41 protein-coding genes and 2 tRNA genes (2 of these 43 only partly in view) are annotated in these 57,671 nt (G+C 62.7%); 11 read left to right on the top strand and 32 right to left on the bottom strand.

The features are described 5' to 3' along the window. Both ctaD and coxB read right to left on the bottom strand, forming a co-directional pair. Nucleotides 1-2,394, bottom strand: partial view of a cytochrome c oxidase subunit I gene (ctaD, locus tag PLAV_RS02880; RefSeq protein ID WP_011995478.1) — the 5' portion only. 129 nt of this gene lie to the left of the window's left edge; 2,394 of the gene's 2,523 nt are visible here — the first part of the coding sequence; it begins with the start codon at nucleotides 2,392-2,394; its stop codon lies off the left edge, out of view. Continuing rightward, a complete protein-coding gene (coxB, locus tag PLAV_RS02875) occupies nucleotides 2,391-3,080 on the bottom strand; it encodes a cytochrome c oxidase subunit II (protein WP_049767688.1) in 690 nt (229 codons plus the stop codon). The genes ctaD and coxB overlap by 4 nt, the downstream gene beginning before the upstream one ends. Before the next feature lie 30 nt (nucleotides 3,081-3,110). Between coxB and PLAV_RS02870 the strand changes: the two genes are divergently transcribed. Beyond that, a complete protein-coding gene (locus tag PLAV_RS02870; protein ID WP_041535819.1) occupies nucleotides 3,111-3,611 on the top strand; it encodes a DUF2231 domain-containing protein in 501 nt (166 codons plus the stop codon). Here PLAV_RS02870 and PLAV_RS02865 read toward each other — a convergent pair. After that, complete coding sequence (locus PLAV_RS02865; RefSeq protein ID WP_011995476.1) at nucleotides 3,589-4,095, bottom strand: CopD family protein; 507 nt, start codon at nucleotides 4,093-4,095, stop codon at nucleotides 3,589-3,591. The genes PLAV_RS02870 and PLAV_RS02865 overlap by 23 nt on opposite strands. A gap of 207 nt (nucleotides 4,096-4,302) precedes the next feature. Here PLAV_RS02865 and PLAV_RS02860 point away from each other — a divergent pair, with 207 nt between their 5' ends. Both PLAV_RS02860 and PLAV_RS02855 read left to right on the top strand, forming a co-directional pair. Next, nucleotides 4,303-6,054 carry an N-acyl-D-amino-acid deacylase family protein gene (locus PLAV_RS02860; RefSeq protein ID WP_011995475.1) on the top strand — a complete coding sequence of 584 codons (1,752 nt, stop codon included), beginning with the start codon at nucleotides 4,303-4,305 and terminating at the stop codon, nucleotides 6,052-6,054. A gap of 179 nt (nucleotides 6,055-6,233) precedes the next feature. After that, nucleotides 6,234-8,987: a glycosyltransferase gene (locus tag PLAV_RS02855; RefSeq protein ID WP_011995474.1), complete on the top strand. Its 2,754-nt coding sequence runs from the start codon at nucleotides 6,234-6,236 to the stop codon at nucleotides 8,985-8,987. A 147-nt stretch (nucleotides 8,988-9,134) separates the two neighbouring features. Here the strand turns inward: PLAV_RS02855 and PLAV_RS02850 are convergent, their stop codons facing one another. The 5 genes from PLAV_RS02850 to PLAV_RS02830 all read right to left on the bottom strand — a co-directional run bounded on the left by PLAV_RS02850 (nucleotide 9,135) and on the right by PLAV_RS02830 (nucleotide 14,401). Beyond that, nucleotides 9,135-9,908 carry an SDR family NAD(P)-dependent oxidoreductase gene (locus PLAV_RS02850; RefSeq protein WP_011995473.1) on the bottom strand — a complete coding sequence of 258 codons (774 nt, stop codon included), beginning with the start codon at nucleotides 9,906-9,908 and terminating at the stop codon, nucleotides 9,135-9,137. A 192-nt stretch (nucleotides 9,909-10,100) separates the two neighbouring features. Then, on the bottom strand, nucleotides 10,101-11,855 hold the full coding sequence (locus PLAV_RS02845) for a class I adenylate-forming enzyme family protein (protein ID WP_011995472.1): 1,755 nt from the start codon (nucleotides 11,853-11,855) through the stop codon (nucleotides 10,101-10,103). 134 nt (nucleotides 11,856-11,989) lie between these two features. Continuing rightward, nucleotides 11,990-12,655, bottom strand: coding sequence for a glutathione S-transferase family protein (locus tag PLAV_RS02840; protein WP_011995471.1), 666 nt, complete (start codon nucleotides 12,653-12,655; stop codon nucleotides 11,990-11,992). Nucleotides 12,656-12,821: 166 nt separating this feature from the next. Continuing rightward, a tRNA-His gene (locus tag PLAV_RS02835) sits at nucleotides 12,822-12,898 on the bottom strand. Between the two features lie 129 nt (nucleotides 12,899-13,027). Beyond that, nucleotides 13,028-14,401 (bottom strand): sodium-dependent transporter, encoded by a 1,374-nt coding sequence (locus PLAV_RS02830; RefSeq protein ID WP_011995470.1) that lies wholly within the window; start codon nucleotides 14,399-14,401, stop codon nucleotides 13,028-13,030. Between the two features lie 181 nt (nucleotides 14,402-14,582). On the opposite strand from PLAV_RS02830, the gene PLAV_RS02825 reads away from it, so the two are divergent. After that, the gene (locus tag PLAV_RS02825; protein WP_011995469.1) at nucleotides 14,583-15,524 is read left to right on the top strand and encodes an alpha/beta fold hydrolase; all 942 of its coding nucleotides are present in this window, start codon (nucleotides 14,583-14,585) and stop codon (nucleotides 15,522-15,524) included. Here PLAV_RS02825 and PLAV_RS02820 read toward each other — a convergent pair. After that, nucleotides 15,521-17,497, bottom strand: coding sequence for an acetoacetate--CoA ligase (locus tag PLAV_RS02820; RefSeq protein WP_011995468.1), 1,977 nt, complete (start codon nucleotides 17,495-17,497; stop codon nucleotides 15,521-15,523). The genes PLAV_RS02825 and PLAV_RS02820 overlap by 4 nt on opposite strands. Before the next feature lie 63 nt (nucleotides 17,498-17,560). Next, the gene (locus PLAV_RS19950) at nucleotides 17,561-19,357 is read right to left on the bottom strand and encodes an ABC transporter ATP-binding protein (RefSeq protein WP_011995467.1); all 1,797 of its coding nucleotides are present in this window, start codon (nucleotides 19,355-19,357) and stop codon (nucleotides 17,561-17,563) included. A 473-nt stretch (nucleotides 19,358-19,830) separates the two neighbouring features. On the opposite strand from PLAV_RS19950, the gene PLAV_RS02810 reads away from it, so the two are divergent. Next, on the top strand, nucleotides 19,831-21,864 hold the full coding sequence (locus PLAV_RS02810) for an AsmA family protein (protein ID WP_011995466.1): 2,034 nt from the start codon (nucleotides 19,831-19,833) through the stop codon (nucleotides 21,862-21,864). Between the two features lie 3 nt (nucleotides 21,865-21,867). Here PLAV_RS02810 and PLAV_RS02805 read toward each other — a convergent pair whose 3' ends face one another. Continuing rightward, on the bottom strand, nucleotides 21,868-22,380 hold the full coding sequence (locus PLAV_RS02805) for a cupin domain-containing protein (protein WP_011995465.1): 513 nt from the start codon (nucleotides 22,378-22,380) through the stop codon (nucleotides 21,868-21,870). A 97-nt stretch (nucleotides 22,381-22,477) separates the two neighbouring features. Between PLAV_RS02805 and PLAV_RS02800 the strand changes: the two genes are divergently transcribed. The 3 genes from PLAV_RS02800 to PLAV_RS02790 all read left to right on the top strand — a co-directional run bounded on the left by PLAV_RS02800 (nucleotide 22,478) and on the right by PLAV_RS02790 (nucleotide 24,042). Further along, on the top strand, nucleotides 22,478-22,729 hold the full coding sequence (locus PLAV_RS02800; RefSeq protein WP_011995464.1) for a DUF6460 domain-containing protein: 252 nt from the start codon (nucleotides 22,478-22,480) through the stop codon (nucleotides 22,727-22,729). Nucleotides 22,730-22,822: 93 nt separating this feature from the next. Then, a complete protein-coding gene (locus tag PLAV_RS02795) occupies nucleotides 22,823-23,182 on the top strand; it encodes a hypothetical protein (RefSeq protein WP_011995463.1) in 360 nt (119 codons plus the stop codon). A 74-nt stretch (nucleotides 23,183-23,256) separates the two neighbouring features. Then, complete coding sequence (locus PLAV_RS02790; protein ID WP_011995462.1) at nucleotides 23,257-24,042, top strand: SDR family NAD(P)-dependent oxidoreductase; 786 nt, start codon at nucleotides 23,257-23,259, stop codon at nucleotides 24,040-24,042. Between the two features lie 25 nt (nucleotides 24,043-24,067). Here PLAV_RS02790 and PLAV_RS02785 read toward each other — a convergent pair whose 3' ends face one another. The 10 genes from PLAV_RS02785 to PLAV_RS02740 all read right to left on the bottom strand — a co-directional run bounded on the left by PLAV_RS02785 (nucleotide 24,068) and on the right by PLAV_RS02740 (nucleotide 43,155). Continuing rightward, complete coding sequence (locus tag PLAV_RS02785) at nucleotides 24,068-24,337, bottom strand: hypothetical protein (protein ID WP_011995461.1); 270 nt, start codon at nucleotides 24,335-24,337, stop codon at nucleotides 24,068-24,070. Between the two features lie 82 nt (nucleotides 24,338-24,419). Continuing rightward, the gene (treY, locus tag PLAV_RS02780; protein ID WP_011995460.1) at nucleotides 24,420-26,930 is read right to left on the bottom strand and encodes a malto-oligosyltrehalose synthase; all 2,511 of its coding nucleotides are present in this window, start codon (nucleotides 26,928-26,930) and stop codon (nucleotides 24,420-24,422) included. Further along, a complete protein-coding gene (gene malQ, locus PLAV_RS02775; protein WP_011995459.1) occupies nucleotides 26,927-28,936 on the bottom strand; it encodes a 4-alpha-glucanotransferase in 2,010 nt (669 codons plus the stop codon). Before malQ ends, treY begins: the two co-directional genes overlap by 4 nt. Then, on the bottom strand, nucleotides 28,933-30,651 hold the full coding sequence (treZ, locus tag PLAV_RS02770; RefSeq protein WP_011995458.1) for a malto-oligosyltrehalose trehalohydrolase: 1,719 nt from the start codon (nucleotides 30,649-30,651) through the stop codon (nucleotides 28,933-28,935). The genes malQ and treZ overlap by 4 nt, the downstream gene beginning before the upstream one ends. Next, on the bottom strand, nucleotides 30,648-32,762 hold the full coding sequence (glgX, locus tag PLAV_RS02765; RefSeq protein WP_011995457.1) for a glycogen debranching protein GlgX: 2,115 nt from the start codon (nucleotides 32,760-32,762) through the stop codon (nucleotides 30,648-30,650). Before glgX ends, treZ begins: the two co-directional genes overlap by 4 nt. Continuing rightward, the gene (gene glgB / locus PLAV_RS02760; RefSeq protein ID WP_011995456.1) at nucleotides 32,759-34,957 is read right to left on the bottom strand and encodes a 1,4-alpha-glucan branching protein GlgB; all 2,199 of its coding nucleotides are present in this window, start codon (nucleotides 34,955-34,957) and stop codon (nucleotides 32,759-32,761) included. Before glgB ends, glgX begins: the two co-directional genes overlap by 4 nt. Then, entirely contained in the window at nucleotides 34,957-38,142 is a 3,186-nt protein-coding gene (treS, locus tag PLAV_RS02755; protein WP_011995455.1) for a maltose alpha-D-glucosyltransferase, read from the bottom strand. The genes glgB and treS overlap by 1 nt, the downstream gene beginning before the upstream one ends. Next, complete coding sequence (locus PLAV_RS02750) at nucleotides 38,139-41,252, bottom strand: alpha-1,4-glucan--maltose-1-phosphate maltosyltransferase (protein WP_011995454.1); 3,114 nt, start codon at nucleotides 41,250-41,252, stop codon at nucleotides 38,139-38,141. Before PLAV_RS02750 ends, treS begins: the two co-directional genes overlap by 4 nt. 206 nt (nucleotides 41,253-41,458) lie before the next feature. Further along, complete coding sequence (locus tag PLAV_RS02745; protein ID WP_011995453.1) at nucleotides 41,459-41,770, bottom strand: DUF4387 domain-containing protein; 312 nt, start codon at nucleotides 41,768-41,770, stop codon at nucleotides 41,459-41,461. Next, nucleotides 41,767-43,155 (bottom strand): acyclic terpene utilization AtuA family protein, encoded by a 1,389-nt coding sequence (locus PLAV_RS02740; RefSeq protein ID WP_202944000.1) that lies wholly within the window; start codon nucleotides 43,153-43,155, stop codon nucleotides 41,767-41,769. The genes PLAV_RS02745 and PLAV_RS02740 overlap by 4 nt, the downstream gene beginning before the upstream one ends. A gap of 138 nt (nucleotides 43,156-43,293) precedes the next feature. Here PLAV_RS02740 and PLAV_RS02735 point away from each other — a divergent pair, with 138 nt between their 5' ends. After that, nucleotides 43,294-44,295: a phosphoglycerate dehydrogenase gene (locus PLAV_RS02735; protein WP_011995451.1), complete on the top strand. Its 1,002-nt coding sequence runs from the start codon at nucleotides 43,294-43,296 to the stop codon at nucleotides 44,293-44,295. A 13-nt stretch (nucleotides 44,296-44,308) separates the two neighbouring features. On the opposite strand, the gene PLAV_RS02730 is transcribed toward PLAV_RS02735, so the two are convergent. Next, nucleotides 44,309-45,640 (bottom strand): CitMHS family transporter, encoded by a 1,332-nt coding sequence (locus PLAV_RS02730; protein ID WP_011995450.1) that lies wholly within the window; start codon nucleotides 45,638-45,640, stop codon nucleotides 44,309-44,311. Between the two features lie 144 nt (nucleotides 45,641-45,784). Here PLAV_RS02730 and PLAV_RS02725 point away from each other — a divergent pair, with 144 nt between their 5' ends. Both PLAV_RS02725 and PLAV_RS02720 read left to right on the top strand, forming a co-directional pair. After that, nucleotides 45,785-46,555, top strand: a complete 771-nt coding sequence (locus tag PLAV_RS02725; RefSeq protein WP_011995449.1) for a GntR family transcriptional regulator — start codon at nucleotides 45,785-45,787, stop codon at nucleotides 46,553-46,555. 139 nt (nucleotides 46,556-46,694) lie between these two features. Further along, on the top strand, nucleotides 46,695-47,771 hold the full coding sequence (locus tag PLAV_RS02720) for a tartrate dehydrogenase (protein WP_011995448.1): 1,077 nt from the start codon (nucleotides 46,695-46,697) through the stop codon (nucleotides 47,769-47,771). Nucleotides 47,772-47,791: 20 nt separating this feature from the next. Here PLAV_RS02720 and PLAV_RS02715 read toward each other — a convergent pair whose 3' ends face one another. The 10 genes from PLAV_RS02715 to PLAV_RS02670 form a co-directional block, all read right to left on the bottom strand. After that, nucleotides 47,792-48,418: a TetR/AcrR family transcriptional regulator gene (locus PLAV_RS02715; RefSeq protein WP_011995447.1), complete on the bottom strand. Its 627-nt coding sequence runs from the start codon at nucleotides 48,416-48,418 to the stop codon at nucleotides 47,792-47,794. Between the two features lie 44 nt (nucleotides 48,419-48,462). Then, entirely contained in the window at nucleotides 48,463-49,890 is a 1,428-nt protein-coding gene (locus PLAV_RS02710) for an efflux transporter outer membrane subunit (RefSeq protein WP_011995446.1), read from the bottom strand. Next, on the bottom strand, nucleotides 49,887-53,021 hold the full coding sequence (locus PLAV_RS02705; protein ID WP_011995445.1) for an efflux RND transporter permease subunit: 3,135 nt from the start codon (nucleotides 53,019-53,021) through the stop codon (nucleotides 49,887-49,889). The genes PLAV_RS02710 and PLAV_RS02705 overlap by 4 nt, the downstream gene beginning before the upstream one ends. Nucleotides 53,022-53,070: 49 nt before the next feature. Beyond that, nucleotides 53,071-54,255: an efflux RND transporter periplasmic adaptor subunit gene (locus tag PLAV_RS02700; protein WP_011995444.1), complete on the bottom strand. Its 1,185-nt coding sequence runs from the start codon at nucleotides 54,253-54,255 to the stop codon at nucleotides 53,071-53,073. A 361-nt stretch (nucleotides 54,256-54,616) separates the two neighbouring features. Continuing rightward, nucleotides 54,617-54,692: transfer RNA gene (locus PLAV_RS02695), tRNA-Phe, on the bottom strand. Nucleotides 54,693-54,813: 121 nt separating this feature from the next. Beyond that, nucleotides 54,814-55,041, bottom strand: coding sequence for a DNA gyrase inhibitor YacG (gene yacG, locus PLAV_RS02690; RefSeq protein ID WP_011995443.1), 228 nt, complete (start codon nucleotides 55,039-55,041; stop codon nucleotides 54,814-54,816). Nucleotides 55,042-55,056: 15 nt separating this feature from the next. Next, nucleotides 55,057-56,577, bottom strand: a complete 1,521-nt coding sequence (locus PLAV_RS02685; protein WP_011995442.1) for an Rne/Rng family ribonuclease — start codon at nucleotides 56,575-56,577, stop codon at nucleotides 55,057-55,059. 123 nt (nucleotides 56,578-56,700) lie between these two features. Then, on the bottom strand, nucleotides 56,701-57,300 hold the full coding sequence (locus PLAV_RS02680; RefSeq protein WP_011995441.1) for a Maf family protein: 600 nt from the start codon (nucleotides 57,298-57,300) through the stop codon (nucleotides 56,701-56,703). A 7-nt stretch (nucleotides 57,301-57,307) separates the two neighbouring features. Continuing rightward, complete coding sequence (gene infA / locus PLAV_RS02675) at nucleotides 57,308-57,526, bottom strand: translation initiation factor IF-1 (protein ID WP_011995440.1); 219 nt, start codon at nucleotides 57,524-57,526, stop codon at nucleotides 57,308-57,310. Nucleotides 57,527-57,646: 120 nt separating this feature from the next. Next, nucleotides 57,647-57,671 carry the end of an SIMPL domain-containing protein gene (locus PLAV_RS02670; protein WP_011995439.1) on the bottom strand. Its footprint extends 701 nt past the window's final position, so the window shows 25 of its 726 coding nt (coding positions 702-726); the start codon falls outside the window, past its right edge; it ends in the stop codon at nucleotides 57,647-57,649.

The following is a 57,671-nucleotide window of genomic DNA, read 5'->3' as shown; positions in this document are numbered from 1 at the left end:
GACGAGGCCCTGCCGCTCGCGCCAGAAACCGAACAGCGCGAAGACCACGCCAAGCGCGGTATGGAAGCCCGCATAACAAAGCACCGTGAAACATGTCGCTGAAAGGGCGTGCCCCATCCGGTCGGGAATGCCGGCCATCGCGATCCATGCAATGGCGAGCGTCGCAAGCGCGTGTGCGGCGGCACAGACAATGAGCCAGGTTTGCGGGCGCGCGCCTGCCAGCCCTCTCGCCCGCCACCCCGCGACGCCCGCGAGCAGCAGCGCGGCAATCGCAACGGCGGAAAGGAGCATGTCGGGTTCGGGAAGCGTCGCGGGCGGCCAGTTCGGCGCCGACAGCCAGAGGAACCAGCCGCCGAAAAGAAGCGATGCATAAAGCGTCGCGTCCGCGGCCAGCGTCAGCACCATCGCCCACCATGAAGGGGCGCCGCGGCTCTCGGTGTGAGGCGGCGCCGCCGCATCGCGTCCGACGGGCAAGGCGCCGCTGTCCTTCTCGCTCCCCGTCGCATGCGTCCAGCCGAGAAACATCGCCAGCGTCGCCAGCAGCGCGATGGGCACCAGCCAATAGAGCTTCGCCAGCATCGCGACGAAGAAGAGGCCGGTGGCGGCGGCCGTGAAAAGCGGCATGAATGTCTGGCGCGGCAGCAGCACCACCTGTTCGAGCCGCCCGCTCCCCATGCCGACGGCGAGCGTCTCCATTTGCCCCTCCCGCGCAAAGCCGAGATAGCCCTCTCCCGTCGCAAGCTCCCGGCCCAGCCGTTCCGGCTCCAGCATGTCGGCGCGGCGGTCCACATGCGGCAGCGACGCGAAGTTGTAGGCAGGCGCCGGTTTCGGCATCGCCCATTCGAGGGTCATCGCCTTCCACGGATTGCGCGGGAAGGCGCGGCCATAGCGGAACTGCAGGATGAAATCGATCAGCACCAGCGCGAAGCCGAACATCATGATGAAGCTGCCGACGGAGGAAATGAGATTGTAGATCTCCAGCCCCGAGGCTTCCGTATAGGTATGCACGCGCCGCACCATTCCGAGCAGCCCCGTCAGGTGCATCACGAGAAAGGTCACATTGAAGCCGATAAAGACCAGCCAGAAGGCGGGCCGCGAGAGGTGATGCACGGGCCGCTTTCCCGACATCAGCGGCAGCCAGTAATAGGCCGCCGCCAGCATCGGGAAGACGAAGCCGCCGATCAGCACATAATGGAAATGCGCCACCACGAAATGCGTGTCGTGCGCCTGCTTGTCGAAGGGCATCATGGCGAGCATCACGCCGGTCAACCCGCCGATCACGAAGACGAAGAAAAATCCGAAGACATAAAGCATCGGCACGCTGAAGCGCGGGCGGCCATGCGCCAGCGTCGCCAGCCAGGCGAAAATCTGGATCGCCGTCGGCACGGCGACAAGCGCGCTCGCCGCCGAGAAAAACGCCATCGCCATATGCGATATGCCCACCATGTACATGTGATGGACCCAGAGGCCGAAGGAGATGAAGGCCATCGAGATCGCCGCCAGCACCACCGCGCGATAGCCCATCAGCGGCCGGCCGGCAAAGACCGGCAGGATGGTGGAGATCGCGCCCGCCGCCGGCAGGAAGATGATGTAGACCTCCGGATGGCCGAAGAGCCAGAAAAGGTGCTGCCACAGCAACGGATCGCCGCCGCGTTCGGGGTCGAAGAAGGGCAGCCCGAAGGCGCGCTCCACTTCGAGCAGGATGGAGCCGAGGATCAGCGGCGGAAAGGCGAACAGCATCATCGCCGCTACCGCCAGCATGTACCACGCGAAAATCGGCATCCGGCCGAGCGACATGCCGGGGGCGCGCAGCTTCAATATGCTGACGATGATTTCGACGGCCGCGCAGACGGCGGAAATTTCGACGAAGGTGACGCCGAGCAGCCAGAAATCCGAATTGATGCCGGGCGAATAGGTCCCGGAGGAAAGCGGCGTATACATGAACCAGCCGGCATCGGGCGCAACCCCCGCCGCCAGCGCCACGATCAGCATCGTGCCGCCGAAGAGATAACACCAGTAGCCATAGGCGGTGAGGCGCGGAAAGGCGAGGTCGCGCGCGCCGAGGAGTTTCGGCAGAAGATAGATCGCGAAGCCCTCGATCAGCGGTATCGCGAAGAGGAACATCATGATCGTGCCATGCATGGTGAAGACCTGCGCATAAAGGCCTTCATCCATGAACACGCTTTCGGCGGAAGCGAGCTGCGTGCGGATCAGCATCGCGAGCACGCCGCCGATCGCGAAAAACACCGCCGCCGTTATCATGAAGCGGCGGCCGATCGAGCTGTGGTTCACGACGGCAAATTGCGCGAGCCCCGGCGCCGTGCCCCATATCGCGTCCAGGTCCCGGTGCAGGCGGAGCGCCTTCGTGGCGCCGTTTTCCGTTTCTCCGCTCATGGCGCGCTCCCTCCGATCGCCGCGCGGAATTGCTCCGGCGTGTGCGCCTCGACGCGAAATGTCATTGTCGTGTGGCCGGTGCCGCAGAATTCCGCGCAGACGCCGCCATAGGCGCCCGGTCTATCCGCATAGAGCCGCACCGCCGCTTCGTGCCCCGGCGTTGCATCCACCTTGCCGCCGAGCCGCGGCACCCAGAATCCGTGGATGACATTGTCGCTCGTTGCGATCACATCGACATCATATTGGGCCGGCATATGCATCACGCCGATGGTGGGCGCGGCATCCGGGTAGTCGAGGTAATGGAATTCCCAGTACCACATATGCGCCCGCGCCTCGATGCGCACCGGGTTGTGCTCGCCGCGCCAGGGCAGATGCCGCTCGCCCATCGCGAAGGCGAAGAAGAGCAGCAGCGCCAGCACCGGCACAGGCATGAGAATGCCGCCCGCCACGATCCACGTCTTCGCGGCATAGCGGCTGCCGAAGCCGGGCTTCAGCATGGCCGCCGCGAAAAGCCCCATCACCAGCAGGAAAAGCACGGCGCTCCCCGCCAGCATCGCCCACCAGAGCGCCGCTATGTCGCGCGCCGCCGGCCCCGCCGGATCGAGCGCCGAAAGGTCGCCGCTGCAGCCGGAAAGCGCCGCGCCCGCGCAAATCGCCGCCGCGCGACGGAACGGACCGCGCCGCAAAAGGGTTATCTTCCGAATGGGAGAAGTGTCATGAGCGAAACCGACAACCCGGAAAACCCGGTCGAGGCGAAGATCGAGGAAATGGATGTCAGCTCCGCCATCGCGGTGGCGGGCCATCCGCTTCATGCGATGAGCGTCCACTTCCCCATAGCCCTCGTCATCGCGACGCTCGGCGCGGATGTCTTCTACTGGTGGAGCGCCGATCCCTTCTGGCTCCGTGCGGGCCTCTGGGCGGCGGGCTTCGCCTTCGCCTCCGGCATCGGCGCGGGCCTTGTCGGCACGGCGGAGCTTCTCCTTGTGCCCGGCATTCGCGGCCGCGTCGCAAGCTGGGCGCATGGCGTTGCCGCGATGATGCTCATCTCGGTCGCCGGTCTCAATTGGGGCCTCCGCCTCGCCGCGCCCGACGCCGTGCTGCCGCATGGGCTTCTCCTGTCGCTCCTCGCGGCAGGGCTCACCGGGCTTGCCGGCTGGCATGGCGGAAAGCTGATCTTCCATCACGGCATCGGCCTCATGGTGTCGCCCAGGGATTGAGGGGTTCGAGGATGCGCTTCAGCGCACCCGGCTCCGACATGCTTTCCGGCAGCAGCGCGGCGAAGTCGAAATCGGGCTTCGCCAGCACGAGAAAAAGCACGCCCGCCATCAGCGCCATGACAAGGCCCGTCGCGACCAGAAAGCGCCAGACGGGATAGACCTCGCCCTCGCCGAAGAGCCGGATGATGACGAGCCCCGCCAATGTGTGCGCCACGACAAGCGCGCCGACCAGCGCCAGCTTCGCCGCCATCCACGGCGTGAACACCTCGCGCGCGAAAATCAGCCCGATGCCGCTCCCGACCGCCAGAAAGGCGGCGGGCGAGATCATCGCCACATAGACGAAGCGCACCATCCGCTGCAGCCGGTAAAGCGCATCCTTGTCCACCACATGCGCGCGCTGCACATAAAGGCCGGGCAGGCTCACCAGCCCCGCCATCCAGACCGCCACCGTCGAAATGTGAATGATTTTGAGCCAGACGATCATCAGGCTGCCATGGCTCCTCTCCCCTTGGCCAATAAGGGCCAAGAGAGGAAATGCATGAGAGGACGGGAAGTTCCATGGGGAAAGGGGCGCGGCTCCTCCCAAGCCCGGTAGCGGCATTTCACATCTATCGCGGCGCCCTTAGCATCGCCCCCCTTTTCCGCTATCCTCCCCCAAAGCCATTAGAGCCATTTCCGGGAGGGAAACCTTATGAGCCAGCATGACATCGTGATCCGCGGCGGCGCCGCCTATGACGGCACGGGCGCCGCGCCCGTCGAGGCCGACGTCGCCATTTCCGGCGGCCGCATCGTCGAGATCGGCAAGGTTTCCGGTTCCGGCGCGGAGGAGATCGACGCGAAGGGTCAGATCGTGACGCCCGGCTTCGTCGATGTGCATACGCATTATGACGGCCAGGTCACATGGGACCCCTATCTCCAGCCCTCCACCTTTCACGGCGTCACCACCGCCGTCATGGGCAATTGCGGCGTCGGTTTCGCGCCCTGCAAGCCCGAACAACGCGAATGGCTGCTCGGGCTGATGGAAGGCGTTGAGGATATTCCGGGTTCGGCGCTTGCCGAGGGCATCAAGTGGAACTGGGAGAGCTTCGCGCAATATATGGATGCGGTCGAAGCCTCGCCGCTCGCGCTCGATGTCGGCCTGCAAATTCCGCATGCCGCCGTCCGCGCCTATGTGATGGGCGAGCGCGCGCCCGCGCTTGAGCCCGCCACGGAAGCGGAGACGGCCGAGATGGGCCGCCTCGTCGTCGAGGCGCTCGAAGCCGGCGCGCTCGGCTTCTCCACCTCGCGCACGGTAAAACACAAGGACGTGAAAGGCGGCGCGACGCCGACGCTGAAGGCCGAAGCGATGGAACTCCACGGCATCGCGCGCGCCATGGGCAAGGCGCAGAAGGGCGTGCTGCAGCTCATCGCCGATTTCAAGGACACGGATGCCGAATTCGCGATGCTGCGCGGCATGGTGGAGCTTTCCGGCCGGCCCATGTCCATCACCATCGAACAGGATGACCGCTGGCCCACCGTCTGGAAGCGCGTGCTCGACAATATCGCCGCCGCCAATCAGGACGGGCTTCCCATTCGCGGCCAGGTGCCGCCGCGCGCCACCGGCGTGCTGCTCGGCCTCACCTCCTCGCTCAATCCCTTCGTGATGCACCAGACCTTCCGCTCGATCTGGGGCGCGCCGCTGGAGCAACAGGTGAAGGCGCTGCGCGACCCTGAATTCCGCGCGAAGCTTCTCGCCGAGGAGCCGCAATATCCGCAGGGCGAAATCATCGAGATGCTCTGCACCTTCTATCACAAGATGTTCGCGCTCGGAGAGAACCCGAATTACGAGCCCTCGCCCGATGAAAGCGCGAAGGCGCTTGCCGAGCGCACCGGCAAGCATCCGCGCGAAGTGCTGCTCGACTGGATGCTGGAGCGCGACGGCAAGGCGCTCCTCTATTACCCGCTGATGAATTATCACTGCGGCAGCCTCGCCGATGTCGAGACGATGCTCACCCATCCGAACACCGCCTTCGGCCTTTCCGATGGCGGCGCCCATTGCGGCATCATCTGCGATGCGAGCTTCCCGACCACGCTCATCACCCATTGGGGCCGCGACCGCACGCGGGGGCGGAAGCTCCCCCTCGAATGGCTGGTGCATGGCCTCACCCAGCGCAACGCGGCGCTTGTCGGCATGAACGATCGCGGCGTCCTCGCGGCCGGCATGAAGGCGGATGTGAACGTGATCGACTTCGACAATCTCACGCTCTATTCGCCGCGCATCGTCAACGACCTGCCGGCGGGCGGAAAGCGCCTCATCCAGCAGACGGATGGCTACACGGCCAGCATCGTCTCGGGCGCCGTCGCCTTCCGCAATGGCGAGCCGACGGGCAAGCTCAATGGCCGCCTGGTGCGCGGCGCGCAGGCCCGGCCCCAAGGGGTGCGTATTCCAGCCGCCGCCGACTAAGGCTATAAATCGCCCTGGCCACTGGCCGCGGCGGAAATCTGCCCTAATTTGGTCAAGGTACGGGACCAAAAGGTGCCCGGTCCCTTGCCCGCGCGCGAATGGGGCTGGCGGGGGCTGGGCCGCCATGCGGGCGCTGTTTAGAGCCGTTTTCCCAGCGTTTTTTGCGTCTAGCGGATCCGATGATGGATAGACCCGACCCTGCCTCCCTGCCGGCCGAGCCCTCGCCGGATGCCCCCAAGGACAATCCGCGTTCGTGGCGTCATTCGGTCTTTGTGCGCCAGGCCGCCTTCTTCTTCATCGTTTTGCCGCTCGTCATCGCCGCCAATCTCGCGGTCTGGGCCGCCTTCAATCAGCCGCATCATGCCGAGGCCTGGACGGGCGAAATCGTCGGCCTCTCCTACAGCCCCTATCGCCAGGGGCAGGACCCGACGCAGAACCGGCATCCCTCCGTCGCGCAGATGGAAGAGGACATGGTGCAGCTTTCCGGCACCGTGCAGGCGATCCGTACCTACAGCGTCATTCGCGGCCAGGAAAACATTCCCGAGCTTGCTGCCAAATACGGCCTCTCCGTCGCCGTCGGCGCGTGGATCGGGCCAGACCTTGAGCGCAATGAGCGCGAGCTCGAAGTCCTCATCTCGCTCGCGCCGCGCCGCAATGTCGTGCGCGTGCTGGTCGGCAACGAGGCGCTGCTGCGCAACGATCTGCCGGTCGAGGATCTGATCGAATATATCAAGCGCGCCAAGGAGAAAATCTGGAAGCCGCTTTCCACCGCCGAGCCGCCGCATATCTGGCTCAACAATCCCGATCTTGTGGATGCGGTCGACTACATCGCCGTGCAGCTCCTGCCCTATTGGGAAGGCATACCGATCAACGAGGCGGTGAATTCCGTCTTCGAGCGTCTCGACGAGTTGCGCGAGGCCTATCCGGGCAAACCCATCGTCGTCACGGAAGTGGGCTGGCCGAGCCGCGGCAAGATCATTCCGCGCCGGCCTTATCCGGGCCTGCCCGAATGGGAACTGAAGACCGAAGCCGTTCCCTCGCTCGTCAATCAGGCGACCTTCATGCGCGAGTTCCTGAACCGCGCAAAGGCCGAAGACATCACCTATTACGTGATGGAAGCCTTCGACCAGCCATGGAAGGCCGCCGAGGAAGGCGCCGCCGGCGCCTTCTGGGGCATCTACAATGCCGACCGCCAGCCGAAATTCCCGATGGCCGGCAGCATTTCCGAGGCGCCGGAATGGCGCTTCTGGGCGTCGCTCGCCGCCGGCCTCGCGCTCGTGCCCGCCATGCTCTTCATGCTGCGCCAGCGCCATGTCCGTCCCGTCGGCGTCGTCTTCTTCGCGGTGCTGACGCAGATTGCAGGCTCCGCCATCGCATGGGCCGGGCTTTCCGTCACCGGCCTCTATTTCACCTGGGTCGGCATCACGGTCTGGAGCTTCCTCTTCTTCGCGCAAGGGCTTCTCCTCATCGTCCTTCTTGCCGAAGCGATAGAGTTCGTCGAAGTGATCTGGACGCGGCACGGTTCGCGTCACTTCAAGCCCTTCGATGAAAATGCCGTTAGCCCCACGGCGATGGTGTCGATCCATGTGCCGATCCATAACGAGCCGCCGGAGATGGTGCGCGAAACGCTTCAGGCGCTCGCAAACCTCGATTACGACAATTACGAAGTGCTCGTGCTGGACAACAACACCGTCGATCCCGAAGTCTGGCAGCCGGTGCGCGATTATTGCGCGCAGCTCGGGCCGCGCTTCCGTTTCTTCCATCTCGAAAACTGGCCGGGCTTCAAGGCGGGCGCGCTCAATTTCGGTCTGGAAAAAACCGCCGAGGAGGCCGAGATCATCGCCGTCATCGACAGCGACTATCAGGTCGAGCCGAGCTGGCTGAAAGTTCTCGTTCCCTATTTCGACAAGCAGGATGTCGGTTTCGTGCAAGGTCCGCAGGATTATCGCGACCGTCACGAAAGCGCGTTCAAGAACATGGCCTATTGGGAATATGCCGGCTTCTTCCATATCGGCATGGTCCAGCGCAACAATTTCAACGCCATCATCCAGCACGGCACCATGACGCAGGTGCGCAAGAGCGCGCTGAAGCGCGTCGGCGGCTGGGCGGAGTGGTGCATCTGCGAGGATGCCGAACTTGGCATCAAGCTCTATCGCGCCGGCTATGACAGCGTTTACGTGAACCATTCCTTCGGCCGCGGCCTCACGCCGGACACGCTGTCCGGCTACATCACGCAGCGTTTCCGCTGGGCCTATGGCGCGGTGCAGATCGTCAAGCATCACTGGGATGCGCTCGCGCCCTGGGCGAGCAGCAAGAAGGGCCTCACCGGCGCGCAGCGTTATTATTTCCTCGCCGGCTGGCTGCCCTGGTTCGCGGACGGGCTCGCGCTTCTCTTCACCACGGCGAGCATCGTTCTCTCCGCCTGGGCGCTCTACCAGCCGCACATGGTATCGCTGCCCGTCGCCGCCTTCCTTATTCCGACCATCGGCAGCTTCGTCTTCAAGTTCGTGCGCTCGCTCTGGCTCTATGCGGTGCGTGTGCGCGATTGCAGTTTCATCGAAAGCCTCGGCGCCGGTGTCGCCGCGCTCGGCCTCACCCATACGGTCGCCAAGGCGATGCTCAACGGCATGATAACGACGAGCAAGCCCTTCATCCGCACGCCGAAATGCGAGGACAAGCCACCGCTCGCCGCCGCCTTCATCCAGGTGCGCGAGGAAACGGTGATGCTCGTCCTGCTCTGGGGCCTCACCGCCGGCTTCCTGCTGAGCCCCGACTTCGCGGACAGCCAGTCGCGCCTCTGGGTCGGCGTGCTGCTCGTGCAGTCGGTGCCCTACGCCTCGGCCGTCCTCCTCTCGCTCATCAACGTCATGCCCTCCCTCTTCCGCCGGAAGAAGAAAGAGGAACCGGCGGGCGTGCTGTCGCCGGCGGAGTGACGGATTTCATCCGCGCATGAAAAAGGGCGGGGATAAGTTCCCGCCCTTCACCTGCCATTCCCTTACATGACGGTTTGATGACAGTTCGATGACAGTCGCCCTGTTTCGTACGTTTCGCTGAGCGCGAATGCGCTCTCCGGCCGTCTCTTACATGGGGCCGCCGCCGTCGATATTGATCTTCTGTCCGTTCGCATAAGGGTTCGCATCCGAGACGAGATAGACCACCGCCGCCGCCACTTCATCGGGGCCGCAGACATGACCGAACGGCATGTTGGCGTCGAGTTCGTGAATGTCCATGCCCTTCTTTCCGGCGCGCGCGGCGGCAAGGCGCGAGCCCATATCGGTGGCGGTGAGACCGGGCGCCACGATGTTCGTCCGTATGCCGAACTTTCTCTCTTCCTTGGCGAGCGTCAGTGCCAGTGCCTCCGCAGCCGCCTTTCCCATATTGTAGGGGCCGCCATTTGCCGAATGGCTCAGCGTCGCGACCGACGAGATGATGATGATGTCGCCGCGCTCTTCCTTTCTCATATGCGGGATGACGAGCTTCGACATGAAATGCGGCGCCATCGCATGCACCTTCAGCACGCGTTCAAGCTCCAGCGGATCGGTGTCCGCTACCGTCTGCCCGCGCGACGCAATGCCTGCATTGTTCACGAGAATGCCGATGGAGCCGAAATCCTTCAGCACGTCGGCGACCATCTTCTGGTCTTCCTCGAAATTTTCGACCGATGCCGAATAGGCTTTCGCCTTGCGGCCGAGTTTGGTGATTTCGGCGACCGTTTCATTCACGGCTTCTTCGTCGCGGCGATAGTTGACCGCGACATCCGCGCCCGCTTCCGCAAGCGCAATCGCGATCGAACGGCCGATGCCGCGGCCGCCGCCCGTCACCAGCGCCACGCGGCCTTCCAGGGATACTTTCATTTTCGCTCCTCCAATTTTGTCGGGGCAGGCTGCCCTTTTGACGCCATTCAACATCACTCGCTGCCGCCGCGAAAGGAGGGAGAATGAGCGCGCCGCCTAACGCAGCGTCCGGCAAGGCTTCACATGAAAGGAATGCCTCAAAACAAAAAGGGCGGCCCTTGCGGACCGCCCTTTCATTCACGATTCAGGCTCTCAGGCTGCGCGATAGCCTTCGTACTTCTTCATGTCTTCGCGCAGTACCGTCTTCAAAATCTTGCCGTTCGGATTGCGCGGCAGCGGTTCATGGCGAATTTCGATCTTGATCGGCACCTTGAAGGCGGCGAGCAGCTTGCCGACATGCGCGCGCAATTCCTCCTCGGTCACCTGCTTGCCAGGCGCAACCTGCACTATGGCGCCGACTTCCTCGCCAAGCACCTTGTGAGGAATGGCGACGACGGCGGCGTCCATGACCGCCGGATGCGCGTAGAGTGCATCTTCCACTTCGACACAGTAGATGTTCTCGCCGCCACGGATCAGCATGTCCTTGGCGCGGTCGAGAATGTACACGAAGCCTTCCTCGTCCATGCGTACGAGATCGCCCGAATGAAACCAGCCGCCTTCGGTGATCGCGGCCGCAGTCGCTTCCGGCTTGTTCCAGTAGCCCTTCACGACGTTCGGGCCCCTGATCCAGAGTTCGCCGACCTGGCCGCGCGGCAATTCGTTGCCCTTTTCATCGACAACTTTCAGATCGACGACGGGAACCGCCACGCCGGCACTATCGGGCTTCGCCACATAGTCCTCGGCGAGGTTCTGCGTGGTGATGGCGGACGTTTCGGTCAGGCCATAGCCGTTGGAGGGATGACACTTCGGAAACTGCTTCTTGATGCGGGCCACCAGATCCGGAGCGGAAGGTGCACCACCGTATCCGATCGATTCGACGCTCGATGTATCGCGCGTCGCGAAGTCGGGCGATTCCAGCACCTGCCAGACCATCGCCGGAACACCGCCAAACGAAGTAACCCGCTCGCGCTCGATAAGTTCGAGAGCCTGTTCCGGATTCCATTTGTGAATGATGACGAGCTTGCCGCCGCTGGCATAGGTGCCGACTAGGATCGAGTGGCAGCCAGTGGCGTGGAACAGCGGTACGGAGAGAAGCGTCACGCGTTGCGGTGCGTTCGGGTCCGGCGCGGGTGGCATTTCACCGCGGCGCATGAAAGCGCGCGCGCCGCCGAGCAATGCATTTGTGAGGTTGGTGCAGATATTACGCTGCGTGCCGAGCGCGCCTTTCGGCTTACCCGTTGTACCCGATGTATAGAAGATCGTTGCATCGTCTTCAGGATCGAGACCGGGGTCGGGCAGCGGATCGGCCGGCAGCTTGGCATAGTCGGACGCCTTGCCGACCAGCGTTTCGAAAGCCTCGGCCACACCGAGTTCCGCGTCCGGCGTACGGACGGCGACAAGACCGTTGAGGCCCAGCGCCTTCAGATGCGGGCGAAGACGATCGAGGCGTTCGTGATCGACGATGACGACCTTCGAGCCGGAATCCGAAATGCCGTATTCGAGTTCGGGACCCGTGCCCCAGGCGTTGAGCGGCACGACGACACCGCCGATGGCGGCGATACCCCAGAAGGCGATCGACCATTCAGGGAAGTTGCGCATGATGAGGGCGACGCGGTCGCCTTTCTTCACGCCATACTTGTCCTGAAGAACACGCCCGAAAGCCGTCGCCGCACGGTAATGATTTTCGAAAGTGAGCCGCTCGTCTTCATAGACAATGAACTCACGGTCGCCGAAGGCGCGGCCAAGATCGAAGATGGCTCGGAGCGAGCGTGGCGTGTTCTTGTAGGTGCGGATTGGCACGCCGCGGATCTCGACCGTTTCCATTTCGAAAGGCGTGCCCGGCGACGTCAGAAAGGCATGCGCCTCCTCGATTGTCATGGCAGGCCATTTGCCGGCGTTCTCGGCCATTTGTCTCTCCCTTGGGAATTCCGGTGTTTGTCGGATGTTTCTTTGCCCAAGAGATAGCCGGTTTACGCTTCAATTTGAAGAGAAAGCATTGCGGACGCGGCGTCACCGGGGAATCGCCCGGTGACGCCTGGCAATCAGAGGCCGAACTTCCTGAGCAGGTCCGCTTCTTCGGCGATGCAGGCCGCAAAGCTCGGGCGGCCATGAATGCCCGCGAGGTATCGGGTGAGGTTCGGGTAGGCCTTGGCATCCGGCTTGAGCCCTGTATGGGCGAGGTTCGCGAATTGCGTCGCAACGGAAATATCCGCAATGCCGAAGGTGTCGCCGCAGAGGAATTCCCTTGTTCCGATTTCCTTTTCGAAAAAAGCGAAATTGCGCGGAAGCTTTTCGCTCATCGTCTTTTCGGCAGCGGCCGTGTCAGGCTCCTTGCCCATCATGCGGCTCACGATCATCGGACGAAAGACGCCCATGCCGATATTCCCGGCGAGGTCGGAGTCTGCATATTCCTCATACCAGAGCGCCTTGCCGCAGGCGAAGGCGTCGGCGGGATAGAGCGCGGGCGCGGCAAACTTCTTTTCCAGATAACCGCAGATGGCGGAGGAATCGGGCAGCGTCGCATCGGGCCCGATGCTGTCGTCCCTCAATACGGGCACGCGCTTCAGCGGCGAGATTTCGACGAACCAGTCCGGCGCCGGAAAAATATTCACCTGCTCCAGCGTGTAATCCTGCCCCTTTTCAGCGAGGAACACGCGCACCTTGCGAACGAAAGGTGAAAGGCTCGGCCCATAGATTGTCAGGGTCATTAATCCATTCCTCCGGCCCCGGACGCTCTTCCGGCGGCGCTGTTCCTGATTGCGAGAAGCTTAGTTGGCGAGAACAAAGCACCACCCCGCGGGGCGGCGCAAGCGCGAAGTCGCCGCTCATCGGCGGATCGTTCATCGCCCAGGACAGCGCCGGGCCTGGCGTAAATGGTACAGCCGCCCCGGCTCGAACGGGGGACCTCTAGATCCACAATCTAGCGCTCTAACCAACTGAGCTACGGCTGCACGGGATCACGCGAGCAGCCCTCAGGGCCATGTCTCGCGCGATGGCCGGGAACTTAATTCGCCGCCGCCCGGATGACAAGCCCGGGCCGGGCACCCACAGCCAAAATCGCCCCAGGGCTGGAAAAAGCACTACATCAGCACGTTAGCCACGAAAATCGACATGACCCCAAGGGGGGCAACGTAACGCAGGGCGAAGCGCCAGAGCCGGAACCAGAGCTTCCCTCTCGCCCCCAAGGCTTCCTCCGCGGCCGAGCTCGAAAGGACCCAGCCTGCAAAAAGGGACATCAACAGGCCCACCGTCGGCATGACGATATTGGAGGTCGTGAAATCCAGCACATCGAACACCGTCTTGTCGGCCATGAGACCGAGCCCGGCGAGCGGATGAAAATCCGCCCACAAGTTGAAGGAGAGAACCGTTCCGATCCCGGCAACCCACGCCGCCCCGCCGACTATCAGCGCCAGCCATTTGCGCGGTATGTGAATGCCCTCCTCCACCCATGCAACGACCGGTTCCAGCAGCGAGATCGCGGAAGTGATCGCGGCGACCGAAAGCAGCAGAAAGAAAGCGGCGCCGATCAGAACGCCACCGCCGATGGTGCCGAAGGCGATGGGCAAGGTAATGAAGGTCAGTCCCGGGCCGCTCGACGGTTCAAGCCCATAGCTGAAGACAAGCGGGAAAATGGCGATCCCCGCCAGCAGCGCAACCAGCGTATCCGCCACCGCAATGACAATCGCCGAGCGGCCGATGGAAACGTCCTTATCGAGATAGGCGCCGTAAGTCATCATCGCGCCCAATGCGACGCTGACGGAGAAGAAGCCCTGCCCGATTGCCGCGAGGATGGTGTCCGGCGTCACCTCGTGGAATTCGAATGCGAACATGAAGATCATCGCCTCGCCGAAGCCCGGCGTGGTCGTGGCGTAGATCGCCATGCCGACGAGAAGAAAGAAGAGCAGCGGCATCAACAACACCACCGCGCGCTCGATACCGGATGTTACGCCGGCAGCGACGATGAATATGGTGGCGGCAAGGAAGAGCGTCTGCCACAGCGCGACACTGTAGGGATCTGTCACAAAAGCCGAGAATTGCTCAGCGGCGGCTGCATTCGTCTCACCGGCGAAAGCACCAGTCAGCGCGAGCTCGACATATTTCAGCGCCCAGCCGCCAATGACACTGTAATAGGAGAGGACGATGAAAGCGCCGACGGTGCCGCCCCACCCAATCAGGGTCCAGAAGCGCGCGGCACGGTTCTCGGCGATCAGCTTGCGCATCGTATTGATCGGGCTCTGCCGCCCCATGCGGCCAAGCATGATCTCCGACACCAGAATCGGCAGAGCGATGCCCATGGTCGTGATCGCGTAAATCACGATGAAGGCCCCGCCGCCGTTCTCTCCCGCCAGGTAAGGGAACCGCCAGATATTGCCGAGACCGACGGCGCTGCCGATGGCCGCCATCAGAAAAGCAAAGCGCGACGACCATTGACGTGGCGCAAACGGTGTAGTCATGGAGAGCCCCCGGCTGGCGCGGCCCCGTAACGTCTCCCCCGAGACGCCTCGCTGCCGCCGATTGTGCTGCAACAATACGCAAATCTTTGCGATCTGTCAGGGCCGCCTTCGAGCTGAATGCGGACGTGTTTCGGGCCGGAATCGACTATAGTTCGTCAAAATACGAACCTCGAGGAAACGGATGACCGCCGATACGATCAGCACCGCCTATATCGAAGCCAACGGCCTCGCTTTCGAAGTCGATATGTGCGGCAACGGCGAGAAATTCGCATTGCTCCTTCACGGCTTCCCCGAGAGCAAGTTTTCATGGCGCTACCTGATGCCCGTGCTGGCGCAGCTCGGCTATACGGTCTGGGCTCCCAATCTTCGCGGCTATGGCGGAAGCTCGCGTCCGAAGGGGCGCGCCGCATACGAGATGCCGCATTTGCTGGACGATGTGGCGGGCCTCATCGATGCCGCCAGGGCAAGGGGGATCACGGGGCCGGCCACGCTTGTCGCTCATGACTGGGGTGGGGTCATCGCCTGGACATTCGCGCTTGCCAAGACGCGTCCGCTCGAGCGCTTCATCGTCATGAACCTGCCGCATCCAACGCTTTTCACAAAGGGATTGCGCACATGGGCGCAGTTCAAACGGTCATGGTACGTCTTCTTTTTTCAGATTCCCTGGCTGCCTGAACGGCTCATGCTGGCGCGGAATGCACACGCCATTGCCGAAGCCTTTCGGGGAATGGCGATCGACAAGAGCCGCTTCCCCGATTCCGTTCTCGATCATTACAGGAAAAACGCGCAGATCCCCGGTGCCATGACGGCAATGATCAACTATTACCGGGCGAATTTCCGGGGAACACTGCCCAAGGAGTGGACCGATCCGCCGATGCTTGAAACGCCGACGCTCATGATTTGGGGCGAGGAAGACGCAGCACTCGGCAAGGAGCTGACCTACGGCACGGAAGAATTGGTGCGCGACATCACGATCCGATACCTGCCGCAGGTTTCGCACTGGGTTCAGCAGGAAGCGCCGGAAGCCGTAAACGCGATGGTTCGCGCGTGGATCGAAGGACGCCACGTTCCCATGGCGGGCCTCGGCGGCCGCCTCCTGATCGCCGAGCGGGAAGCGAGCTAGCTCCGCAGGTCCGGCAGGTCCTTGTAGAGCGCCAGCGCTTCCGGGTTCGCCAGCGCTTCCCGATTCTTGACATCGCGGCCATGCACGATGTCCCTCACCGCAAGTTCAGTGATCTTGCCGGACTTCGTTCGGGGTATATCGGCAACAGCAATGATTTTCGCGGGAACGTGGCGCGGTGAGGCTCCCTCGCGGATTTTCGTCCGGATGCTTTTTTCGAGACCGGCGTCGAGAGAAATGCCCGGCTTCATCACGACGAAAAGCACCACACGCACATCGCCCTGCCAGTCCTGACCGATGGCCAGCGCCTCCTGCACTTCCGGCATCTGCTCGACCTGCGCGTATATTTCCGCCGTGCCGATGCGGACGCCGCCCGGGTTGAGCGTTGCGTCGGAGCGGCCATGGATCACCACTCCATCATGCGCGGTGATTTCGGCGAAGTCGCCATGGCACCAGACGCCGGGGAAGCGATCGAAGTAGGCAGCCCGATATTTACGGCCGTCATCGTCATTCCAGAATCCGATGGGCATGGACGGGAAGGGCTTTGTGCATACCAGCTCGCCCTTGCTCGCCTCCTTCCCGCCCGGCGGCAGCGGCGCGCCGTTTTCATCCCAGACCTCGACGGCCATGCCCAGTCCCCGCGCTTGAATCTCGCCGCGGTAAACCGGAAGCAAGGGACTGCCGAGCACAAAACAAGAGACGATGTCGGTTCCGCCAGAAATCGAACAAAGCGCCGCATCGTCTTTTATATCGTCATAGACGAAGTCGAAACTCTCCGGTACCAGCGGTGAGCCTGTCGACAAGATCATGCGCACTGACGAAAGATCGTGGGTCTCGCGCGGCTTCAGCCCCGACTTTTTTACCGCATCGATGAACTTCGCCGATGTGCCGAAGACGTTGATCTTCGCCTGGTCGATATAGTCGAACAATACGCGCTCATCCGGCGCGAAAGGCGAGCCGTCGTAAAGCGCCAGCGTCGCACCGGCGGCCAGCCCCGACACCAGCCAGTTCCACATCATCCAGCCGCAGGTGGTGAAATAGAAAAGCACTTCGCCGCGTTTTATGTCGCAGTGGAGAAGATGCTCCTTCAGGTGTTGCAGCAGCGTGCCGCCCGCCGAGTGAACGATGCATTTGGGAACGCCCGTCGTGCCGCTCGAATACATGATGTAGAGCGGATGCGCGAATGGAAGGCGCGCGAAGGTCAGTGGCTCATCCGTTACCTCCGCGAGAAGTGACTGCCAATCCTCCGCCTTCAGATTTTTTGGTCCCTCGCCGATAAATGGGACAATGGCGACATGCTCCAGCGTCGGCAGTCCCTCTATGATTTCGCCGAGCTTGTCATGCGCGGGCAGTGTCTTTCCGGCATAGCGGTATCCATCGCAAGCGACGAGGACCTTCGGTCCTATCTGGCCGAACCGGTCGAGAACCCCGCGCACGCCGAAGTCCGGCGAACATGAGGAGAAGACGGCGCCAATGCTCGCCGCTGCCAGCATGGCGACGATCGTCTCCGGGCAATTCGGCATGAAGGCCGCCACTCGATCGCCCGGCCCGACACCCCATCGCTTCAAGACGACGGCAAACCGGGCGACCTCGCGCCGCAATTCGCCCCTGTCGAGAGGCTTCGCCATCCTGCCTTCATTGTTGAACAGAAGCGCTGGCTCCGCGTCGTCGAAGCGCAGCAGGTTTTCCGCAAAGTTCAGCGCCGCGCCGGGAAAGAATTGTGCGCCCGGCATAGCGGTTTCGTTCGCAAGAACCGTATGTCCCTTGTCACCCGCCACGCCGGCGTGATCCCAGAGCGCATCCCAGAAGTCTGCAGGCGCTGCCACAGACCATTCATGGAGAGCGGCGTAGTTGTCGAGATCCAGTCCGTACCGCGCATTCACGAACTTCATGAACGCCACCATGTTGGACGAGGCTATCGCTTCCTCGGAGGGTGTCCAAAGCGGCGCGTTCGATGGTTCTGCTTGGACGGACATGGGGCCTTCCCTTCTTGTGGCGGCGCACTTTAGGAACAGCCCTATTGGCGATCAAGTACCCAATCAGGCTGTTTCCCCAAGCACATTGCGGGCACCTGCGAGCTGAACTGCCTGCAGATGTCTGAAAACACCATCCTTGCGCGCCATCAGATCGGCATGTGTGCCCTGTTCCACGACTTCACCTTTCCGGAAAACCAGAATCCGGTCCATCCGGCGGATCGTCGACAAACGATGCGCAATCACCAGTGTCGTCCGGCCTTCCATCAGCCGCTCCATCGCGTCCTGAATATGGGCCTCCGTGACGGAGTCGAGGCTCGATGTCGCTTCATCGAGAACAAGGATGGGCGTGTCTGCCAGAAAAGCCCTGGCAATGGCGATCCTCTGACGCTCACCGCCGGAGAGTTTCACGCCGCGTTCTCCGACAAGCGTGTCGTAACCTTCGGAAAGCTCCCCGATGAAATCATCCGCATGAGCAAGTCTTGCAGCCTGTTCTACCTCCTCGCGGGTGGCGCCGGGCTTGGCATAGGCGATGTTCTCCGCGATCGACCGGTGGAAGAGGACAGGTTCCTGCGGGACAAGGGCGATTGCGCGGCGCAGGCTTTCCAGCGACACGCCCGCAATGTCCTGCCCGTCGATCAGGATGCGGCCGCTATCGATGCTATAAAGCCTTTGCAGCAGCTTGACGAAGGTCGACTTTCCGCTGCCCGATTGTCCGACGAGCGCGATGCGGGCTCCGGCTGGAATGTCCAGTGAGAGGTTCCGGTAAATCGGTTCGGCGCCGTTCGGGTAGCGAAAGCCGACCCGCTCCAGCCGCAACGAGCCGCCGTTGACTTTCAAGGGTCGAGCGCCTTCTTCAGCGGTTTCCTCGGGCGGCATATCTGCGAAGCGAACAACATCTTCAAGCTCGTTGGCACCGCGCTGCAGGTTCTGAAGGTGGAAGCCGATATCGCGCAGATAGCTGCTGATCAGCAGATAGCTTGTCATCGCATAGGCGACATCGCCGGGCGTCGCCTCCCCCCGCATCCACAAGAGAATGACCAGACCGAGCAAGCCTATCTGCAGCAGCAGCAGAACCAGCACTTGAGCGAGCATGGTGAGGTCCATCGAACGCCAGGCGCGGCGGGCCTTCTTTGACCAGTCATCGGTCAACAGAAAAAGCCGCGCGTCTTCCCGCGATTCCGCGCCGAAGGATTTCACCACCGGGTTGCAAGTTACGGCATCCGCTATGGCGCCGCCCATGGCGCTGTCCGCCGCCACGTTCAGCTTGTTGCGTGGAGAGACGAACCTCTTCACCAACCCGTAGGTAACGGCAAGATAGAGCACGATCCCCACGAGCACATAGAGACCGATCAAGGGCCAGTAAATTGCGATGCTGATCGTGATGCCGACGAGCACGCATCCCGTAGGCACGAAGCCGATATAGATCGTGTCGGCCAATGTGTCGTAAGCCCACATGCCGCGTGTGATCTTGCGGACGGTCGCACCGGCAAAGCTGTTTGAATGCCAATCCGTCGGGTAACGCTGCACGCGATGGAACGCCTCCGTCACGATCTCGCGCATGACGCGGGAGGCAAACCCCGCCCAGACAAGCATGGCCGCCCGGCGCGACGTCTGGAAGCCCAGCGCCTGTCCGACAAAGAGCCAAAGCGCCAACAACACCAGGTCGATATCGGATGGCGCAGGTGGCGTTTCCGCTTGTGCAACGGCATCGACCAACCGGCCGGACACGATGGGGAAGGCCACGTCGAAGGCAACCGACACGAGCATGAGGCCGATCAGCAAGGAGCCGCGGACCGGATGGCGGCGCCAATGGTCCCAAAGAAATGCCGCGATGCGGCGGGGTGAGATCGAAATGTTCATAGCGACATGACCGCCGGCGATGCGCCTTTGCGGTACCTTATGGAACTGGACAGGCGCGCGGGCACTGTCCCTGTCAAAGAAAACCGGGATTGCCGTGGTGCTTCGAAGCCTGGCGCGAGGACAGGACAGCGGCAGATTTTCGGCAGGAAAACGCCCGGCAGAATGATCCGGGCTAAGCGCTCAGCTCAGCGGAAACCCGGAGAACACGAACATGAAGGCATTGATACGACTTGCATTCGCTTCCCCTTTCTCGCTGAAGTTTGAAAAACCGGACAGTCTTGCTGCCCGTACACTGAACGAAGGCGTTTTTACACAGTTTTTCCATCAAAGGGAATAGCAAGCTCCGGCATTTCCTCCGAACCTCGCTCTGCTATGCTCAGCCGGCATCATTTTCGGGCCATATTTCTTATCCAGAATCGCCCGAAAATATGTGGCGCACCAAGCTACAGGCTCACATTCCTGGAGAGACATTCATGTCCCGCCTGATTGCGATAATTGTCGGTCTCATTCTTGTTCTTGTCGCTGTCATCGTCGCCGTGCCGATGCTCATTCCGATGGAGACCTACAAAAATCAGGTCATTGCAACGGTTAAACAGCAGACAGGCCGGGATCTCCGCATAGACGGCGACATCGGACTTTCCTTCTTCCCCAATATCGCTGTCTCGCTCGAGAATGTCGGCTTCTCGAATGCCTCATGGGCGCGCGAGCCCGAAATGGCCTCAATGAAGGAAATGCGGGCGGCGCTGAAGCTGATGCCGCTTTTCAGTGGCAATATAGAGATCGACAGTTTCTCGCTGGTCGATCCGGTCATCCATCTTGAGGTGCGACGGGACGGAACGCCGAACTGGCAATTCGAGGCAGCGCAGGCGGCCGCGCCCGAGAGCTCCGCTGCCACAGAAGACGGAGGCGGGTCTTCTCTTGGCGGCGTGCGCCTCGGCGACGTCTCCGTCAGGAACGGAACCGCGACCTATCGCAATGCCCAGACCGGCGCGAGCTATGCGGCGGAGCGTGTGAACATGGACCTGGCGCTTCCGGGCCTCGACGATCCGTTCATCGCCAATGGCTCCCTTGTGTGGAATGGCGACGAAATCGGCATCGATCTGCGTGCGGATCGCCCGCGCGCGCTGACCGAAGGCGGCGAAACGCCCGTCGCGCTTACAATCTCGGCCCCCAAGGTCGATGCCTCCTACTCCGGCACAGTGAAGCCGCTTGATGGCCTGGCGTTCGCTGGTGAGGTCGACCTCAATGTGCCTTCGGTGCGCGAGCTCGCCGCCTGGAGCGGCAGCCCGCTGCCCGCCGGCGACGGCTTTGGCGCACTTTCGGTCGAAGGCAAGGCAAGCGGCGGCGGCAACGAGTACCGGTTCTCCGATGCACGTGTCGGCTTTGACGGGATGAACGCCACGGGCAATCTCATCTTCCGCACAGGCGGCGCGCGCCCCTATGTCAAAGGCAATCTTGCCGTCGATAAGATCGATGTGAACACCTATCTTGCCGAAGGGAAGTCCGGCGGCGGTGGTGGCGGCGGTGGCGATGCAGGCGGAAGTGCCGGCGGGGCAGACTGGAGCACTGAGCCAATCGACATGTCGGGCCTCAAGGCAATCGATGCGGATTTTGCATTCTCGACCCAGCAGATCCTTTTTCAAAAAATCACGATTGGCGAAAGCGTGCTCAACCTCAAGCTCGCCAATGGCGTCCTCACGGCCAATCTCACCCAGCTCGATCTCTATGAGGGGCGCGGCTCCGGCGTACTCACATTGAACGGAGCGGGGAATACACCGCAGCTGAAGGCTGACTTCCGGTTGTCCGGCGTCGCCGCCGAACCGCTGCTGACCGACGCGGCGGATTTCTCCCGGCTGCAGGGCACCACCGCCGTCAATTTCTCTCTCGCCACTTCCGGCCGCAGCCAGCGGGATATGGTCGCGGCGCTTGGCGGCAACGGCGCGGTGAAGTTCACCAATGGCAAGATCAAGGGCGTCAATCTCGCACAGCTTACCCGCACCGTGCTGAGCGCGGCGACGAGCGGCTGGCAGGCCGGCGGGACTCAGGATACAGATTTTTCCGAACTGGGCGGCACCTTCACCATCAGCAACGGCGTGTTGAGCAACAATGATCTGAAGCTGCTCTCGCCGCTTATTCGCATATCGGGCGCGGGCACCGCGAATATTCTTGAGAAGACTCTCAACTACCGTGTCGAGCCTAAGATCGCCGCTTCTCTCGAAGGGCAAGGCGGCAAGACGGATGTCGCGGGCATCGAAGTGCCGATCATCATTTCCGGTCCATGGGCAAAACCGCGTTTTACGCCCGACCTCAAGTCCATGATTGAGAACCGCGAGAATATCGGCAACACGATCAAGTCGATCAAGGAAGACGGCGGCAAGTCGCTCCTTAAGGGCCTGATGGGCGAGCCCGGAGGCGGCGCTCCGGCCGAAGGCGCCGATACCGGAGGATCACAAGAAGAAACCAAGCCAAGCGCCGAGGATGCATTGAAGCAGCTCTTCGGCCGCTAGCGCTCAGACCTTCCTGAAATCGCCGAGGTCGGCGTATTCCTTCACGCCGTCGACCCGATACATGCGCCGCGCAAGACGAGGATAGGTGCAGACGTCGATAGGCGACCGTGTTCCGCCCATCAGGTAGACAAGGTCCTCCTTGGCGTCTTCCGGCACATGCATGGAATGCGCGGGCGAATTCTTCGGGAAGGCCATGAAATCTCCCGGCCCCACCCCGAACGTATCATCGCCGATGGTTGCCAGTGCCCGGCCCGAGAGGATGAAGAGGAATTCCTCGTCCTGTCCATGGAAATGGTGCTCCGTCGTGTCGCGGCCCGGCTCCACGCGGACGACATGGACGCCGACATCCTCGAGGCCCGCCATATCGCCAAGGGAGCGCGTATGGCGCACGGCATTCGGGTTGAACTGGTGCACCACGACCTTTTCCGCCAGACCGGCGATGCGAGCGGCGTCGTAAAACAGGCTTTTCCCCGCCGGAAGCCCCGCCCCGGTCTCTTTTCCATCATTGGCCGGCATCTTCAGTCCTCCTCACGGCTTTTTCGGGCCTTTGTGCCCTACGCCGCTCCCGTCTACACTGGCTTTTACTGATTCGTCGGGGACGGGCGACGCATTCATGATTCAACACGTCTTGTCGACGCTGGTAAAATTCTTCATCGGAGCGGTGGCCGTCGGCGCCCTGCTCAATGCGTTCGACATCACAGCCGAGCAGGTGCTCCAGGATGTCGGGTTCACGCCTGAGGCCGTCCTCGCTTTCGTTCGCGATGGGATCGGATGGGCTTTGCCTCACTTCCTGCTGGGGGCAATGGTCCTCATTCCCATTTGGCTCGTCATCTTTCTTCTCAAGCCTCCCGGTTTTCGCCGTTAGCAGCACCTTGCGCGGCGGGCGAAGGCATGTAGAGTTTGGTTAACGGTGAAGGGAAAGCCCTTCACCGCATTGGATATATTTGGGAGGGGATCCATGAAGAAACTCGTTCTTGCCGCCGCTCTGGGCATTTCTGCATTTGCGTTCGCCGGACAGGCCTCGGCCGATGTCGGCGCCGGTCTTGTCGGCAACACCGTCACGCTGACGGCCGCTGACGGCACCGTCACCAAGATTTTCTATCCCGACACCTCGAACGTCCTTGTTCAGGGCGCGGACGGCGCGGAGATAGCGGGCAACTGGCGCGTCGCGGACAATACGATCTGCACCAAGGTCGGCGATGCGCCGGAAAACTGCACCGCCCCCATTGAGGAAGCACCGGCCGTTGGCAGCTCCGGCGTCATCGAGGGTGCCCAGGGTGAAGTCAAATGGGCGGTCTCCGAAGGAAAAGGCTTCTGACGCTTTCGCCTGTTCCCTTCCCGTCTTAGCCCTTAGAGTTGCGCCATCAGAATAACGCCTGAGGGAGCAACGAAATGGGAAGACTATCGGGAAAGCGCGCAATCGTTACGGGCGCTGGCAGCGGCATAGGCCGGGCCAGCGCCCGTTTATTTGCGCATGAGGGCGCTCAGGTCGTCGCCGTCGACCGCGCGGAAGATGCCGTGGACGAGACCGCCGCCCTGATCCGCAAGGAAGGCGGCACGGTTTCGTCCGTCGCCGCCGATGTCAGCGACGAAACCGCCGTCAAAGCCTTTGTTGAACATTGCATAGCCGAATATGGCGGCCTCGACGTCCTCTATGCCAATGCCGGCATCAGCGGCGGCCTCGTTCCGCTGCAGGAACAGACTGTCGGCTACTGGCAAGAGATACTGGCGATCAACCTGATCGGCCCGTTCCTCGCGATCAAATATGCCAGTCCCCACATGATCCGCCAGGGCCACGGCTCGATCATCTGCACGGCATCTGTTGCCGGCCTGCGCGCCAATGCGGGCGGCACGCCTTACAGCGCCAGCAAAGCCGGTGTCGTGAGCCTCGTCCAAACCACCGCCAACGAGTTTTACGGCACCGGCGTTCGCGTGAATGCCATCTGTCCGGGGCTCATCGAAACAGGCATGACGAAACCCATATTCGACGGCGCGAGAGCAAGAGGCTCGGAAGACAGGATTGGCCAGTTGAACCCGCTGAAGCGATATGGCCTGCCGCCGGAAATCGCGCAAGCTGCCCTCTTCCTTGCCAGCGACGATGCCTCCTATGTCAACGGTCAGGCGATTGCCGTCGATGGCGGCCTTTCCAGCACGCATCCCTTCGCCGGCCGGCGCTGAGCAGATCGCGTATCTTTGCCGGGTGTCACACCACAGCGGAGATACGCGTTTCCTCGCCCGCGCCTTCGATCGTCACGCGCAGCCTGCACGGGCCGAGCGCAAAGCCACTCACCGTTTTCTCCGAGAAAACGCCCGGCGATCCGACGATGAACCAGTTTTCTCCATCCGGACTTGCCTCAAGGGAGAGCGTCGCCCCTGCAAACTCACCCCATGTCCAGAACGTACCGGTGCCGCCCTGCCAAACGAGTGCATCGGAGCTGCCATTCGCGTTGCTATCCTGAAAGAACACTGCCATCCGTCTCTCCTGTTATCTGCATCGAGATGCGGCAGTGTCGCCGAAGGAAAGTGGATGGGGATAAGTTTGAGACACAAGTCGCTCAGATATCACGTATCGACAGGAAGACCGGGCCTTCCCTGAACAATTCGGAGGCGCGGCGCGCCTCCGGCGGTGGCAGATCAAGCGCAGTATCGCCCCAGAATTCGGCTGGCGCCGCAATGCTCTTTCTGCCGGCCAATGCACTCGCACAGCGGAGGGCGACCGCGCAAACGAGCTCCTTGCCTCCGCCCCTGCGGCGGAAGGCGAGAACATTCTCAGACCGCAGGCCGGATACCACCACGGGCTTGTAGTCGCCTCCCGCGAACAGTGCCGGATGTTCCAGCCGATAGCCGAGAAGCGACGCGATCAGCGCGAATTTCTCATCTGCCCACTGAATGCCTGTAGAGCCGCCCGCGATCAACTCCCGGCGTGCCGCATAGTCGACGGGACGGCGATTATCGGGATCGACCAGGCTCAAATCCGGCAGTTCGGCCCCCTGATAGAGATCGGGTACGCCGGGCACCGTGTAGTGAAGAGCGGCCTGCACCAAGCTGTTGGCGCGCGCTGCCGGTTCGGTCCATGCCACAAAATCGGTCAGGTCCGTGAGGAAATCGCGCGACCGTACCGGATCGAGCAAGGCCTCGACCAACTCCCTGCAGGAGGCTTCGTAGCTCTCGTCGGGCTCTTCCCACGCCGACCGGCGCTCCGCCTCCCGCAGCGCCTTGACCTGCCACGCCGTCACCCGGGCTGAAAAAGCCGCCAGGCCGGGCGCGTCCGATGCGGTGAGCCCCACCGGCCAGGCGCCGAACAATGTCTGGTAGAGCATGTAGAGATCGGGTGACGCCAGATTGCGGCTCAGCGGTGCATTCATTTCGCGCCAGGCTCTCACGCGCGTGCGCCATTCCTCCGGAATTTCACTCAGCACAGCCAGCCGCGCGCGAATGTCTTCGCCGCGCTTGTGGTCGTGAGTTGCGGTTGCCAGCATCGCGTGCGGAAAATCCCTGGCCCGCCGCGCCGCAGACGCATGAAACTCCCCGACCGTCGAGGCGAACTGTCCCGCGTCGAATCCCACATCATTGCGCGAGAGCAGCCGTCCATAGCGATAGAAGGCCGTGTCCTCCACCGCCTTGGCGGCAATTGGCACGGATAATTGCTGGAAGCGCCGCACTGCCTCCGCCGCACAATCCGTGTCCCCGGGTCCAGTACCCGCCAGCCACGCCAGCACCATGTCGACAACTTGTCCTTCGCCCGGCGGGATAAACGGCTCGACGCGCTTTCGTGCCAGGGTACGAATTTCTTCATCGCCTGCCGGTGCCGAGGTTCCCGTCCCATAGGTCCGGTAGACCGGAAAAACCCACAGAAGCCGCTCGATGGCGCGGCGTAACATCCCGGCGGTGATCTCCTCCGCCTCGGGCGTGGTTCGGGCGAGCGTGGCAAAAGCCGCGACGCAGCGGCTGAACTGACCTTCAAACTGCCAGGAAAGCGTTTCCTGCCGGGCGCGAAGTTCCTCTGCTTCGAAATCGCTGTGGCGGCCGCCCATTTCGCTCCATAGCGCAGTGAGAGGCCCTTCCCCCTCGGGCGCATGCAGAACCGCCGCAACCTCCGCCATGAAGTCGTAACCGCTCGTGCCGTCGACGGCCCAGTCCTTGCCAAGCTTTTCATCCGCACCGAGAATTTTCTCGATGACGATATAGGCGGGCTCCCGCGCCAGCCCTGCCGGACGTTCGATCCCCTCAAACCTTTCCCTCAGCATCCTGCAATAGCCGATCGGATCTGTAAGGCCGTCGACATGGTCTATACGGACGCCATCGATCAGCCCTTCTCCGTAGAGACGGAAATAGAGCGCATGTGTCTCTTCGAACACCTCCCGGTCTTCGATGCGAATGCCGGCCAGGCCCGTGATCGTGAAAAACCGGCGCCAGTTCAGTTCGTCATTCGCAATCCGCCACGAAGCAAGACGATAATGCTGCCGGTCGTGAAGCGTGCGCAGCCGGTCCCGTCCGGCTTCGCTCTTCGGATCGTAAAGAGCAAACGCCGCATGAGCGTCGTCCGCCAGCTCCGATGCATCTTCGGGCCTAAGAGGAAAGCGGTTCTTGCCATAGGCAGTAAAGAAGAAGTCTCCGTCTTCTTCTCGAAGTTCGATAACGCCCTTCTCGAGAGCGGCGGAAAACGGCTCTCCGAGCAGCGGCAGCAGCAGCTTCTCCCGCCAGTCTATATCGAAGAAACGGGCGTAGCGGCTGTTTCGTCCGTGAGCCAGAACATCCTGCCACCAAGCATTTGCGCCGCCCGCGAAGCCCATGTGGTTGGGCACAATGTCTATCACGATGCCGAGCCCACGCTTGCGCAAGGCGAGCGAGAGGGCACGAAAATCATCCTCGCTGCCCAGTTCCGGATTGATACGGGTCGGGTCGACGACATCATATCCATGCATCGAGCCGGCACGCGCCGTCGTGATGGGCGAGGTGTAGAGATGACTGATCCCGAGATCCTCGAGATAGGGAATCAGCTTCTCCGCATCGGCGAAGGTGAAATCCTTGTGGAACTGCATGCGATAAGTCGCGCGCGGGCTCATCTTGCTCTCTTCGATTTGAGGATGGCGATACGCCGGGCAATATCCGGCTGATCGAGCAGGTCGCGGGTCGGTCCCGGCATCCGCCGGCACCAGTTAGGATGCTCGTTCATGGTGCCTGGCAGATTCGGCTGCTCCACCAGCCCTACGATGTCTTCCATCGGCAGAATGGCGATTGGGCAAGGCGTTTCACTCACAAAGGCAAGAGCGGCGTCCAGAACAGGGTTCGCATCATCCGGCTCCGGCATCGCCGCGTCCGTCACGCCGGCATCGCGCATGGCCGCCCAGAATTTTGTCCGCTCCCGTTCGCGACCCTCCCGATGCTCCGCCTCACTTGGTGCGTCCGCCTTTCGCTTCAAATTCCACGTCCAGTCTATATCTCTGCCGCTCCACCAGCCGGCGACTGTCGGCAGGTCGTGAGTGCCGGTCATCGCGGCTGCCTTCCCCTGCCACTCCTTCGGGGGAAGGAATGCCTCGTCCGCACCGCGTTCAAACCAGAGAACGCGCATGCCGAGCATTTCTTTCCTGCCCATCTCCTCGCGAAGCCCTTCGGGAACGGTGCCGAGGTCCTCGCCTATGACGATCGCCTTGGCGCGTTGCGATTCCAGTGCGAGCAGGCGAAGCATGTCGTCGAGGGGATAAGTGAGATAGGCGCCATCCGCGGATGAGGCGCCCGACGGCACCACCCATAGGCGGCGCAGCCCGAGCGCATGGTCGATGCGAATGCCGCCAGCGTGGCGAAGCGCGGCGCGTATGGTGGCGATGAACGCATCAAAGCCGGTGCGCTGGAGTGCCTGCGGCGAAAATCCGGTGATGCCCCAGTTTTGTCCGTCGGGCCCAAGCGGATCGGGCGGTGCGCCAATCGACAGCCCGGTCAGCAGTTCTTCCGGCCGGCTCCAGGCATGACTGCCCCCCGCGTCCATGCCAACTGCGAGATCGGCAATAAGGCCGATTGCCATGCCCGCCTGTCGCGCCGACCGCTGCGCCTCGTCGAGACCCTTTTCCGCAAGCCATTGCAGGAAAATATAAAAACCGACCTCGTCTTCATGCGCGGCCGCGAAGGTGGCTACCGCCCGGTCCGATGGGTTGCGATATTCGATGGGCCAATCCTGCCAGCCACCTGCTCCGCTCTGCCTGAAAAAATGGGCGTGAAGCGCGTCGAAGAGGGCGTGCCGCCGCAGTTCCTCTCCGGCCTCCGCGACATAGGCTGAGACGGCCTCCTTCACGCCCGCGTCCCGTCCGTCGTAAGCCGCCCGAAGCGCGCCCAGACGTTCGGGTATCGCGGCTGGCCAGTCGATAAGTGCTGCTCGCGGAGCTGACGGCATGGCGCCGCCGATCAGGGCCGGGTCCGCATAGAAGACGTTCAGGAACAGCCGGCTCGATGGCGCGTAGGGGCTGTAGCGGCTTGTATCGGCCGGGAAAAGTGCGTGCACAGGGCTGATCGCCATGGCATCGGCGCCTCTCTCGCTAAAGGCGCGGGCGGCATCGGCAAGAGAACTGTAGTCGCCATAGCTCGTTTCGCGCGCATCGCGCAGTGCCGCAATTTGTATGGCGGGGCCCCAGACGCGACGCCCCCCGGTGGCTTCACCTATCGGATAGCAATGCGGGGGCGCTACTGCGAGCTGCACTTCGTGATCGTCCAGCAAGAGCCGATGGTAGCCCGGTTGGCCGATGGCAGGGAGCATCGCGCCATCCTGTCCGTCCTCCAGTACCACGTCGCGCGCGGAGCCATCCTCCAGAACAAGCCGCGCCCGCTTCGCTCCGCCATAACGGCCCTGCAACCGGATCACACTGCCTTGATCGCCTGAAAGAAAAGAGGTTTCACCGCTGGCGCGCTCTTCCAGCCGGTTGCAGCTATCGGCAATCGCCGAGCTGCTGTCGGCGGGCAAGCCGAGTGCCGCGAGGATCGCCGAAAGGGCGTCTTCGCTGACGCGCTGCCGTCTGCCGGCAGCATCCGTCCACTCGACCTGAATACCCGCGGCCTGAGCCAATGAGACGATCCTGCTCATATCCGTTCGAGCCAGACGGCAATGCTGCCGGGGGTTCCGGTTTCACCTTCACTGTAGATAACACCGTCTCCCGGCATCGGAACGGCGGCCGGCGTTTCTCCAAGATTGAAGGCGATCACAAGCACGCTGTTGTCGGCCATCCGCCATCTTGCGATAGCGGCTCCCTTGGCGAGAACTTCGGCTTCTATCCCGCGGGCGCCCTGCAGCCGTGGTACGATTTCCTTGTGCCGCAGCCGCAGAAGTTCCTTATAGAGAACTTTCCACTTCTCTCCGTCCGGTCCGGGCCGCGGGCGGGACTGCTCATAGGTATCGGCTGCGTTCGGATCCGGAATACGTTTGCGCGCTTCCTCGTTCGCATAGGATGGAAACTTCGCGAATTCCTGCCGACGTCCGCGGCGCACGGCATCCGCGAGTTCGTCGTGAAAATCGGTGAAGAAAAGAAAGGGCGTTTGCGAGCCTTCCTCGTCGCCCATGAAGAAGAGCGGGATCTGCGGAGAAAGCAGTAGAAGAGCCGTCGCCGCGCGAAGCCTTGCGGGGTCGGTGAGAACGGTAAGCCGTTCTCCCATCGCTCGATTGCCGATCTGGTCGTGGTTCTGAAGAAAGGAGACGAACGCCGCCGCTGGCAGATGGGCGCTTGTCCCGCCGCGCCGCCTGCCATCGAGATGTTGTGATACCTCGCCCTGAAAGGCGAAGCCTTCGGCAAGGCACCGGGCGAGCATCTCCGTCGGACGGGCGGCGAAATCGCCGTAATAGGAGCTCGTTTCGCCTGTCAGCAATACGTGCAATGCGCTGTGGAAGTCGTCATTCCATTGCGCGTCGTAGCGGCCCGCCGAAAGCCGGTCGGGATCGTTGTTCTCGTTCTCGAGGATGAGATGGATGTACCGATCGCTGCCAAGCTTCTCTCTTATTTCTCCGGCCATCCGGTCGAGAAAGTCATTGTTGGCTATCGCCTGAACGGCATCGAAGCGCAGCCCGTCGAAGCGGTATTCATCGAGCCACATCAAGGCATTGTCGATGAAGAAGCGCTCCACCGGCTTCTGGTCCACGGCGACGGCCGCGCCCCATGGCGTGTGAACGCTCGGATCGAAGAAATCCCGCGCATAGACGCCGAGGTAATTACCGTCCGGCCCGAAGTGGTTGTAGACGACATCGAGAAAGACCATCAGGCCGAGCTCATGTGCCTTGTCGACAAGCGCCTTCAATTCGTCCGGTGTTCCGTAGCTCTCCGCCGGCGCATAAAGCAACACGCCGTCATAGCCCCAGTTCCGCGTGCCGCTGAAGGCGGCTACAGGCATCAATTCAATGGCCGTAACGCCGAGATCAGCAAGAGCGGGAAGCCGGTCTGCAATGCCGGAGAAGCCGCCGAGCAAGCCGGGATGCACCTCCTGGATGACCGCCTCCTCCCATTTCCTGCCGCGCCAGTTGAGCGAGCGCCATTTGTAGGTCGACGGATCCATCACAACGCTCCAGCCATGCACGCCATCTGACTGCATACGCGCCGCGGGATCCGGCACCGCACGATCATTGTTCACGCGAAAACGGTAGCGGGCACCGGCTCCAACAGGCGCCTCCGCCATGAACCAGCCATTCGCCGTCTGTCCAAGCGGCACCGTCCTCCCTCCGTCGAGGACAAGCTCGACGGTGCCTGCATTCGGCGCCCACAGGGAAAACCTTGTCCGCCCCGGCTCCAGCAATGTCGCTCCCCACGCCATCATGCTTCTTCGCTCGCCGGTAACTCGATCGTGCAGCGCAGGAGGGCCGCGCCGCGCGCCTCCACCTCGTATTGACCGCTGACCTCTATCTCGTCCCGTTCGGGATAGATGCTGTCGATGAGAACGGTGCACTTGTTTTCGGATGGCGTTATGTGGAACGAGATCGGGTGGTCGGAAGCATTGAGAAGCAGCGTCAGCACTTCGATATGTCCGTCTTCGTGCCGGCATGCCCGCCGCATCGCGAGCGCACGGCCGTCCGGGTTGTTCCAGTCCTCCTCGGAGGGCGCGGTGCCGCGCTCGTCAAACCACTCTACGTCGTTGAGACCATGCCCGGTCGCATCTTCACCGTAGAGAAAGTTCGGCGCCCGCAGCATCGTGTGGCGTTTGCGTATGTCGATCAGCCGGGAGGTAAAGGCAAAAAGGCTTTTGCCCTCCTCCGTCTCCATCGCACTCCAGTCCAGCCAGCTGATTTCATTGTCCTGGCAGTAGGCATTGTTGTTCCCGCCCTGACTGCGGCCGAATTCGTCTCCGGCCAGCAGCATCGGTGTGCCGAGCGAGGTGAACAGCGTCGTCAGCATCGAGCGGCGAACGCGGTTTCGCACCTCAAGGATCGCCGCGTCGTCGGTCGGCCCTTCGGCTCCCCAGTTCCGTGAATAATTATGCGAATGCCCGTCCCGGTTTTCCTCGCCGTTGCGTTCATTATGCCGGTGTTCATAGGCGACGAGATCCGCCAGCGTGTAGCCATCATGGCTGGCGATGTAGTTCACGCTCGCCCAGGGCCGGCGCGCCCTACGGTCGAAGAGGTCTCCCGATCCTGAAATACGTGCCGCAAGTTCGCCGCGCAGCGACGCATCGCCCCTCCAGTATTTCCTCACGCAATCACGGTACTTGTCGTTCCACTCCGCGAAGCTCGGTGGAAAATTGCCGAGCTGATAGCCGCCGGGCCCGATATCCCAGGGTTCGGTTATGAGCTTCAATCCGCTCAGGACCGGGTCCTGCCGGAGTACGTCGAAAAAGCCCGCGCCCGGATTGAAGCCCTGGTCCGTCCGGCCGAGCGTCAATCCGAGATCGAAGCGGAAGCCATCGATGCCGAAGGACGTCGCCCAAAAGCGAAGCGAGTCCGCCACCATCTGGATCACGCGCGCATTCGACAGGTTGAGCGTGTTTCCCGTGCCGGTATCGTTGACGCAGTAGCGCGCGCTCTCGGCGGTCAGCCGGTAATAGGTGGCATTGTCGAGCCCGCGCCAAGACATGGTCGGTCCCCGCTCGCTTCCCTCGCATGTGTGGTTGTAGACGACGTCGAGAATGACCTCGATGCCCGCCGCGTGCAGCCGCCGGACCGCGATCCGCAATTCATCCTGATCGTCGGAAGCGAGATAGCTGCGCTCCGGCGCGAAGAAGCCGAGCGTGTTGTATCCCCAGTAATTACGCAGGCCCTTTTCCTGCAGGAAACGGTCCTGCACAAAGGCATGTATCGGCATCAGTTCGAGCGCCGTCACGCCGAGCCGCTTCAGATGATCGATCACCTTGGGATGCGCCAGCGCCGCGAATGTTCCCTGTTCGGTCGGGGGAACATCTTCCATCAGCTTTGTCAGCCCTTTGACATGGGCTTCATATATGACCGTCTCCGACCAAGGTGTGTTGGGCCTGATGTCGCGCGACCAGTCGAAAGTGGTATTCGTGACCACGCCCTTCGGCATGGCCGCCGCGCTGTCCCTGCGGTCGAAGCTCAGATCGGCGCGGTGCGAGCGAACGCGGTAGCCATGCAGCGCATCGGTCCGGCGCACTTCGCCGGCGAGTTTTCGTGCATAGGGATCGAGCAGCAATTTGTTCGGGTTGAAGCGGTGTCCTTCTTCCGGCGCATAGCGTCCATAGGCGCGGTACCCGTAGAGAAGGCCCGGCCGCGCATCCGGCAGATAGCCGTGCCACACCTCGTCGGTCCATTCGGGCAACTCGTAGCGCGCGATCTCCCGCTTGCCCGTGGGTTCAAACAGGCAGAGTTCGATCTTTTCGGCATGCGCCGAGAAGACCGCGAAGTTGACGCCGAGGCCATCAAAGGTGGCGCCGAGCGGACGCGGCGAGCCATTGTCAAGTCGCTCCGGAAGCGGGCTCATCGGTTCGGTCCCTCATGCTGGAGAATAACGGCGGCCAGAGGCGGCAGCACGACGCTCGCGCTTGCAGGCTGGCCATGGGCAGGCGCCGCGCGCGCTTCCACCAGACCGGCATTGCCGATGTTGCCGCCGCCGTAAATGGCCGCGTCGCTGTTCAATATTTCGCGCCACTGCCCGGCAAGCGGCATGCCGATCCGGTAGTCGGTGCATGGCTCCGGCGTCATGTTGACGAGCACCACCATGGGCGGCGTTCCGGTCTCGCCATATCGCGCATAGACGAAAACGCTGCGCTCCGCGTCTGCGCCGACGATCCATTGAAAGCCCGCAGGCTCCGTGTCGCGTGCGTGGAGTGCCGGTTCGCTCGCATAGAGCCGATTGAGGTCGCGGACGAGGCGTTGCACGGCGGCGTGTTCGGGGATCGACAATAAGTGCCACGCGACTTCGGCATCGTGGTTCCACTCGCTGTCCTGCGCGATCTCGCCCCCCATGAAAAGGAGCTTCTTGCCGGGATGCGTCCACATGAAGGTGTAGTAGGCGCGTAGCGTCGCGAATTTCCGCCACCGGTCGCCCGGCATCTTCCCGATCAGCGAGCCTTTCCCATGCACCACTTCGTCATGGCTCAGCGGCAGAACGAATTTCTCCGAGAACGCATAGACAAGCCCGAAGGTCATCTCGGAGTGATGCCATTTGCGATAGAGCGGATCGCGCTCCACATATTGGAGCGTGTCGTGCATCCAGCCCATGTTCCACTTGTAGGAAAAGCCGAGCCCTCCGCTTTTGAGCGGCGCCGAAACGCCCGGCCATGCGGTCGACTCCTCGGCGATGGTGACGGCGCCCGGGCAGCGTTCCGCGATGATGGCATTGAGCCGCTTCAGGAAGTCGACGGATTCCAGATTTTCCCGCCCGCCATGAATGTTCGGCACCCATTCGCCGGCCTTGCGGCTGTAATCCCGGTAAAGCATCGACGCAACGGCGTCGACACGTAGCCCATCGACATGAAAGGTCTCGATCCACCAAAGCGCCGACGCAAGAAGAAAGCCCGCAACTTCCGTCCGGCCGAGATTGTAGATCATCGTATTCCAGTCGGGATGAAAGCCCTCCCGCGGGTCCGCATGTTCATAGAGATGCGTTCCATCGAAATGGGCGAGGCCGTGCGGGTCCGTCGGAAAATGAGCCGGTACCCAGTCGAGGATGACGCCGATGCCGGCGCGGTGACATGCATCAACGAACCGCGCGAAATCCTCCGGTTTCCCGAAGCGCGCGGAGGGCGCGAATTGCGAGAGTGTCTGGTATCCCCACGAGCCACCGAACGGATGCTCCATGATGGGCAGGAACTCGACATGCGTGAAGCCCATGTCGGCGACATAGGGAATGAGCCTGTCTATCAGCGCATTCCAGTCGAGCGTACCTTCCACGTTCCCCTCCGGCCGTACCCATGAGGCCGCATGTACCTCGTAGATCGAGATCGCGGCATTCGGGCGCTGGCGGGAGGCGCGTTCAGCGAGCCAGTCTTCATCCGTCCAGCGATAGTCCGGCGGCGCGGCGACGACCGATGCCGTCGCAGGCGGTGCCTCGGTGGCGCGCGCGACAGGGTCGGCTCTTTGCGTCGTGCTGCCGTCCGCACCCGCGATTTCGTATTTGTAGCGTGTGCCCTGGCCGAGCCGCGGCACGAAGAGCTCCCATATCCCCGCGCCATGGCGCAGCCGCATCGGGTGCCGCCGTCCATCCCAATTGTTGAAATCGCCAATGACGGATACGCGCCGCGCATTCGGCGCCCATACCGCGAAGGCAACGCCCGCAACGCCTTCGATCGTTCGCGGTTGCGCGCCGAGGACGCGCGCGAGATCCCAATGCCGGCCTTCGCCGAAGAGATACAGGTCGAGGTCTCCGAGCACCGGGCCGAAGGAATAGGCATCCTCGACCTCCTGCACCGCACCGCCGGGCCAGAGGATGCGCAAGCTATAGGGCTTGTCCTCCTTCATCCGGCCCGCAAAGAGCCCGTCCGAAATCTCCTCGAGCGTGCCGATGTCCTCGCCGCCGGAGCGCGCGATAAGTGACACACTTTCCGCGCCCGGCTGAAATGTACGGACGACATATCCATCATCCTGAGCATGCGGTCCGAGCAGCGCGAACGGATCGGTCAAACGCCCTTCGAGCAGAGCCCCCGCCGCATATTCGAGCCTGTCGCCGCCCTCCATCAAATTCCCTTTCCGTTGAGTATCGCTTCCGCCACGCGTGCAAACCCCGCAACGGGAACGTCGATCCAGTCCGGCCGGTTGGCCGCCTCGTAGGCAACCTCATATGCCGCCTTCTCCAGAACGAGGAGATTGAGCAAGGGGTCGTTGCCGATGTCGCGCTCTCCGGCATATCCGTCCAGGAACGCCTCCACCGCCTGAACGCGGAAGCGCGCATAGCGTTCACCCGTCCGGATTTCCTCCGTCTCCGCGCTTGCGGGGCGCTGCCGCTCGGCAACCGCCGCCGCATAATCGAACGAGCGGAGCAGCCCGGCCACATCGCGCAGTGGAATATCTTTCTTCCGCCGGTCGGCAAGCGGCTTTGCCGGCTCGCCTTCGAAATCGATCAGCATCACGTCGCTGCCGGTCACGAGCACCTGCCCCAGATGCAGATCGCCATGAATTCTTGTGCGCACGCGCCCTTCAGCGGAAATGGCGAGCTCGCGGATGCGCATGAGCAATATCTCGCGCTGGCCGAGCAGCGTTTCGTCCTCGGTTCCGGTCTGCGGAGTCAGGTCGAGCGCGGTAGAAACCTCGTTCGCGATGCGCTCGCCCATTTCGGAAGCGGCCGCCGCATCCATGGTCTCGGGTGCAAAGGCCGGATGCTTTGCCGGTTGCGCGAGCACGGCGTGCATCTCCGCAAGCCTCTGGCCAAGGTTCCTTGCGAAATTGGCGTAGTTGGAGAAACTCCAATCCATGTCGGTCGCCATCCGCTCAAGCGCGCCCAGCGTCCACTGCCATCCGTCGCCCTGGTTATAGACGAAGGTCTGCATCAGCATCAGCAGGCTCGTGCCGTCATCATCAATACGATTCGCTTCGGCGAGAATGGCCGGGACATTTTCAAATCCCTTGTCCGTCAGATGGCGCACCATCTCGACCTCAGGGTGAATGCCCTTCTGTATCTTGCGCAGAACTTTCAGTACCGCTCGCTCGCCCAGCACCATCGTGCTGTTCGATTGCTCCGCCGCCAGCCAATGCGGCTTGAGGTCGGGTTCAATGTCGAAGCCCGGATGAGCGGTGAACTTCACCACGCTTCCGTCGAGCGGCAGTTCCGCCCCGCTTTGCATTGCCTTCACCACCGTCTGCGAGAAGGTCTCGAGCGAGAAGCCATCCGTCAGCAGCCCCACATGCCGCCCGCGCCGCACGCGCGCGAGGGCGAGGTTGGAGGCGAAGGGGCCCGCCTGCTCTCCCTCCCAGACGATGCCGAGAGGCAATGCATATGAATTCGTGCCGCTATCGGTCGTCACCTCGAGTTCCGTCCACAGCAAATCCTCCGCGCCGGGCAGCGCCGCCGTTTTCGCAACGCGAACGCCGCGCAGCGTCTCGTCCTTGGCGCCAAACCAGCGGCGATAGGGAAGATAGGCGGGCAGCACATCGTTCTCGAGAACATGCCGGTTGTTCCCCTGCGTGACATCCGTCAGCGAGGGGCGCAGCACGAATGTGTATCTCTCGATCTCCATGCCGGGCGCCCCGCTCGCCCATTCGGGCGAGGTCGCATCCTCCGCGAGGCGAAACCAGAGAAAGCCGTAAGGCGGCAGCGTCAGGAGATAAGGCAACTGCCCGATGGCCGGAAAAGCCGCGCCGCCGCTCAGTTCCATGGGCGTCCGGTTTTCATATTCATGCAGGTCCAGCTCCACCGCCTGCGCGGTCCGGCTGAGATTGGCGACGCAGAGAATGATGTCTCCGTCATGCTCGCGCAGATAGGCGAGCACTTTCCGGTTCGCTGGCCTGAGAAAGCGTTGCGCACCGCGTCCGAACGCGCGGTGCTCCCGCCGCACCGCCAGCATCCGCTTCAGCCAGTTCAGCAGCGAGTGCCGGTCCCGTTCCTGCGCCTCGACATTGACGGCCTGAAAGCCGTAAAGCGGGTCCATGATCGCGGGCAGCGCCAGTGTCGCCGGGTCCGCGAGCGAGAAGCCGCCATTGCGGTCGGGCGACCACTGCATCGGCGTGCGCACACCATCCCTGTCGCCGAGATAGACATTGTCGCCCATGCCGATTTCATCGCCGTAGTAGAGCACCGGCGTGCCCGGCATGGTCAGCAGCAGCGCATTCATCAACTCGATCCTGCGCCTGTCCCGCTCCATCAGCGGCGCCAGCCTGCGGCGAATGCCGAGATTGATCCGCGCCCGCCGGTCCGCGGCATAGGTGTTCCAGAGATAGTCGCGCTCCGCGTCCGTCACCATTTCGAGCGTCAACTCGTCATGATTGCGCAGGAAAATCGCCCATTGGCAGCTTTCATCTATGTCGGGGGTCTGGCGCATGATGTCGGTGATCGGGAAGCGATCTTCCTGCGCCACCGCCATGTACATGCGCGGCATAAGCGGAAAGTGAAACGCCATGTGGCATTCGTCGCCGTCCGTGCCGAAATATTGCTGAGTGTCTTCCGGCCACATATTCGCTTCCGCCAGCAATACGCGGTCCTTGTAGTGTCGATCGAGGTCGGCGCGGATCTTCTTAAGGACTTCATGCGTCTCCGGCAGATTTTCGTTCGATGTTCCCTCCCGCTCGATCAGATAGGGGATGGCGTCGAGCCGCAGCCCGTCGACGCCCGCATCGAGCCAGAAATGCATCACGGACAAGACTTCCTTCAGCACCGCAGGATTGTCGAAATTCAGGTCCGGCTGGTGCGAATAGAAGCGATGCCAGAAATAGGCGCCAGCCTCCTCGTCCCAGGTCCAGTTCGATTTCTCCGTATCGCAGAAGATGATCCGCGTGCCGGCGTAATTCTTGTCGCTGTCCGACCAGACATAGAAATCCCGCTCGGGGCTTCCCGGCGGTGCGCGGCGCGCCGCCTGAAACCAGGGATGCTGGTCCGATGTGTGGTTGATGACCAGCTCGGTGATGACGCGAATGCCCCGCCCATGCGCCGCCTGCACAAAGGCGCGCATCTCTTCAAAGGTGCCGTAGTCCGGGCTCACATCGCGGTACTCGCCGATGTCGTAGCCGTCGTCGCGGCGGGGGCTCGGGTAGAAAGGCAGCAGCCAGATCGCGGTCACGCCGAGATCGGCGATGTAGTCGAGCTTACGCATCAGCCCGGCGAAATCGCCGATGCCGTCATTATTGGCATCGAAGAACGACTTCACATGAAGCTGGTAGATCACCGCGTCCTTGTACCAGAGGGGATCGGTCTCGAGCGCCTGTTCGGTCATGACGCGCCTCCCGGTGAGATGCGCCAGATCCGGTAAGGCTGTTCCGGCTCGAGCCGAATATGCTGATATTTGCCACGCCAATGGAAATGATAGCCCTCCGCCAGGTCCTCGACGGCGACGCTGCCATGATCGGGCAGGCCGAATTCCCAAAGCGGCACTTCAAAATCCGCTTCCTGCGGATGGAACGGATCGAGGCTGACGGCGACAAGGATGATGTCGCTGCCATCGGACGACGGCTTGCCGTAATAGAGAATGCTATCGTTATGCGCGACGTAGAACCGCGTATTCAGATGCGTCTGCAGCGCCGGATGGGCGCGGCGGAGCCGGTTCAGCAGCGTGATGTCGGCAATGATGTTGCCCGGCGCCTGCCAGTCGCGCGGCCGGATTTCGTATTTCTCGGAATCCGCATACTCCTCCCGGCCCGGCAACGCCGCCGCCTCGCAGAGTTCAAAGCCGGAATAGACGCCGAACAGTCCAGACAGCGTCGCCGCCAGAACCGCGCGAATGCGAAAGCCGGGGCGTCCCGAATTCTGCAGAAAGACCGGATTGATATCGGGCGTGTTGACGAAGAAATGCGGCCGGTAAAATTCCTTCGGCGCCGTCTTCGTCAGCTCCTCGATATATTCGGCAAGCTCCGCCTTGTGGTTCCGCCAGGTGAAGTAGGTATAGGACTGAGAGAAACCGATCTTGCCGAGGCGATACATCATCGCCGGCGCCGTGAAGGCTTCGGCGAGGAAGATCACATCCGGATGGATTTTCCTGATGTCACCGATCATCCACTCCCAGAAAGGCAGCGGCTTGGTATGCGGATTGTCGACGCGGAAGACCTTGACGCCGTGGCTTACCCACAGCAGCACGACGTCGCGCCACGCGAGCCAGAGGCCGGGCACCGCATCCTCCGCATAGAAGTCGACATTGACGATGTCCTGATATTTCTTCGGCGGGTTCTCCGCATATTTCAGCGAGCCGTCCGGCCGCCAGGCGAACCAGCCCGGATGCTCCTTCAGCCAGGGATGGTCGGGCGAACATTGAATGGCGAAGTCGAGCGCGATTTCGAGACCCTGCGCCGCTGCTGCGTCCACCAGCCGGTCGAAATCGTCGAAGCCGCCGAGTGCCGGGTGAATGGCGTCATGGCCGCCTTCCTTGCTGCCGATGGCATAAGGGCTGCCGGGGTCGCCCGCCTCCGCCGTCAGCGAATTGTTTTTCCCTTTCCGATTGGCGCGGCCTATCGGATGTATCGGCGGGAAATAGAGCGTGTCGAAGCCCATGTCGCGAATGGCCGGAAGCCGCGCGATCACATCGTCAAACGTGCCGTGGCGCTTCGGATCGTCCGTCAGCGATCTCGGGAAAAGTTCGTACCAGCTCGAAAAGCGCGCCGCGAGACGTTCCGCGTCGACGCGTTGCGGGTTCGACCGGACGCTATGCGGCCGGTCGTCCACACGATCCATCAATTGCGCCAGTTCGGGCGACAGCAGCAGCACCGCGCCTTCCGCGCCATTGCCCATCTTTTCCAGTTGCGTATCGATATTGGCCAGCACCGGGCGCGTCTTTTCGTCCGCCCGTTGGAGCGCCTTCTTCACCAGTGCGCGTCCTTCCATGAAGTCGCCCGCCAATGCCACATCGGCATCGAGCTTCTTCCGGAAGTCGCGGCGGAAGCCACCGAAGCGGTCCAGCCAAGCCTCGATGGCGAATTCATGCCGCCCGAGGCGGGAGAGCGGAAATTCGCCGCCCCAGCGATTGTTCGGCAGTTCCTCCATGCGGACCGCCGTCCAGTTCTTCTTGTCCGCCGCGCGCCATTGAATTTCTGCCGCAAGTTGCTCGTGACCATCCGCGAAGATTGTCGCCTCGACGGTCACCATTTCGCCGGTCACGCGCTTCACCGCGAAATCGCCGCCTTCGACGCGCGGCGTCACGTCCTCGACGACAAGCCTCGGCCGCGCCGCCGCCGTCTTGACGCTGCGGGCATTTGCCTTTGCGCCGCCGGCAACAGGCTTCGCGCGCCGCGCCGCGAGCAGCCGCACCTCCCCCGCCGCCAGCGGCGCGAAGGCATCGCCCGCCGCCTCTACGGGGGTGAAGTTGTCGAACGCCGCGCCCGCGGCGGGCAGAATGTCCTCCGGGTCCGGTGCGGGCTGATCTTCCGCCGTCCCGTTGATCAGCAGCAGGACGGCCTCGCCCGCCCTTCGCATATCCGCGGTATCCGTCCGCAGCAGGGCCGTCACCGCCGAGGCGGAGCCGGTAAGCCGGCGCGCTTCGCCGCCGAGATGGCCCGCGCGCTCCGTCAGTCGAAGCGCGCGCTGAACTGCATCCCGATGCCCCTGCGTCAGCAGCCCGGACGGCACGATCAGGCCTTGCCCCGTGCAGGCCGCCGCTCCAAGAAGGCGGGCCACGGCTTGCGCGTCGCCGCCCTCCTTCACTTGCTCGCGGCGCACTTCCGATATGAGCGGCGCCACATGGCGAAGCTCTTCATATTCCTCGATCAGCCAGGGCGCTCTGAGGTCCCACCAGCCTAAAGACGAAATCAGATAATCTATGCCTGTGTCTGCAAGGCTCCGCGCGGCCGCGCGCGACAGGCCGGGAGGGCCGGCGAGAAAGACGGGCGCGTCCTTCTTCCGCAGGTCCCCTGTCAGCATCTTGATGAACGCCGGGTCCGCCCGCTCCGCCGACAATAGCGAAAAGCCTTTCGCGCCCGCCGTCATAAGCGATTTCAATCGCTCGCCAAGCGGCTTGCGCAATGCTTTTTTCGCCTCTTCCGATCTCAGCCGCGCGCGTGCTTCGCCGATCGCGGGCAGGGGCTTTCGCGGATCGAGCGGTGCTTCCTGTCCCGGCTGGCGGCGAAGAGCGAAAGCGTCGGGATAATCGTGAACGAGTTGATGGTCGATCGGGAAACGGTCGAGTTCGACCGCCAGCAGCAGGTCGAGCCCCGCCGTCTCGCACGCTTCCGCCGCGCCGGGCGGAATGATTTCCTCATCGGAAAAGATCGAGCCGGACCACTCCCAGAGAAGGCTCCCGAACCCCAGCTCAGCCGCTTCCTCCGACAGGCGGCGCCAGCCGTCTGTCGCCGCCGGTTCGTCGGGACGGACCGAAAGGACACGGACAGGTAAATGCGGCAAGACTGGACTCCATCGGGGCAGGATGTGGAGTCAATCAACCAATGGCGGGGTTACGGGTTCCATTTGCGCAAGCTTGAAGCGCCATGCCCCGCAAATAGCCTGCATTATGTGTATTTTTAACCCGTAGCACTCAAACAGGCTCAAACAGCCTGCCGCCGGGCCAGCACAATCTAATTCGTATACGGATTAACAAGCTCCGGCTGCCCTCAGTCCAGCTCGACATCCAGCAGCCGCACGAATTGTTGCCCGCAATGCATGTCGCGTTCGACCATGCCTCCCTGCGCCGCCGTTCGCGCATAGGAAATCTTCAGCATGTTCAGCCGCGGCACGGGATAGCGTTGCACCAGCGCCGGATCGGCACCGAACAGGCGCTGCATCAGCGCCGGCCCCAATGCCGGGTGATCGCTGTAGCGCGTGAAATTTTCCGGGCCGTCGAAGAACAGATCGAAAGTCACCCAGTAGGGACCGGCATTCTTCGAGCGGATATGGCGGCAGACTTCGGCCAGCTTCGTCATCATGCGCCCTCCCCTTTCGCCAGATCGATCCATTTGGTGCGCACCAGTTCCATCGGATCGTCGAGCTCGATCACGTGATTGAGTTTGAACTCGTAAACCGGTCCGCGCTCTATGTCGGCGGGCGAGAAGGCAAAGCCATAGCTCGGCAGTTCCTTGTCCAGCACAACGGGGAAGTGAAAGAAATAGGGGTTGCAGGCCTTGGCGATCTGCGTCGCCATTTCCTGGCTCTCCGCCGTGGCGACGAACAGCACGCCGATTTCGCGCGGCGCCGCCGTGCCCGGTGGCGGACGGTCGCCGGAAACGGCGTTCCAGCCATACATCCTGAGCGAAATATGGAAATCGCCGGCCGCCGCGCCGATGGTCTTTCGCGTGCGCTCGTAAAGCGCCGCCAGCAGATTGTCGTGGAATTCATCGACGCGGCAGAGCACATCGGGGTCCTGAATGCCGACAAGCATGATCGTCTGGAATTTGCCGCCGCCCGCGCCTTCAAGCTTCATCGTATAAGGCGCTGGCTCCCAGACCGAACCTGTCACCCGCACCCTGCGCTCGTCGACGGCGGCATAATCGGCATCCGTGACGTTCAGCACGCCGCCGGGTTCGGTCAGCAGGAAGGGATTGCTGTTCTCATAAAGCATATGCGCCGACACACTGTCCGGGTCGCAGCGATTGCCGGGGCTGAGCGGCTCCACCTCGAAGCCGTCATTGCCGATGCTGATCAGCACACCGGCGCCGTTGGTGGGGTACATGGTGCATTGCGCGCCGCACTCGGCGACTTTCGCAGCATGCCATGACGGACCGGAGGGCGCGCCCTTCATCAGCGCGAAACAGGCGAGCACCGCCGTGTCGGTGGTGCGGCCGCCCAGCACAATGTCGGCCCCCGCTTTCAATGCGGCGATGTAGGGCTCCGGGCCCATGGCGGCGACGATGTGGTCGCAGCTTTCGATGGTCGCATCGTCCAGCGGACCGAGCGGCGGCAGCGGCCGGATTTTTCCGGCGGCATTGCGCGCCTTCAGCATCTCCTTGTCCTGTTCGCTGTAGAGCAGCGCGATCTTCGGGCGAATGCCGAGTTCGGCGGCCACTTCCACAACGATGTCGCGGGTCCAGTCGAGGTTCTTGTCTCCGCCCGCCTGTCCGCATGTGCCGACGATCAGCGGAATCCCCGCTTCCGCTCCCGCCCGCATCAGGATCGTCAGGTCGCGCTTCACCGAGCCGCGATTGTTCTTGGAAATGCCGAGCGCCAGATAGGCGGCGCCGCTGTCCGTCGAGCCCGCATCGGTGGCAATGGCATGGGCGCCCTGGGCGATGCCGTAGCGCACCTCCTCCTCCCGCGCACCGGCGCCCAGCGACCCGGTGGGCACGAGAATCTTGATCGGACCGTCCAGCATCATGCGCATCCATGGAAAGAGGTGGCCTTGGGCAAGGCCGATGGCAGAACCTGATTTATTGAATTCATTGTGTCAAGTTTTGGATGCAAAATTTGCACAAGATTGTATGGTTGGCCCGAAACCCCCTTGGAGACCAGCCCCATGCCTCCCTCGTCCAGCCGCAAGGTCGTCGTCACGCAGCGTTTCTTCGACGAAAAATCGGCGGAATATCTGCGGGCCCATGGCTGCGAGGTCGTGCTGGCCCCGCCGCCGCCCGGCCAGGGCGATGGCGACCTCGATCCCGCCGAGCTGCAGAGAATGCTGGCGGATGCGGCGGGCTGGATCGTCGGCCATGCGCGGGTGACGCGGCCTTTGCTGGAGGCGCTGCCCGGATTGCTCGTGATCGCCCGGCGCGGCGTCGGCTATGAGCGCGTCGATGTGGAAGCCGCGCGCGATCTCGGCCGCGTTGTCACCATCGCCGCGGGCGGTAACGACGCCTCCGTCGCCGACCACACCATCGGTTTGATGATCGCTGTCGGCCGCCGCTTTCGCGCCTCGCAGGCGGACATGCAGGCCGGCGACTGGTCGATCCTCATGGGTACGGATCTTTGCGAGAAGACGGTGGGGCTGATCGGTCTCGGCCGCATCGGGCGCAGCGTCGTGCGGCGCCTCTCCGGCTTCGATGCCAAAGTGCTGGTGCATACGCCGCATCCGGATGCCGCCTATGCGGAGCAGACCGGCGTCGAATATACCGGCCTGACGGAGCTGCTGCGCCGCTCCGACTATGTCAGCCTCCATGCGCCGCTGACGCAAGCCACGCGGTTCCTGATCGACACGCGGGCCATTGCTTCCATGAAGAAGGGCGCCTTCCTCATCAACACCGCGCGCGGCGGCCTTGTCGACGATGCCGCCCTGCTGACGGGTTTGCAGAACGGTCATCTCGGCGGCGCCGGTCTCGACGTCTTTGTCAGCGAAAGCGATCCGGCATTCCGGCCCGTCTCCGACGCGTTGCTCGCCCTGCCGAATGTCGTGGCGACGCCCCATGCCGGCGCCTCCTCGCATGAAGGGCTCGCGCGCACCAACATGGTGGCAGCGAAATCCGTGGTTACGGTGCTTGATGGCGGCATGCCCGCTCCCGGCTGCGTGGTGGCCGATGGGCGCTGACCTGTCGGGCATCTTATCCGGCCCGGAGCGGAAAGGCGCCGGTCGCCAGCGCGGCGACAAGAACGACAAGGCAGATCAGCACCGCCCATTTCAGGGCGAAACGCTGGGCATCGGCGACATCGACGCCCAGCAGCCCGCAGGCGAGATAGATCGGTGCGAGCAGAGGGCTCAACGCATGTACCGGCTGGCCGATGAGAGAAGCGCGCGCAATGGCGTCCGCCGGAATGCCGTAGCTTGCCGCCGTGCTGGCGATCACAGGCACCACACCGAAATAATAGGCGTCGTTCGACATGACGAAAGTCAGCGGCATGCTGGCAAGCGCCGTGATCGGCGCGAGATACGTGCCGATCGACGGCGGAATGATCGACAGTGCGCTCCCTGCCATCGCATCGGCCATGCCGGTGCCATTCAAAATGCCGGTAAAGGCGCCAGCAGCGAAGATCAGCACCACGACATTGACGACATTCTCCGCATGATCGGCGATGCGTTTCTGCTGTTCGCGGATATTGGGGTAATTGACGGTGATGGCGATGGCGAAGGCGCCCATCATCATCACAGGCAACGGCGCCAGACCGAAAATCATGCCCGCCACCAGCGCCAGTGTCAGCGCGAGGTTGAACCAGACGAGCTTCGGACGGCGCGTTTCCGGATGCGCGATCTCCGGGATGGCGGCAGCATCGACGGCGGGACCGGTGCCGCTTTCACTTCCCGCCGCCGCGAGCCGGCGTCTTTCCGAAAGACCGAACATCCATGCAAGAAGGAAGACGGCCAGCAGCCCGGCGATCATCGCCGGTATCAGCCCGGCAAAAACCTGTCCGAGATCCGCATTCACGGCGGCGGCCGCACGCGCCGCGGGCCCGCCCCAGGGCACAAAATTCATCAGCGAATTGCACAGGCCGAGCAGCGTCGCCAGGATCAGCGGGTTCAGGCCGATGCGGCGATAGACCGGCAGGAAGGCCGTGATGATGATCAGCGCCGTCGTCGTGCCGTCGCCATCCAGCGACACGACGGTGGTCAGCAGCGCCGTGCCGAGACAGATGCGCACGGGATCGTCGCCGACCAGGGCCAGCACGCGCCGTACCAGCGGATCGAACAGACCGGCATCCATCATGATTGCGAAATAGAGCACGGCAAAAGCCAGCATCAGCGCCGTCGGCGATACCTGCAGCACGCCCTTGAGAATCATCTCTCCGAGTTCGGGGCCGGCGCCCGCGATCAGGCCGAACAGGATCGGCACCGCGAGCAGGGCGGCAATGGCGGACATTCGCTTGGTCATGATCAGCACCATGAAGGTGACGACCATGGCCAGGCCGAGAAAGGCGGGGTTCAGTAAGATGTCGAGCATGAAGCTGTTTCCAATCGCCAGGGAGCCGGTATCGGTTGCGGTGCCCGCGCGTCAGTCGCCGGGGTTGCACGATTTCCGCGTGGCTGGTGTAAGAAGGAAATGGGCGGCGCAGGCCGCGCGCCCGCGCAGGGAGGCATGGGAAAGATGACGAATATGCCGGCAAAGGAGGAGGCGGCGCGGGAAGAGGCCACGGCCGATCCGCAACACACCGAGCCCGCGACCCATTCCGTTCTCATGCGCCTGCGCGAGATGATCGTGACGGGCCGGATCCCGCCCGAGACGAAGCTCCGCGCCGAGGCGCTGGCGGCGCAGCTCAACGTATCGCGCACGCCGATCCGCAGCGCGCTGGCGGTGCTCTCCGCCGAAGGGCTCGTGAATTACAGCGTCAATCGCGGCTATACCGTCCGCGCCGTCACCATCGGCGATGTGCTCGACAGTATCGAGGTGCGGGCATCGCTTGAGGGGATGGCCGCCCGGACGGCGGTCGATCGCGGCTGGGAGCCCGGCGCTCTCGAACAGCTGGCCGGGTTGGTCGCTCAGTCCCGCGCCATCGTCGATCGCGGGAAATGGTCGGAAGAGATCGAACGCGAGTGGTATCAGCTCAACTGGCATTTCCACCGCTCGATCATGATTGCGTCGCGCAACGATGTGCTGCGCAACTCCATGCGCATGACCGTGATCTATCCGGTGCTGGGAGATGCCGCGCGCCTCTGCCCGAGCGTTGCCGCCTGCGTGGCGCCGAGGCACCGGCAGGTGCCGGCCACACCCCCGGCGCATATCGTCGACTCCCAGAAGGAACATGAAAACCTGCTTGCCGCGATCCGCCGCGAAGACAGCGCCGAGGCTCAACGCCTGATGTCCGACCATGTCCTCGCCACCAAAAAACGCCTGCTCGCGATTGCCATTCATCGCTGAGCACCGGAGGAGAGGCGCCACGCTAGCAATTAAAGGATGCAAAAACAATAAAATTGCATCCAATATCTTGACCCCGGACCCCAGCTCCGCCTAAGCTCCTGTTATTCCCCGTATTTTCGGGACAGTTGGAGCCTTCAGGATGGATCAAGACCGGAGCTATCGCATCGCCGTCATTCCCGGCGACGGCATCGGCAAGGAGGTCGTGCCGGAGGGCCTGCGCGTCCTGCAGGCGGTCTCCGCCCGATATGGCTGCCGCTTCCGGTTCGACGATTTCGATTTTGCCTCCTGCGACTATTACCTCCGCCACGGCAAGATGATGCCGGATGACTGGAAGGCGCTGATCGGCGGTCACGACGCGATCTTCTTCGGCGCTGTCGGCTGGCCGGAAGCGGTGCCCGACCATGTGTCGCTATGGGGTTCGCTGATCCAGTTCCGGCGCGAATTCGACCAGTATGTGAATCTGCGCCCGGTCAAGCTCATGCCCGGCGTGCCCTGCCCGCTGGCCGGCCGCAAACCCGGCGACATCGACTTCTATGTGGTGCGGGAGAATACCGAGGGCGAATATTCATCCATCGGCGGCCGCATCTTTCCCGGGACCGAGCGCGAAGTGGTGATGCAGGAAACGGTGATGACGCGCGTCGGAGTCGACCGCATCCTGAAATTCGCCTTCGAGCTGGCTGAGCGGCGGGAGAAAAAGCACCTCACCTCCGCCACGAAATCAAACGGCATTTCCATCACCATGCCCTATTGGGACGAGCGGGTGGAAGCGATGGCGGCCGGCTACCCGGCGGTGCGCTGGGACAAATATCACATCGACATTCTCGCCGCGCATTTCGTGCAGCACCCGGACTGGTTCGACGTCGTCGTCGCCTCCAATCTTTTCGGCGACATTCTCTCCGACCTCGGGCCCGCCTGCACCGGCACTATCGGCATCGCGCCCGCCGGCAACATCAATCCCGACCGGAAATTTCCGTCGCTCTTCGAACCCGTGCATGGCTCGGCCCCGGATATCGCCGGCAAGGGCATCGCCAATCCCGTCGGGCAGATCTGGTCCGCCGCGCTCATGCTCGACCATCTGGGAGAAACGGACGCCGCCGCCGCCATCGTCGCCGCGATCGAAACGGTGCTGGCGCAGCCGCATCTGCGAACCCCCGATCTCGGCGGCCCGGCGGATACCGTCACCTGCGGCCGGGCCATCGCGGACGCGTTGCGCTGAGGCCGTTACGATTTCGGATGTCAGGGGCCGTAAACCCTCAGGAAGACATCGAGCGCGTAGTCGAGATATCGGTCGATCTCTTCCGATGAGAGTTTAACGTCTTCGCCGCAAAGCACTTTCATCTGGTACTCGCCGAGCACGAGTCCGATGAAGACGTCGGCTGCGCGCATCGGATCGTCGACCTGGAGCAGGCCGCGCCGCGATTGCTTCGCGAGATAGGTCGAGACCATTTCGCGGCCCCTTGCCGGTCCGGCGCTGTAGAAGGTGGAGCCGAGTTCGGGGAAATGCGCCGCCTCGGCGACAACGAGGCGGAGCAGCGACATCTTGGGTTGCTGGATCACGCCGTCGAAGAACTGCCTGGCGACCACGCGCAGCGCCTCGCGGAGCGGTTGTTCGTCCAGGTCTTCCGCGCGGAGCGCACCGAAAAAATTCTCGCACTCCTGTTCGATCATTTCCTGAAAAAGGCCGGCCTTGCCGCCGAAGAGATCGTAGAGCGTGGCGAGCGAGCCGCCCGAGACACTGACGATGTCGTTGAGACTTGTCGCTCCATATCCCTGTTCGAGAAAAATCGCGCGCGCGGCATCGAGAATGGCCTGGCGCCGTTTCTCGCGCCTGCTCGGTGCGCCGTTGCGGGCTGCCTTCGTCATGATGTTCCCTTCCCCCTCATAGCAACGCGGATCCCCATCCACGGCTACTTCTCATCGGCGGCCTCCGCTAATCCGCCCCCGCCGAGAACCTTGTACAGATTGACGGTATTGCTCACCCGCGCAAGCCGGGTGCGAATAAGCTCCTGTTCCGCTGCGTAAAGGGATCTCTGGGCGTCGAGCAAAGTGAGAAAACTATCGATACCGCTCCGGTAGCGGCGTTCGGCGAGCGCATAGCTTTCATCCGTGGCGTCGACGAGCGCCTGCTGCGCCGCCACCTGGGCGTCATAGGTGCCGCGCCCCGCCAGAGCGTCGGCTACCTCGCGGAAGGCGGTCTGGATCGTTCCCTCGTAGCGCGCGATGTTGATGTCCTTCTGGATTTCGGCGACTTCCAGATTGGCGAGGTTCCGGCCGCCTTGGAAGATCGGCAGACTGATCTGCGGCATGAAGCTCCATGCCCCCGAGCCGGGCTCGAAGAGACCGGAGAGCGAACCGCTCGCCGTACCGCCCGCCGCCGTGAGCGTGATGCTCGGGAAAAAGGCCGCCCTGGCCGCGCCGATATTGGCGTTGGCGCCCTGAAGAACATGCTCTGCCTGCCGTATGTCGGGTCGATTGCGCAGGAGATCCGAGGGAAGTCCCGCCGGCAGGTCGGCGACGAAGCTGTCGATGTTTTCCGCCCGGTCGAGCGCGTCGTCGTCGATCGGCGCACCAACCAGCAGCGTCAGGGCATTGCGGTCGAGCGCCACCTGCCGGATGAAGGCGTATCGGTTGACGCGCGCGGTCTCGACCGCCGTTTGCGATTGCACGAGGTCGAGCTTCGAGGAAATGCCCCGGTCGAAGGTCATCTGCACCAGTTCGAGGGACTTCTCCTGCGTCTGCAGCGTTTCCTCGGTAAGCGCGAGAAGCCGCTGATCCGCCCTGAGCGTCAGATAGGCATTCGCGACTTCCGCGATCAAGGCAATCTGCGCGGCGCGGCGCGCTTCATCCGTCGCAAAATATTCCTGCAAGGCCTGCTCGTTGAGGCTGCGCACGCGGCCGAATAGGTCGAGTTCGTAAGAGGCGATATTCGCCTGCACGCGATAGCTCGTGCCGGTTTGCGCCTGCCCGGTTCCCGAGATGTCGCCCGGCACGCGCTCACGCGTCATCGTACCGTCGCCGCTGATGCTCGGCAGCAAATCGGCGCGCTGCACGCGATATAGCGCGCGCGCCTGTTCGACATTGAGTACCGCCTCGCGCATGTCGCGATTGTTCGCCAGCGCCTGCGCGATCAGGTTTCGCATTTCGTCCGACAGAAAGAAATCCTGCCAGCCCAGATCGGCGACCTCGACGCCGTCCTTCGCGGCGGCATCCTCATAAGCGGCACCGGTCGGCCAGCCGGACGGTATCGGCGCGGCCGGACGCACATAGTCCGGCGCCAGCGTGCAGGCGCCGAGAAAGAGAAAAGACAAAGCGAGCGCGGGGGAGAACCTGTTCATCGGTCTGTTTCCGTTTCCGGCGCAGTCGTCGCCACCCGCTTCGGGAAGATACGCTCCACCACGACGAAGAAGAGCGGCACGAAGAAGATGGCAAGAACCGTCGCGGAGATCATGCCGCCCATGACGCCGATGCCGATCGCGTTCTGGCTGCCCGAGCCGGGGCCCGAAGCAATCGCCAACGGCAGCACACCGAGCGTGAAGGCAAGCGAGGTCATGATGATCGGCCGAAGGCGCAGCCGCGCCGCCTGAATCGTAGCGTCGGCAAGGCTCTCACCGCGCTCGTAGAGCGACTTCGCAAATTCGACGATCAGGATTGCGTTCTTCGCGGCAAGGCCGATCGTGACGAGCAGGCCGACCTGGAAATAAACGTCGTTCGAAAGACCGGTCATGGTGGCCGCAAGCACGGCACCGAGAACGCCCAGGGGAACGACGAGCATCACCGAAACCGGGATCGACCAGCTTTCATAGAGCGCGGCAAGACAGAGAAAAACGAACAGTAGCGAAAGCGCATAGAGAGAAGGGGCCTGCGCGCCCGCCTGCCGCTCCTCGTAGGACAACCCGGTCCATTCATAGCCGACGCCTTCGGGCAATTGCGCCATCAGCCTTTCCATCTCGGCCATTGCATCGCCGGAGCTTACGCCGGGCGCGGCCGAACCCTGGATCTGACGCGAGGAGGAGCCGTTGAATCGCTCGAGCCGTGGCGATCCATATGTCCAGTGCGTTTCCGCGAAGGCGGAGAAAGGCACCATTTCGCCGTTCGCATTGCGCACATGAAGCTTGTAGATGTCCTCCGGCAGCATCCGGAAAGGCGCGTCGGCCTGGACGTAGACTTTCTTGACGCGCCCCTCGTCGATGAAATCGTTGACGTAGCTCGATCCCCAGGCAGCGGACAATGTGTTGTTGATGTCGGAAAGCGCGAGGCCGAGCGCCGCAGCTTTCTCCTGGTCCACATCGACGCGGAACTCCGGCATATCGTCCAGTCCGTTCGGCCGCACGCCGACGAGCTTTGAACTTTGCGCGGCAAGTCCGAGAAGTTGGTTGCGCGCCTGCATAAGCTTCTCGTGACCGATCCCTGCCCGGTCGACGAGTTGCATGTCGAAACCCGAAGCCGTACCGAGTTCCGTGATCGACGGCGGAATGATGGCGAAGGCCATCGCGTCCTTCATGGCGCCGAAGAAGCCCATGGCTCGCTGCGCAACGCTGAAGGCACTTGTCTCGTCCGTTCCGCGTTCGTCGAAAGGCTTCAGGTTGATGAAGGCCATCGCTGAATTCTGGCCCGCGCCGGCGAAGTTGAATCCCACGACCGAAAACAGGCCCTGCGCGGAATCCTTTTCCTGCTCCAAAAAATAATTTTCTACGAGCTTCATGGATTCAAGCGTGCGCTCGGCGGACGCGCCTGCCGGTGTCGTAACCAGAGTCATCATGAAACCCTGATCCTCGTCCGGCAGGAACGAGGTCGGGAGCCGCAGAAAGAGCGCGCCGAGGATGACGACGATGACTCCGTAGACGACCATGTAACGCACCGGCCCCGCCAGAAAGCGGCGCACACCCACGTCGTATGAGCGTCCGCTCCGGTCGAACATGCGATTGAACCAGCCGAAGAAACCGCGTTTTTCCTCGCCGTGGTTCTTAACCGGCTTCAGGAGCGTGGCGCAGAGCGCCGGCGTCAGAACCAGCGCGACAATCACGGACAGCACCATCGCCGATACGATCGTCAGCGAGAATTGACGGTAGATCGCACCGGTAGACCCGGCAAAAAAAGCCATCGGAATGAGAACGGCGCTCAGCACAAGGCCGATGCCGACAAGCGCCCCGGTGATCTGGCCCATCGATTTCCGCGTCGCTTCCCGCGGCGACAGCCCTTCCTCGCTCATAACACGCTCGACGTTTTCGACCACGACGATCGCGTCATCCACGAGAAGACCGATCGCCAGCACCATGCCGAACATCGTGAGCGTGTTGATCGTGAAACCGAACGCCGCGAGAATGCCGAACGTGCCCAGAAGAACGACGGGGACGGCGATGGCGGGAATGAATGTCGCCCGGATGTTCTGAAGGAACAGATACATTACGAGAATGACAAGAACGATCGCTTCCGCGAGCGTCTTGATCACTTCGTTGATCGAGAGACGGACGAAGGGCGTCGTGTCATACGGTATGACGACCTCCAACCCCTCGGGGAAGAAGGGTTCGAGTTCGGCAATTTTCGTGCGAACGGCCTCCGCCGTGTCGAGCGCGTTCGCGCCCGATGCCAGCCGGACGGCAATACCGGAGGCCGGATTGCCATTATAGCGTCCGATGGTCTGATAGTTTTCGGAGCCGAGTTCGACGCGGGCCACCTCCTTGAGGCGCACCTGCGATCCATCCTCATTGACCCGGAGCAGGATGTTTTCGAACTGGGCCGGCGTTTCGAGGCGCGTTTGCGCCGTCACTGTGGCGTTCAGCTGCTGGCCTTCCACCGCGGGGCGGGCACCGAGCTGTCCTGCCGACACTTCTGCATTCTGCGCCCTGATCGCCGTGGTGATATCCGATATCGATATTCGGTAGCTTTGCAGTTTTTGCGGATCGATCCAGATACGCATGGCGTGCTGCGGCCCGAAAAGCTGAATCTCGCCTACGCCGTTCACGCGGCTTATCGGATCCTGAATGTGCGATGCGACGTAGTCGGCGATCTCGGTTTCATTGATCCGGCCATCCGTCGAAATGAACGCGATCACCATCAGGAAGTTTCTGGCCGATTTCGCAACCGTCACACCCTGCTGCTGCACTTCCTGCGGCAGGAGAGGCAGAGCCGATTGCAGCTTGTTCTGCACTTGCACCTGGGCAATATCCGGATCGGCTTCAGGTTCGAATGTAAGCGTTACCGTGCCGGTGCCCGAAGAGTCGCTGGTCGACGACATGTAACGCAGGTAGTCGATGCCGTTCATTTTCTGTTCGATGACCTGCGTCACCGTGTTTTCGACCGTCCGCGCGGATGCGCCCGGATAGGTGCCGGTAACGGTCACGGAGGCCGGTGCAATCGGCGGATACTGCTCGATCGGCAACTGCATGATCGAAAGCGTGCCCGCCAGCATGATGGCGATGGCAACGACCCAGGCAAAGACGGGACGGTCGATAAAGAAATTCGCCATGTTGAACTAACGCCTCGTTGAACCTTTATCGCGCTTTTGTCGCCTCAGCTCAGGGCTTCTGGCCCTGCCGCTCCGCGGCGCCCGCGGGCTGTTGCGTTCCCTCGCCGTCTTCCACAGCCTTGACCTCGATGCCCGGCTGCAGCTTCTGCACGCCCGCGACCACCACACGGTCGCCTGCCTTGAGCCCCTCGGTTATGAGCCATTTGTCGCCGACGGCACGCAGCGCGGTGACGGATTTCTGCATCGCCTTCTCGCCGTCGCCGACGAGCCAGACCTGCGCCTTGCCATCCGGCGTCCGCGATACGCCCTGCTGCGGCACGAGGATCGCGTTTTCGAGCACGCCCTGGTTCACGATGGCCCTCACGAAAAGGCCAGGCAGAAGCTCGGCGTTGGGATTGGGGAAGATCGCGCGCAACTGGACCATGCTCGTGTCCGGCGCGACGGTGACACCGGAAAACTGAAGTTCGCCGGCGCCGCCATATTGTTCTTCGCTGCCTTCAAGCTTCAGCGTCACGGGCGCCTTGCCGTCTTTCGCACCCTGGATGCGGCCTTCGGCCATCGCCCGCTTCAACCGGAGCAGGTCCGATGCGGATTGCGTGAGATCGACATAAATGGGGTCGAGCTGCGTCACCGTGGCGAGTTCCGTCGCCTGGTTGGCCGTGACCAATGCGCCTTCCGTCACCGAGGAGCGGCTGATGATCCCGGAAATCGGCGCAAAGACTTTCGTGTAAGCCAGATTGGTTTCCGCGGTGTCGAGGTTCGCTCTGGCGGTCGCGACATCTGCGGAACTCTGGGCGAGCGTGGCCATGACGTCGTCATAGTCCTGTTTGCTCACCGCATTTACGGCAACGAGTTCCTTGTATCGCGCCGCGCGGGCCCTCTCCGCCTTCTCGTTCGCCGCCGCCTTCGCCAGCGCGGCCTTCGCCGCGTCGAAGGTTGCCCGATAGAGCGCCGGATCGATCTGGTAGAGTTGTTGGCCTTCCTCGACCTTCGCGCCCTCTTCAAAGAGACGCTTCTGGACGATGCCGCTCACCTGTGGACGGATCTCCGCCACCCGGTAGGCCGATGTGCGTCCGGAAAGTTCCGTCGTCACTTCCAGCTGCTCGGGCTTCACCGTAACGACGCTGACTTCCGGCGGCGGCGGACCGCCCTGCTCCTCACCGTCATCGCACCCGCTCAGGACCGCGGCCATCACAAAGAAAGCCGCGAGCCTCACAATCACTCCGCCATGCATCTTGGCTCCTGTCGGTACACACAAGAGGGAACCGTCCCGGTGCGCTGAGGGGGGGGATGCGCTCACATGGCGACGAGCCACGACCGGGACGGCATCTGTGTAATGTATATTACATTACATTGAAGTCAATCCGCTTTTCCCGCGCCTTCACGCGAGGCCCCCTCGGTCCCAAGTCCAATTGGCAAACCAGGATACCCACCGGAGATCCCGGCCGGGAAAATGGCCCGGGAAACGCGCACCCTAATTCCGGGACTGTCACAATCGGGCGTGCTGATTTATCCCCGTTTCCGAACTTCATGACGGTTCGGCGACAGTTCGATGACAGTCGGGGGAATTCGGCCTCGCATCCCCAAGGGGAGAGTGGTGCCCAGGGGCGGAATCGAACCACCGACACTGCGATTTTCAGTCGCATGCTCTACCAACTGAGCTACCTGGGCGGAAGCTCCAGAGCGGGGCGGAAGATGCGCCGCTCTGGCGAGGTTCGCGGTTTATAGGAGATAGATTCCGGCCTGTCCAGAGGCGCCCGGCCACCCTGCAAAGGGTAATCGCGACAAGGGGTTAATGCTCGGCGTCGTCCTCGCCGGCACGGCTCTGAGAGGCCTCGTCCCACTCATCCGGCGGTTCAACAGCGGGGATCGCGTAGCCGCCCTTCAGCCAGCGGTTGAGATCGACATCCGCGCAATGCTTCGAGCAGAAGGGATGAAACTCCGGCACCGATTTCCTGGCGCAGATCGGGCATGGGCGCGGCGCGCGCAATTTGACGACATTGCCGCCTTCACCAGTCACGAAAACATCTCCGGTCTATTGCACGATGCCTACATCGATGCGCTCGCGCGGGAAAGCGGGCTCACCGATCAGGCTGATATCGGCGGGAACTTTCCGGCGCAATCTCTCAACGAGATAGGGATTTCCGCGCTCGAGCCAATCCACGACTTCCACCGAGGCGCGCGCAACAAGCGGGCGGCCGGGGGTCGCCTGGGCTTCGCGGGCGATACGGCGCAGAAGATCGTTCGCCATCGTCGCGCAGGTCTTGCGGCGCGGGCGGCCATGCGGATAGGCGGGCTCGGTGAGCAATTTGTCGAGCGGCTCGCGCACACGCTTTCGCGTCATCTCGACGAGGCCGAATTCCGACATGCCGGAAATCTGCGTCGGCACGCGGTCCTTCGCGAAGCCTTCGTTCAAGGCGTCGATCACCTTCTGGATATTGGCGGGATCGTTCAGGTGTATGAAGTCGATGACGATGAGACCGCCGGTGCCGCGCAGGCGAAGCTGATAGACGATTTCGTGCACGGCTTCGAGGTTGATCTTGACGCTGGTCTCTTCGAGGCCCGTCGCTGCCGTGTAGCGTCCTGAATTGACGTCTATCGCGGTCAGCGCTTCCGTGGTTTCGACCGTGATCCAGCCGCCCGACGGAAGCTCGGCGCGCGGCTCCAGTGCCGCTTCGATTTCGCCATCGACATCGTAGAGCGAGAACAACTGACCGGGGCCGTTGAAAAGCTGAATGCGGTCGAGCATTTCCGGCATGGCGCGGCGGCAATAACGCTGCGCCTCGCCGAAGGCATCGGCGCAGTCGATCAACACGCGCGAGGTATCGGCGCTGACGCAATCGCGCAGCGTTTTGGAAACAGGATCGAGGTCGTGGAAGACGACACAGGGCGCGGTGGAACGCTTTTCCGTCTCGCGCACCTTCCGCCACTCCTCGGCGAGCTGGCGCGCATCGGCGGCTATGTCCTCGGCAGTTGCGCCGATGGCGGCGGTGCGGACGATAAAGCCCGCAGGCTCGCCGGTGACGCCCATCGGATTGAAACGCTCGACCATTTCCTCGACGAGCGCCGCGAGGCGTTCGCGTTCCGGTTCGTCTTCGATGCGGCGCGAGAGGGCGACGCCGGACTGATTAGGAACGAGGACGAGAAGACGGCCAGGGATCGTTACATTGGCGGAAAGCCGCGCGCCCTTGTCGCTGATCGGGTCCTTCACCGCCTGCACGAGGATCGTCTGTCCTTCCTGCACGCAGGCACTGATCGGCGGCAGCGTGCCTTCATCGAGGCCTGTCAGCTCGCACAGGCAACGCGCCTCGCGCGCGCCGAGAAAGCCGGCGCGCTCGAGGCCGACTTCAACAAACGCCGCCTGCATGCCCGGCAGCACGCGCTGCACGCGGCCGAGAAAAATATTGCCGATAAGCGAATGGCCGGCGCGACCTGTCTTTGCCTTCAGGTCGTCCTCCATGGTGCGCTCGAGAAAGAGCTCCACCGGACGTCCGTCCTCAACGATCGCGACGCGCGTCTCGCCGGGACCGACATTGATCAATACTTCTTCGGACATAAAAACCCTGATTTGCACCCGGCGCGCCCCCGCACAACCGGATGTTCCCTCTGCACCCTCGACATCTCTCGCTCTCTTGAAAGACCGATCCTAACACTCTTGTTAGCGAAGAGGATAGCCGCGTCAGGACTGTGAAAACACAGGAAATCCGGCACCTGCGAGAAGCGCGGCGGTTTCATAGAGAGGCAATCCCACCACGGAAGAGTGAGAGCCGGAAAGCGCGCGGACAAAAAGTGCGGCGCGGCCCTGGATCGCATAGCCGCCTGCCTTTCCGCGCCATTCACCGCTTGCGAGATAGGCGGAGGTTTCGTCCGGCGAGAGGCGCTTGAAGGTGACGCGGGTTTCGCAGACGCGCTCGCTCACCCGGTTCGGCGCGATGAGATGGACGGCCGTGTAGACGCGGTGGGCGCGGCCGGAAAGCAGGGCAAGGCAGGACCGCGCCTCCTCTTCCGTCTCGGTTTTCGGCAGGATGCGGCGGCCGCAGGCGACGACCGTGTCGGCGCCGAGCACCAGAGCATCTGGATGGAGGGCTGCGATCGCTTGTGCCTTCTCGCGGGCGAGGCGGAGCGCATGGTCGCGCGGCAGCTCGTTTGTCCGGGGCGTTTCGTCGATGTCGGCGGCCAGGACAAGATCCGGCTCGATGCCGATCTGTTCGAGGAGCGCGAGGCGGCGCGGCGAGGCGCTGGCGAGAATTAGCCGAGGTTTCGCGCCGTTTTCCGACACGGGCGCGTCACTTGAACCGGTAGGTGATCCGGCCCTTCGTCAGGTCGTAAGGTGTCATTTCGACAAGCACCTTGTCGCCCGCGAGGACGCGGATGCGGTTCTTGCGCATCTTGCCCGCTGTGTGGGCGATGATTTCGTGTTCGTTCTCGAGCTTCACGCGGAACGTTGCGTTGGGCAGCAGTTCCGTCACCACGCCCGGAAACTCGAGCAGTTCTTCCTTCGACATTCATTATCCTTCGGAAATTTGCCCGGAGAATGGTCAGAAAGCCCCGGAAAATCAAGAGCCCGGCCCCGGAATTCGCACCGGGGCCGGGCCCAAACCGTTGATTTGCCGCGAGAATCCCGATCAATCGACCAGAAGATACTCGATC

This window comes from Parvibaculum lavamentivorans DS-1 (assembly GCF_000017565.1).
GTDB classification, from domain to species: domain Bacteria; phylum Pseudomonadota; class Alphaproteobacteria; order Parvibaculales; family Parvibaculaceae; genus Parvibaculum; species Parvibaculum lavamentivorans.
The sequence above is the reverse complement of the archived record's forward strand: the minus strand, read 5'-3'. Positions and strand labels throughout refer to the sequence as shown.

Excerpts from the sequence above, each read along its gene's own strand:
- PLAV_RS02870 (WP_041535819.1), top strand. The coding sequence starts at position 3,111 with ATGAGCGAAACCGACAACCCGGAAAACCCGGTCGAGGCGAAGATCGAG.
- PLAV_RS02865 (WP_011995476.1), bottom strand. The coding sequence starts at position 4,095 with ATGATCGTCTGGCTCAAAATCATTCACATTTCGACGGTGGCGGTCTGG.
- PLAV_RS02860 (WP_011995475.1), top strand. The coding sequence starts at position 4,303 with ATGAGCCAGCATGACATCGTGATCCGCGGCGGCGCCGCCTATGACGGC.
- PLAV_RS02855 (WP_011995474.1), top strand. The coding sequence starts at position 6,234 with ATGATGGATAGACCCGACCCTGCCTCCCTGCCGGCCGAGCCCTCGCCG.
- PLAV_RS02850 (WP_011995473.1), bottom strand. The coding sequence starts at position 9,908 with ATGAAAGTATCCCTGGAAGGCCGCGTGGCGCTGGTGACGGGCGGCGGC.
- PLAV_RS02845 (WP_011995472.1), bottom strand. The coding sequence starts at position 11,855 with ATGGCCGAGAACGCCGGCAAATGGCCTGCCATGACAATCGAGGAGGCG.
- PLAV_RS02840 (WP_011995471.1), bottom strand. The coding sequence starts at position 12,655 with ATGACCCTGACAATCTATGGGCCGAGCCTTTCACCTTTCGTTCGCAAG.
- PLAV_RS02830 (WP_011995470.1), bottom strand. The coding sequence starts at position 14,401 with ATGACTACACCGTTTGCGCCACGTCAATGGTCGTCGCGCTTTGCTTTT.
- PLAV_RS02825 (WP_011995469.1), top strand. The coding sequence starts at position 14,583 with ATGACCGCCGATACGATCAGCACCGCCTATATCGAAGCCAACGGCCTC.
- PLAV_RS02820 (WP_011995468.1), bottom strand. The coding sequence starts at position 17,497 with ATGTCCGTCCAAGCAGAACCATCGAACGCGCCGCTTTGGACACCCTCC.
- PLAV_RS19950 (WP_011995467.1), bottom strand. The coding sequence starts at position 19,357 with ATGAACATTTCGATCTCACCCCGCCGCATCGCGGCATTTCTTTGGGAC.
- PLAV_RS02810 (WP_011995466.1), top strand. The coding sequence starts at position 19,831 with ATGTCCCGCCTGATTGCGATAATTGTCGGTCTCATTCTTGTTCTTGTC.
- PLAV_RS02805 (WP_011995465.1), bottom strand. The coding sequence starts at position 22,380 with ATGCCGGCCAATGATGGAAAAGAGACCGGGGCGGGGCTTCCGGCGGGG.
- PLAV_RS02800 (WP_011995464.1), top strand. The coding sequence starts at position 22,478 with ATGATTCAACACGTCTTGTCGACGCTGGTAAAATTCTTCATCGGAGCG.
- PLAV_RS02795 (WP_011995463.1), top strand. The coding sequence starts at position 22,823 with ATGAAGAAACTCGTTCTTGCCGCCGCTCTGGGCATTTCTGCATTTGCG.
- PLAV_RS02790 (WP_011995462.1), top strand. The coding sequence starts at position 23,257 with ATGGGAAGACTATCGGGAAAGCGCGCAATCGTTACGGGCGCTGGCAGC.
- PLAV_RS02785 (WP_011995461.1), bottom strand. The coding sequence starts at position 24,337 with ATGGCAGTGTTCTTTCAGGATAGCAACGCGAATGGCAGCTCCGATGCA.
- treY (WP_011995460.1), bottom strand. The coding sequence starts at position 26,930 with ATGAGCCCGCGCGCGACTTATCGCATGCAGTTCCACAAGGATTTCACC.
- malQ (WP_011995459.1), bottom strand. The coding sequence starts at position 28,936 with ATGAGCAGGATCGTCTCATTGGCTCAGGCCGCGGGTATTCAGGTCGAG.
- treZ (WP_011995458.1), bottom strand. The coding sequence starts at position 30,651 with ATGATGGCGTGGGGAGCGACATTGCTGGAGCCGGGGCGGACAAGGTTT.
- glgX (WP_011995457.1), bottom strand. The coding sequence starts at position 32,762 with ATGAGCCCGCTTCCGGAGCGACTTGACAATGGCTCGCCGCGTCCGCTC.
- glgB (WP_011995456.1), bottom strand. The coding sequence starts at position 34,957 with ATGGAGGGCGGCGACAGGCTCGAATATGCGGCGGGGGCTCTGCTCGAA.
- treS (WP_011995455.1), bottom strand. The coding sequence starts at position 38,142 with ATGACCGAACAGGCGCTCGAGACCGATCCCCTCTGGTACAAGGACGCG.
- PLAV_RS02745 (WP_011995453.1), bottom strand. The coding sequence starts at position 41,770 with ATGATGACGAAGCTGGCCGAAGTCTGCCGCCATATCCGCTCGAAGAAT.
- PLAV_RS02740 (WP_202944000.1), bottom strand. The coding sequence starts at position 43,155 with ATGATGCTGGACGGTCCGATCAAGATTCTCGTGCCCACCGGGTCGCTG.
- PLAV_RS02735 (WP_011995451.1), top strand. The coding sequence starts at position 43,294 with ATGCCTCCCTCGTCCAGCCGCAAGGTCGTCGTCACGCAGCGTTTCTTC.
- PLAV_RS02730 (WP_011995450.1), bottom strand. The coding sequence starts at position 45,640 with ATGCTCGACATCTTACTGAACCCCGCCTTTCTCGGCCTGGCCATGGTC.
- PLAV_RS02725 (WP_011995449.1), top strand. The coding sequence starts at position 45,785 with ATGACGAATATGCCGGCAAAGGAGGAGGCGGCGCGGGAAGAGGCCACG.
- PLAV_RS02720 (WP_011995448.1), top strand. The coding sequence starts at position 46,695 with ATGGATCAAGACCGGAGCTATCGCATCGCCGTCATTCCCGGCGACGGC.
- PLAV_RS02715 (WP_011995447.1), bottom strand. The coding sequence starts at position 48,418 with ATGACGAAGGCAGCCCGCAACGGCGCACCGAGCAGGCGCGAGAAACGG.
- PLAV_RS02710 (WP_011995446.1), bottom strand. The coding sequence starts at position 49,890 with ATGAACAGGTTCTCCCCCGCGCTCGCTTTGTCTTTTCTCTTTCTCGGC.
- PLAV_RS02705 (WP_011995445.1), bottom strand. The coding sequence starts at position 53,021 with ATGGCGAATTTCTTTATCGACCGTCCCGTCTTTGCCTGGGTCGTTGCC.
- PLAV_RS02700 (WP_011995444.1), bottom strand. The coding sequence starts at position 54,255 with ATGCATGGCGGAGTGATTGTGAGGCTCGCGGCTTTCTTTGTGATGGCC.
- PLAV_RS02685 (WP_011995442.1), bottom strand. The coding sequence starts at position 56,577 with ATGTCCGAAGAAGTATTGATCAATGTCGGTCCCGGCGAGACGCGCGTC.
- infA (WP_011995440.1), bottom strand. The coding sequence starts at position 57,526 with ATGTCGAAGGAAGAACTGCTCGAGTTTCCGGGCGTGGTGACGGAACTG.